The following is a 54,648-nucleotide window of genomic DNA, read 5'->3' as shown; positions in this document are numbered from 1 at the left end:
GGGGTCTGAGATGTTTATAAGACACAGGTCCGGCCCCGCTCCCCCGGCGGCGCAGGTCCCGCTCCCGCCGGGCGCCCGGCCGGGCCCGTGCCTCGACCACCGGCGGCCCGAGCCCCGCCGGGCGCCGCTCTCACCCGGGCGCGCCGGTCCCGCCCTTGCCGGGCGCCGCCGGGGCCCGGGGTCCCGGGCGTCGGCGGGGCGGAACGGCCGGGGGGCCCGCCTGCGGGGCCCGGCGGGGTTCTCAGGAGGCGCGGACGCGGAGGGCGCGGGCGAGGTCGTCCAGCTGGTCGACGAGCTTGCGGCGCAGCAGCGGCAGGATGTTTGGGTCGGCGAGGCAGGCGTGCCCGGCCCGCAGGTTGTCCTCGTCGACGGCGTGGGCGGGGAAGGCCCAGCGGCCGGCCGCCTCCGCGATGGCCGGGCCGCGGCGGGCGCCGAGGGCTACGGCGTCCGGGTAGAAGCGCGGCACGTACTCCCTTACCAGTTCGGCCTGTTCGGGCTGCCAGAACCCCTGGGCGGTGGCGCTGAACAGGTAGTTGGAGAGGCTGTCGTCGTGGAAGAGCCGCTCCCAGGCGGCGGCCTTGGCCTCGGCCGTCGGCAGCGCGGCCCGGCAGCGGGCGGCGCCTTCCTCGCCGGTGGCGCTCGGGTCGGCGGCGAGGGCCGCGTCGATGTCGGCCTCCCCGACGGCGCCGAGCACGGAGAGCCGGGCCAGGATCCGCCAGCGCAGCTCGGGGTCGAGTTCGGGGCCGCCGGGGACGGTGTCGTCGGCGAGCCAGCCGGCGAGGGCGTCGGGCGTGGCGGCGCTGTCGATGAGGGACCGTACGGCGGCCAGCCGCAGGCCCGGGTCCGAGCCGTCCTCGGTGCGTCGCAGCAGGTCGCGGCCCACGGAGGTGAGGGTGGCCAGTGCGGCGGACCGTTCCGCGGGGGCGACGTAGCGGGCGGCGACCTGGGTGCGGGCGAAGGAGAGGACGCCCTGGACGATGGCGAGGTCGCGTTCCTCGGGCAGGTGCGCCCCGGCGGTCGCCAGGTAGTCGCGCGGGTCGAGTTCGCCGTCGCGGACCATGTCGCGCAGGGAGTTCCAGACGACGGCGCGGGTGAGGGGGTCGGGGATGCCGGAGAGTGTGCGCAGCGCGGTCTCGACGGAGGTCTCGTCGAGGCGGACCTTGGCGTAGGTGAGGTCGCCGTCGTTGAGGACGAGGAGGTCGGGGCGCGGGCCGCTCACGGAGACGACCTCGTCGGAGGGGACGTCGAGGTGGAGGAGTTCGCCGCGTTCCAGGACCCGGTCGCGGCCGGGCTCGCGGTGGTGGACGCCGACGACGATGTGGTGCGGGCGGCTGCCGTCGCGGTCGACGGTGAGGGTCCAGCCGCCCGGGCTCTCCTCGATCCTCGGGGTGAGGGTGTCGATGCCGGTGGTGCGCAGCCAGACCTCGGCCCAGGTGTGGACGTCGCGTTCGGTGTGGGCGGCGAGGGAGTCCACGAAGTCGGCGAGGGAGGCGTTGGCGAACTTGTGCCGGGCGAAATGGGTGTTGATGCCGGCGAGGAAGTCCTTTTCGCCGAGCCAGGCGACGAGTTGGCGCAGGGCGGAGGCGCCCTTGGCGTAGGAGATCCCGTCGAAGTTGAGGAGGGCGGAGGCGGTGTCGGGGACGTCGTCGGGGTCGGGGGCGACGGGGTGGGTGGAGGGGCGCTGGTCGGCGTCGTAGCCCCAGGCCTTGCGGGCGACGCCGAATTCGGTCCAGGTGCCGGTGAAGCGGGTGGCTTCGGTGAGGGTCTGGTAGCCCATGTACTCGGCGAAGGACTCGTTGAGCCAGATGTCGTCGAACCAGCGGAGGGTGACGAGGTCGCCGAACCACATGTGGGCCATCTCGTGGGCGATGACCATGGCGCGGGTCTGGCGTTCGGTGTCGGTGACGGCGGAGCGGTAGATGAACTCGTCGCGGAAGGTGACGAGTCCGGGGTTCTCCATGGCGCCGGCGTTGAACTCGGGTACGAAGGCCTGGTCGTAGGAGTCGAAGGGGTAGGGCTCGGAGAACTTCTCGTGGTAGCGGTCGAAGCAGTCGGTGGTGATCGAGAGGATCTCGGCGGCGTCCGCGTCGAGGTGGGGGGCCAGGGAGCGGCGGCAGTGGATGCCGAAGGGCAGTCCGGCGTGCTCGGTGCGCACGCTGTGCCAGGGGCCGGCGGCGACGGCGGCGAGGTAGGTGGAGATGACGGGGGTGGCGGCGGAGGTCCAGATGCCGGCGCCGTCCGTGTCGCGGTCGCCGGTGCGGGTGGTGACGCCGTTGGCGAGGACGGTCCAGTGCGCGGGGGCGGTGACGGTGAACTCGAAGACGGCCTTGAGGTCGGGCTGGTCGAAGGCGGGGAAGACCCGCTGGACGTCGTCCATGAACATCTGGCTGTAGACGTACGTCTCCCCGTCGGCGGGGTCGGTGAAGCGGTGCAGGCCCTCCCCGGTGCGGGAGTACCGCATGCGGGTGTGGATGCGCAGTTCGTGCGGGCCCTCGGTGAGGGCGGTGAGGGGGAGGCGGTTGTCCTGGAGGGCGGTGAGGGGGACCGGCCGGCCGTCCAGGGTCGCCGAGTGCACCCGTTCCGGCTTCAGCTCGACGAAGGTGTCACCGGCGGCGCGGGCGGTGAAGCGGATGACCGCGGTGGAGTCGAAGGTGTCGTCGTCACCGCCGGTGAGGTCGAGGGCGACGGCGTAGTGGTGGACGTCGAGGAGCTGGGCTCGGAGCTGCGCTTCGTTGCGCGTGAGTGCGGACATGTGGCCATGCTGCCTCACGGGGCGCCCGGGTCCCCAGGCCGATTCCGCCGGGTCGGGGGGTCGGGGGGAGGGGCGCCGGCCGGGGCTACTCCTCGCCGGCGGCGATGGTCTCGTGGTGGCGGATGACCTCGGCGATGATGAAGGTGAGGAGCTTCTCGGCGAAGGCCGGGTCGAGTTTGGCGTTCTCGGCGAGCTGGCGCAGGCGGGCGATCTGGCTGGCTTCGCGGCTCGGGTCGGCGGGCGGCAGCTGGTGCCTGGCCTTGAGGTGGCCGACCTGCTGGGTGCACTTGAAGCGTTCGGCGAGCATGTGGACCACGGCCGCGTCGATGTTGTCGATGCTGTCCCGCAGGCGGGCCAGTTCGGCGGCGACGTTCTCGTCGATCCCGCCGGCGGCGGCGCCCGTGCCGGTGCCGTTGTCGATGTCGCTGTTGTTCATGGTCCCCGAGAATACGTGGCGGCCGCGGCCGGTTCCTCGCCCGGCCGCTCCGTGAGACGCCCCCGGCGGCAACGCTCCCGCGGGGGCCGCGCCGGGTCGGGCTCGGCGGGGCCGTGCCGGTCGAGCCCGCAGGGCCGGGCCGCTCAGGCGCGGCAGAGCCGGGCCGGGCCGCTCGGGCTCGGCGGGGCCGGGCCGGTCGGGCCCTACCCGGCGCGGCGGCGCGCGGCGGCCGGGGCCGGGGGCCGGGGGCCGTCCCGCGCGGCAGTCCAGCGGTGGGGCGGGCGGGCGAGTCTCGACCGCTGCCGGTCGTACCGCTTCAACCGGCACGGCCGGGCCGGCGTCCTTCAGGAGGAAGCCGGACGCCCCGCCGTGAGCGCCGCGTGGACGTACGCGTCGAGGTCGAAGGCGGTGGTGACGAAGACGGTGCGCGGTCCGTCCTGGCCGGAGAGCCGGCGGGTGACCTTGGCGGGTCCTTCCCGTGGGACGGGTGCGCGCTCGGCCCCGCGACCGTGGCGGGAGCCGGCGGATGGCTGCCGCGGGGCGGGGACGGAGGCGTTCCGTGGCGCCACCGCCGGGCCTGCGGCCGTCCGGCGTGCGAGGGCCTCGCCCTTCCGGCCGGATGGTGCCCGGCCGGAAGGGCGAGGGGGTACTGCGGGGGTCGTGCGCGGGGTCCTACAGGGTGGCCGCGGCGCTCTTGATCGCGGCGGCGAAGGTGGACACCTCGGTGTAGACGCCGGGGTAGCCGGCGCGGGCGCAGCCCTCGCCCCAGCTGACTATGCCGACCTGGATCCAGGCGTTGGCGTTGTCGCGGCGGAACATCGGGCCGCCGGAGTCGCCCTGGCAGGTGTCGACGCCGCCCTGGTTGTAGCCGGCGCAGATCTCCTCGCTCGGGACGAGGTCGCTGCCGTACGCGCTCTGGCAGCTGGCGTCGGAGACGAAGGGGACGGTGGCCTTCATGAGGTAGCGCTGCTGGCCGCCGCCCTCGCGGGTGGCGCCCCAGCCGGCGACGGTGAAGGTGCCGTTGTCGTAGGCCTTGGTCTCGGCGATCTTGAGGGTGGGCAGGTTGATGGGCTGGGCGAGCTTGATCAGCGCCCAGTCCTTGCCCTTGCCGTTGTAGCCGGGCGCGCGCAGGACCTTGGTGGACTTGACCTTGATGGCACTGGCGCTGTTGAGGTCGACGACTCCGGCGGTGGCGGTGATGGAGGTGTTGTTGCCGGAGCCGTTCACACAGTGGGCGGCGGTGAGGACGATCTGTGGGGTCAGGAGGGAGCCGCCGCAGCCCATGGAGAGGCGGACCATGAACGGGAACTCGCCCTGGGCGGCGCGCGTTCCGCCGACGACGGGGGCCGGGCCGGCGCTGGCGGTGCCGGGCTGGAGGCTGACGGCCGCGAGGGCGACCGCGCCTGCGGCGAGGGCGCGCTTCATGAATCGCGTGAGGGTACTCACAGTCAACACACTGCCTTTCGTGGGGGGTTGGGCCGTGCGTGTCATTGGGGGATGACGGGTCCATGACACATCCGATGTATGGCGGACATCAAGAAGGCATTTTCGGCCAACCGCTGTCCTCGGCGGCAGGGATTGCGGCGGAGGTGGCCCCGGGACGGAGAACGGCGGGCGCGGCAGCCCCGTCGAGCACGGGTTTCCGCACCTGGCCCCCGAACGGGACCTGCGCCGGACCCCGCCGGCGGCCGCCGGCCGGATGGAGCGCCGTCGGTACGCGAGGGACCGGCGTGCGGCGGCCACGGCGGCGGAGGTCCCGGCGGCCGGAGCGGCGGCCTCACCGAGGAGCCCGGGCCGAGCGCGAAGGAACGGGGCGGCGCCGCGTATCCGCTTCGAGCGCGACGGGACCCGACCGCGGGTCAGCTTCCCGCGCCCGGTGTGCGCGCAGCGGCCGCGGCTCCCGGTGCGCGGCCCGCTGCGCGCGGTGCGGGCCGTGCGGGCTGTGCGGGCCGTGCGGGCCGTGCGGGCTGTGCCGCGAGGTGCTGGAGTGCGACACGTAGCACCGGCCCGGGGGATTCATCGCGCGGCAACGAAAAGTTTCCTACCGACCAGTAGACAGGGTGTCGGGAGAGGCTGAATCTAGACGCGTACATGCCAATCCCCTGGTCCGAGGAGCGCCCCCCATGCGCATCACCCGCCGCACGTCCGCCCACCGCACGAGCCGAACCGCCGCCGCCGGAGCCGCCGTCGCGGCCGCCGTCCTCCTCCTGGTCCCGGCCGCGGCCGCCGAGGCGGCCCCGGCCGGGGCCCCGGTATCGGACGCGGCCCCGAGTTCCGTTTCGGCCACGGCGGTCGTCACGGCGTCCGCGCCCGGCGGCAACGCGGCGATCCTCGGCATCGACTACGCCACCTGGCAGCGCGACGTCGCCGCGGTCGTGGACGCCGCCCGCCCCGGCATCGAGCGGCGGATCGCCGCCTCGCCCGCCGGGGAGCGGCCCGCGATCGTCCTCGACATCGACAACACCTCGCTGGAGACGGACTTCCACTGGTTCTGGACGTTCCCGACCCCCGCGATCTCCAAGGTCCGCGAGCTGACCCGGTACGCGAACGAGCGCGGGGTGGCCGTCTTCTTCGTCACCGCCCGCCCGGGGATCATCCACTCCCTCACGGAGCGCAACCTCAAGGCGGTCGGCTACCCGGTCTCGGGGCTGTACGTCCGCGACCTGCCCGACCTCTTCCACGAGGTCAGCACCTACAAGACGGGCAAGCGAGCGGAGATCGAGGGCCGCGGCTACACGATCATCGCGAACATCGGGAACAAGGAGAGCGACCTCGTCGGCGGTCACGCCGAACGCACCGTCAAGCTGCCCGACTACGGCGGCAAGCTGTCCTGAGGTCGGGCCGCCGGTCCCGTCGAACCCCGTCAGGCCTCGTCCGCCGTGCCGTCGTTGTCGTCCCCGGCGGGGTTGCGGGGGTGGCGGACCATCTCGATCAGGAACCAGACCAAGGTGGCCGCGACCACGACGGCCGGCCCGATCACGTCAGCTCGGCTCATGCACAGAGTGTGCCCGATCCCGGAGACCGGAACGCACCACTCCAACATCCGGAGGCCCTCTGCGGTTCAACGGACGGCCCCGGCGGGTACTGATACTCCAACGCACGAAGCAGGCCCCGGACCCGACCCCTCGCCAGGGGGCCGGGCACGGGGCCTGTTTCCGTACGCGGCGTGTGGGGCCCTATCGGCCGGGGCACACCTGCCACGCGAGGTGGTACAGGGTGCTGACACTGGCGTCGGTGGAGTCCATGGCCATGAAACTGGTGGACGTCTGCGGGTTGGAGGTGCCCGCATTCACGCGCAGTTCGGTATTGATGTTGAAGTTGCGCTTTTCCCCGCACGGCGCCCAGACGAGATCGGCGTACTCCGTCCGGTCGGTCGCCTGCCAATTGTCGTTGAACGGACCGTTGAACTGATGGGTCCGCTGCGAGGTCTGCGGCATTCCCTGGAAGTAGTAACTGGCGCGTTCCTGGCCCCACGCGCCGGGCTGGAGGAAAGCGAATCCGCGGTAATCCGCCTGAACGATCGCGTAGGTGAATCCCGAGGGAACGTGCACGCGGAGATTGAGCTGGCAGTTCTTGCGGAAGGCCGTCGGCGGGGCGCCCGGTCCGACCTGCGCGAGGTAGTCGCTGTAGGTGACCGTGAAGGCGGTGTTGTCCGGTGCCACGGCCACTTCGGCGGTACCTTCGCGGCAGCCGGAGCCGTTGACGGTGGCGAGTTCGATCACGATCTTGTCGGGCGGAGCGGTGATCGGCGGCGGGACGTGGCCGGCGGCGCCGGCGGACGGGACGGCCGCGGCCAGCAGCACGGCGGCTGCCGCGCCGGCGAGCAGGGTGCGGGACAGGGAGGGGGACATCGATGTCACTCCTGACCGTGAGTCGGGTGCGTGCGACCGTGCCGGATCAACCCGCCGGGCATTCCTTCCACTCGAAGTGGTAGACGGTGCTGACGCTGCCGTCCGTCGAGTCCATGCTCATGAAGCTCAGGGCCTGCGGGTTCGACGTCCCGGCGTAGACCCGCAGTTCGGTGTTGACGTTGAGGTGGCGGTCCTCGCCGCAGGGTGCCCAGACCAGGTCGGCGTACTCCGTGCGGTCGCTCGCCTGCCAGTTGTCGCTGTACGGGCCGTTGAACTGGTGGGTGCTACGGGCCGTCTGGGCCTGGCCCTGGAAGTAGTAGTTCGCGCGCTCCTGGCCGAAGGCGCCGCGCTGGAGGTGCGCGAAGCCCCGGTAGTCGGCCCGGGCGATGGCGTACGTGAACCCCTGGGGGACGTGGATCCGCAGCGCGAGCTGGCAGTTCTTGCGGAATTCGGTGGCGCCGGAACCGGCTCCCGCCTGGGCGAGGTAGCTGCTGTACGTGACGGTGAAGGCCGTGTTGTCGGAAGCGGTGGCGACCTCCGCGGTGCCCTGGGGGCAGCCCGAGCCGTTGACCGCGACCACGTCGACCGTGATTCTTCCGGGCGGTGTGTGCACCGTGTCGGCCTGGGCGGGTGCGGTCACGGCCGACAGGGCCACGACCGCCGCACCGACCGTCAATCTGCGGAGCGACATCCTTTTTCTCCATCCGTGCGACCGGTGGTGAATTCGGCAATTCGGCACGCACATGCCACCACAGGTCTCACGGAGTGGGATAGGACCCGATACGGCCAACGGTCCTCGGCCGCGTTTCCTGGCCGAATTCCACGAGGCCGCGCGCGCCCGCGGGACACCGCTCATCAGCCCCGCTGCGGTGTCCGACCCGCGCCGCGGCGTGCGGCGCCGGGCGCGGAGATGACCGGAACCCCGCAGCCCGCCCCACCGCGCCCCGCCCCCGCCCGGCCCGGACCGGCGCTTCCGGGCGCATGGCCCGACCGGGCGCCCCCGGCCCGAACGAACCGGCGCCGGGTCCGACCGCGGCACACCCGCGGCCCCGCCCGTCAGCGGGTGCCGTACACCGGCAGCGGGGCCCGGGCCTGCGACAGCAGCTTCGCCGCCGCCTCCCCCGCTTCCGCCGGGGTCCAGCGCGCCCCGCGGTCGGCGGTGGGCCCCGGACGCCAGCCCTCCATCACGGTGATGCGGCCGCCCTCCGCCTCGAAGACCCGGCCCGTGACCCCTTCCGAGGCGTCCGAGCCCAACCACACCACCAGCGGGGACACGTTCTCCGGCGCCATCGCGTCGAAGGCCCCCTCCTCCGGCGCGGCCATGGTCCTCGCGAAGGTCCGCTCCGTCATCCGGGTCCGCGCCGCGGGGGCGATCGCGTTGACCTGGACCCCGTACCGGCCCATCTCGGCGGCCGAGACCAGCGTGAGGCCGAGGATGCCCGCCTTGGCCGCGCTGTAGTTGCCCTGGCCGACGGAGCCCAGCAGCCCGGCCCCCGAGGAGGTGTTGACCACCCGGGCGGCCACCGGCCGGCCCGCCTTGGCCTGCGCCCGCCACCACGCCGCCGCCGCCCGCAGGGGCAGGAAGTGCCCCTTGAGGTGGACCCGCATGACCGCGTCCCAGTCGTCCTCGTCCAGGTTGACCAGCATCCGGTCCCGCAGGAACCCGGCGTTGTTGACCAGGGTGTCCAGCCGCCCGAACGCCGACACCGCGCACTCCACCAGGGAGGACGCCCCCTCCCCCGTCGCGATGTCGCCTCCGTGCGCCACCGCCTCGCCGCCCCGCTCGCGGATCTCCGCGACGACCCGGTCGGCGGGGCCGTCGGACCCGGGCAGCCCGTCCGGCCCCACCCCCAGGTCGTTGACGACGACCTGCGCCCCCGCCTCGGCGAAGGCCAGTGCGTGGGCCCGTCCCAACCCCCGTCCCGCGCCCGTCACGATCACGACCCGACCCTCGGCGATACCGGCCATCTCAGCTCCCCTTGTTGACAGTTGCCGCATCCAGAAACGCCGGGCGCTCCCCGCCCCCGTGCACCAACAGGCTCGCCCCGCTGATGTACGCCGCCCGCTCGGAGGCCAGGAAGACGGTCGCGTCCCCCACGTCCGAGGGTTCCGCCAGCCGCCCCAGCGGTACGGTCGCGCCGACGGCCGCGATGCCGTCCGCGTCCCCGTAGTGCAGGTGGGACAGCTCGGTCCGCACCATGCCCAGGACCAGGGAGTTCACCCGGATCTCGGGCGCCCACTCCACGGCCATCGAGCGGGCCAGGTTCTCCAGCCCCGCCTTGGCCGCCCCGTACGCGGCCGTGCCCGGCGAGGGCCGGGTCCCGCTGACGCTGGCGATCATCACGACCGAGCCGCGGGACTCCCGCAGCCAGGGGCGGGCCGCCAGCGAGGCCGTCAGCGGGGCCAGCAGATTCAGCTCGACGACCCGGGCGTGGCGCTCCGCCTCGCCCTCGCCCAGCAGCCGGTAGGGGGTCCCACCGGCGTTGTTGACCAGGCAGTCGAGCCGCCCGTACCGGCCGGCGACCGCGTCGAAGAACTCCCGTACGGCGGCCGGGTCGCGCAGGTCGAGGGCGGCGAAGTCGGCCTGGCGGCCGCCCTGCGCCACCGGTCGCCCGGGCGGCCTGCGGGCGCACACCACGACCCGCGCGCCGGCCGCGAGGAGCGACCGGGCGATCCCGGCGCCGACGCCCCTGGTTCCGCCGGTGACGACGGCAACCCTCCCGTCGAGCTCCATCGGCTGCTACCTTCCTCACCTAACAAATGTTTGGTGGAAAGGTAGCTGATCCTCTCATGGGTGTCTCCACCTCCGGCCCGGACCAGGGCGTCGCTCTCGTCAGCGTCGACTTCCCACCCGTCAACGCGCTTCCGGTCAAGGGCTGGTACGCCCTCGCCGACGCCCTGCGCGCGGCCGGCCGCGACCCCGGGGTCCGGTGCGTCGTCCTGGCCGCCGAGGGGCGCGGTTTCAACGCCGGTGTCGACATCAAGGAGATGCAGCGCGACAGCGGGCACGCCGCGCTCGTCGGCGCCAACCGGGGCTGCTACGAGGCCTTCGCCGCCGTGTACGAGTGCGAGGTGCCGGTGGTGGCGGCCGTGAACGGGTTCTGCCTGGGCGGCGGCATCGGCCTCGTCGGCAACGCCGACGCCGTCATCGCCTCCGACGACGCGACCTTCGGCCTGCCCGAGCTCGACCGGGGCGCGCTCGGCGCCGCCACCCATCTGGCCCGGCTGGTCCCGCAGCACCTGATGCGCACCCTGTACTACACCTCGCGCACCGCGACCGCCGCCGAACTGCACGCCCACGGCTCGGTCTGGAAGGTGGTGCCGCGCGCCGAGCTGCGGGCGGCCGCCCTGGACCTCGCCGCCGAGATCGCCCGCAAGGACGGCTACCTGATCCGGCTGGCCAAGGCCGCCATCAACGGCATCGACCCCGTCGACGTCCGCCGCAGCTACCGCTTCGAACAGGGCTTCACCTTCGAGGCCAACCTCAGCGGGGTGGCCGACCGGGTCCGCGACACCTTCGGGAAGGGAGCGTCCGCATGACCGACAAGACCATGACCCCCGAGGAGGTGGTCGGACAGTTGCGCAGCGGCATGACCCTCGGCATCGGCGGCTGGGGCTCGCGCCGCAAGCCCATGGCCCTGGTGCGGGCACTGCTCCGCTCCGAGATCACCGATCTCACCGTGATCGCGTACGGCGGCCCCGACGTCGGGCTGCTGGCCGCCGCCGGCCGGATCCGCCGGCTCGTCGCCCCGTTCGCCACCTTGGATTCCATCGCGCTGGAGCCCCATTTCCGGGCCGCCCGCGAGCGCGCCGCCTTCGCCCTCACCGAGCTCGACGAGGCCATGTTCATGTGGGGCCTGCACGCCGCGGCCAACCGGCTGCCCTTCCTCCCGGTCCGTGCCGGTCTCGGCTCCGACGTCATGCGGGTCAACCCCGAGCTGCGGACCGTGACCTCGCCCTACGAGGACGGCGAGGAGTTCGTCGCCGTCCCCGCCCTGCGCATGGACGCGGCGCTGGTGCACCTCAACCGCGCCGACCGGCTCGGCAACGCGCAGTACCTGGGCCCCGACCCGTACTTCGACGACCTGTTCTGCGAGGCCGCCGACGCCGCCTACGTGTCCTGCGAACAGCTCGTGGAGAGCGCCGAGTTCGCCAAGGCGGGCCCGCCGCAGTCCCTCCTCGTCAGCCGCCACTGCGTCACCGGGGTCGTCGAGACGCCGAACGGCGCGCACTTCACCTCCTGCGTCCCCGACCACGACCGCGACGAGGCCTTCCAGAAGCTGTACGCGACCACCCCCTGGCCCGAGTTCGCCGCCCGCTTCCTCTCCGGCGCGAGTGAGCACGACTACCAGTGCGCCGTCCGGACCTGGCACGAGGAGCAGCAGTGACGAGCACCCCCGCACCGCCCCCGCCGCCTCCGCCGTCTGCCGCCGCCTCCGCAGCCGCGGGCGCTCCCGTCTCGCGCGCCGAGTACTGCGTGATCGCCTGCGCCGAGGCCTGGCGCGGCAACGGCGAGGTGCTCGCCAGCCCGATGGGCCTGATCCCCTCCTTCGGGGCCCGGCTGGCGAAGCGGACCTTCTCCCCCGACCTGCTGCTGACCGACGGCGAGGCGATGCTGGTCGGGCTGGACGGGGAGGTCGAGGGCTGGCTCCCGTACCGGCGCCACCTCACCATGGTCACGGGGGGCCGCCGGCACGTGATGATGGGCGCGAGCCAGATCGACCGGTACGGCAACCAGAACATCTCCTGCATCGGCGCCTGGGAGCGGCCCGCCCGCCAACTGCTGGGCGTGCGCGGGGCTCCCGTGAACACGCTGAACAACCCGGTGAGCTATTGGGTGCCCCGGCACTCCACCCGCGTCTTCGTCGAGCGCGTCGACATGGTCAGCGGCGTGGGCTACGACCGTGCCGAGGCGGCCGGCGTGACCCGCTACCACCGCCTTCCCCGGGTCGTCAGCGATCTGGGCGTCTTCGACTTCACCGGACCCGGCCGCTCGATGCGCCTGGTGTCCGTCCATCCCGGGGTCACGGTCGAGCAGGTCCTGGCGGCCACCGCGTTCGAGCCGGCCGTCGCCGACGAGGTCCCGTACACCCGGGAGCCGACCGGCGAGGAGCTGCGCCTGATCCGGGAGGTCATCGATCCCCGGGGCCGGCGCGAGCGCGAAGTGCGGGGGTGACCCGGTGAGGACGGCCTTCACCGAACTGGTCGGGGTCGAGCACCCGATCGTGCAGACGGGCATGGGCTGGGTCGCGGGACCGCGCCTGGTGTCGGCCGCGGCCGACGCGGGGGCGCTGGGGATCCTGGCTTCGGCGACGATGACCCTGGAGGAGCTGCGCTCCGCGGTGCGGGATGTCAAGTCCCGCACCGCGCGGGGCGCCGCGTTCGGGGTGAACCTGCGGGCGGACGCGGGGGACGCCGCCGAGCGCGCACAGCTGATCATCGAGGAGGGGGTCCGGGTCGCCTCGTTCGCGCTCGCGCCCTCCCGGGAGCTGATCGCCCGGCTCAAGGACGCGGGAGTGGTCGTCATCCCGTCGGTCGGCGCCCGCCGGCACGCGGAGAAGGTGGCCGCCTGGGGTGCGGACGCGGTGATCGTGCAGGGCGGTGAGGGCGGCGGCCACACCGGGGACGTGGCCACGACCGTGCTGCTGCCCCAGGTCGTCGACGCCGTGGACATCCCGGTGATCGCGGCGGGCGGCTTCGGTGACGGGCGCGGGCTGGTCGCGGCGTTGGCGTACGGGGCGGCCGGCATCGCGATGGGCACCCGTTTCCTGCTGACCTCCGACTCCACCGTCCCGGACCCGGTGAAAGCCCGGTACCTGGCGGCCTCCGTCAAGGACGTCACGCTCACCACGGCGGTCGACGGGCTGCCGCACCGGATGCTCCGCACCGAGCTGGTCGACTCCCTGGAGCGGGCGGGCCGCGCCCGGGCGCTGGTCCGGGCGGTGCGGCACGCGGCGGGCTTCCGGAAGCTGTCGGGGCTCTCCTGGCCGCAGATGGTGCGGGACGGCCTGGCGATGAAGCACGGCAAGGACCTGTCCTGGAGCCAGGTCCTGCTCGCCGCGAACACCCCCATGCTCCTTCGGGCGTCCATGGTCGAGGGCCGGACGGACCTCGGTGTCATGGCATCGGGCCAGATCGCGGGGGTGATCGACGACCTGCCGTCCTGCGCGGAGCTCGTCTCCCGGGTGATGGCCGAGGCGGACGCGGTCCTGGGCCGCCTCCAGGCCCCGTACGCCGCACACGAACCGCACCCTCCGGAGTGCCCGCGGCCTCCGCACTGACCCCACGAACCGCACCGCACCGCACCGCACCGCACCGCACCGCACCGCACCGCACCGCACCGCACCGCACCGCACCGCACCGCACCGCACCGCACCGCACCGGCCACGATCCGCACTCGCTCGGCGCCCTGCCACCACCAGGGTGAACCGCCTTCCGGCGCTACAGGAGTCGCAAGATGAGCCGTGCACGCATCCGCCTGGCGACGGCGGTCCTCCCCGCCGCCCTCGCCGCCGCCCTCGCCGCCCTTCCCGCCGCCGCGCACGCCGCGCCGGCCGCCGGAGCCGGGGTCGGCGCCCGGCACCAGGTCGGTCACCACCCCGCGGCGGAGACGATCCGCCGCATCCCCCTCCAGGGCGCCGTCAACGTCCGCGACGTCGGCGGGTACCGCACGTACACCGGCGGCAGGGTCCGCCAGGGTCTGGTCTACCGTTCGGACGCGCTGAGCAAGCTGACCTCGGCGGACCTCACCGCCGTGTCCGATCTGGGCCTCGGGAAGGTCGTCGACTTCCGCATCCCGATGGAGCTGCAGTACGACGGCCCCGACAAACTGCCCGCGGGGCTCACCCCCACCCCGCGGCCGGTCAGCGACCTGGGTCTGTACGGGACCCTGGTCGGCGCGATCTCCAGCGGCGATCCCGTCGAGCAGGAGCGGATGCTCGGCGGCGGCCGCGCCGAGGCCTACATGCGGGACATCTACCGCACGTTCGTGAGCAGCCCCGAGAACCGGGCGCAGTTCGCGGCGACCCTGCGGGAGATCGCCAACGGCAGCCAGGGCCCGCTCCTGTACCACTGCACGTCCGGCAAGGACCGGACCGGCTGGATGACGTACGTGCTGCTGCGGGCGCTGGCCGTCCCCGAGGCCACCGCCGAGGGCGACTACCTGGCGTCGAACACCTTCCGGGCGGCCTACGACGCCCGGCTGCGGGCCGGCCTCAAGCAGTCCGGCCGGATGCAGAACCCGGACCTGCTGATCCCCCTCCAGGAGGTGCGCCAGGACTACCTGGACGCCGCGACGGCGCGGATGGAGGCCGATTACGGCGGCTTCTACGGCTACCTCACCGACGGCCTCGGCCTGGACCTGCGCACGCTGGCGAAGCTCCAGAACCGAATGGTCCGCTAACCGGCCGCCGGCCGGCCGAACCGGCGGTCCGGGTCCGGACACGACCGCGCCGGGCGGCGCGGTGTGCGCTGCCCGGCGTGGCGGACGTTCGGGTGCGGTCGGGCGGTGTCGGGCGCCCGGCGGCGGTCAGACGGAGCGGCGGCGGCCCTGGCCGGCGGACGGGCTGCCGACCCGGCTGCGGGCGGACGCCGCGGCGGCGCCGCCGGAGGCGCCGCCCCCGGTGCGCCGGCCGCGCTCGCCGGAGCCGTTCGCCGTCGCGCCCTGGCCGCCCTGGCCGCGACGCGCCTGGCCCGCACCGGAGGACGGGGCCTGACCGGCCGCGCCGCCACCGGAGCGGCGGCCGCGGCCACCGGCGGCCGGAGCCGCGCCGGCGGCGGTGCCGGTGCGCGGGCCGCCCGAGCGGCGGCGTCCGCCGCCCCCGGCGCCCGTACCGGACTTCGCGGTGGAGCCCTGCTTCGCCGGGGTCGGCTGCGGCACGTCCAGCACGACCGGGATGCCCGAGGGCTCCTTGGCGCCGGTCAGCCGGGCCAGTTCCGCGTCGGAGGACTTGATCTGCGCGGTGCGCGGGGAGATCCCGGCGTCCGACATCAGGCGGGTCATCTCCCGCTTCTGGTCGGGCAGCACCAGGGTGACCACGCTGCCGGACTCGCCGGCCCGGGCGGTACGGCCGCCCCGGTGCAGGTAGTCCTTGTGGTCGGTGGGCGGGTCCACGTTGACGACGAGGTCGAGGTCGTCGATGTGGATGCCGCGCGCCGCGACGTTCGTCGCGACGAGCGCGGTGACCTCGCCCGTCTTGAACCAGTCGAGGGTGCGGTTGCGCTGCGGCTGCGAGCGGCCGCCGTGCAGGCCGGAGGCGCGGACGCCGTCCGCGAGGAGCTTCTTGACCATGCGGTCGACCCCGCGCTTGGTGTCCACGAACATGATCACCCGGCCGTCGCGAGCGGCTATACGCGTCGCCACGGCCTTCTTGTCGGTCTCGTCCATGACGTACAGGACGTGGTGCTCCATGGTGGTGACCGCGCCGGCCGACGGGTCGACGGAGTGGCCGACCGGGTCGGTCAGGAACATCTTGACGAGCTTGTCGATGTTCTTGTCGAGGGTCGCCGAGAAGAGCATCGTCTGGCCGCCGGCCTCGACCTGCTTGAGCAGGGCGGTGACCTGCGGCATGAAGCCCATGTCGGTCATCTGGTCGGCCTCGTCGAGGACGGTGATCGCGACCTGCGAGAGGTCGGCGTCGCCGCGCTCGATGAGGTCCTTGAGCCGGCCGGGGGTGGCGACGAGCACCTCGGCGCCGCGGCGCAGCGCGCCGGACTGCCGGTTGATCGACATGCCGCCGACGACGGTCGCGATCCGCAGGTTGACGGACGTGGCGTACGGGGTCAGGGCGTCGGTGACCTGCTGCGCGAGCTCACGGGTCGGTACGAGGACCATCGCGAGCGGCGCCTTCGGCTGCGCGCGGCGGCCGGTGGTGCGGGCCAGCAGCGCCAGGCCGAAGGCGAGGGTCTTGCCGGAGCCGGTGCGGCCGCGGCCGAGCAGGTCGCGGCCGGCGAGCGAGTTCGGCAGCGTCGCGGCCTGGATCGGGAACGGCTCGGTGACGCCCTGGGCGGCGAGGGTCTTCAGCAGCGCCTCGGGCATGTCCATGTCCTCGAACGCGGCGACCGGCGGGAGGGCCGGGGCCAGCGGTTCGGGCATGGTGAATTCTTGGGGTCGGGCAACGGGGGCGGACTTCTGCCGTCCCGCGCCAGCCTTCGGACGTCCCTGGGCCGCACCTCGACCCCGGGTGGGGCGGCGGCTGGGTCGTGCGGAGCTGGAGCTGGTCATGCGGAAATGCCCTCCTGAAACCGGCAGGTACTACAAGGTCGACAAGCAGACACGCCGGGGTCCGCACCTTCACGGTGCGGACCCCGGCGTGCTGACGTACTTAGTTGGCGGGGAGGATGTTCTCCGCCTGGGGGCCCTTCTGGCCCTGGGTGACGTCGAAGGACACGCGCTGGCCCTCCTGGAGCTCACGGAAGCCCTGGGTGGCGATGTTCGAGTAGTGGGCGAAGACGTCCGGGCCGCCACCGTCCTGCTCGATGAAGCCGAAGCCCTTTTCCGAGTTGAACCACTTCACGGTGCCAAGTGCCATTTTAAATCTCCTGAATAGGCGGCAAAGGGCCCCATCCGGAGATTCCGGCAAGACAATAAAAGCGCCTGAGGATCATTCCCGTCAGGCGCACATAAAGTTCATGGGTACCACAACTGCAACGAGCTCTAAGCTAGCACACCTCGGCGCGGCGGTGGCACCACGGGGCTGTGACCTGCGTCGCACGGAAGCCGGGCGCGCCGCGGGGCGCCCGCCCGGGCAAGGGGCGGACGGCCGGCGGCGGGCGGCTCCTACAGCCGTTCGATGATGGTCACGTTCGCCTGACCCCCGCCCTCGCACATGGTCTGGAGGCCGTAGCGGCCGCCGGTGCGCTCCAGCTCGTGGAGCAAGGTGGTCATCAGCTTCACCCCGGTGGCCCCCAGCGGGTGGCCCAGGGCGATGGCGCCGCCGTTGACGTTGACCCGCGCCGGGTCGGCCCCGGTCTCCTTCAGCCAGGCCAGCACCACGGGGGCGAAGGCCTCGTTGATCTCCACCAGGTCGATGTCGGCGAGCGACATGCCGGTCTTCTTCAGCGCGTACGCGGTGGCCGGGATGGGCGCGGACAGCATGCGGACGGGGTCCTCGCCGCGTACCGAGAGGTGGTGGATGCGGGCCCGGGGCCGCAGGCCGTGCTCTCGGACGGCCCGCTCGGAGGCGAGCAGCAGGGCCGCCGCGCCGTCGGAGACCTGGGAGGAGACCGCCGCGGTGATGGTGCCGCCCTCGACCACGGGCTTGAGCCCGGCCATCTTCTCCAAGGTGGTGTCCCGGCGCGGGCCCTCGTCCGCGGTGACGTCCGCGTACGCCGCGGTCTCCCGCTCGAAGCGGCCCTCGTCGATCGCCCGGACGGCCCGCCGGTGGGACCGGAGCGCGTATTCCTCCATGTCCCGCCGGGAGATGCGCCACTTCTCGGCGATGAGCTGCGCTCCGTGGAACTGGTTGACGGGGGCGTCGCCGTACCGGGCGCGCCAGCCCGCGCTCCCCGCGTAGGGGCCCTCCGTGAGGCCGAGCGGCTCGGCCGCCTGCCGGGAGGCGTAGGCGATCGGGATCATGGACATGTTCTGGGTGCCTCCCGCGACCACCAGGTCCTGGGTGCCGGAGAGCACGGCCTGGGCCGCGAAGTGCACCGCCTGCTGGGAGGACCCGCACTGGCGGTCCACGGTGACGCCGGGCACCTCCTCGGGGAGGCCCGCCGCCAGCCAGGCCGTGCGGGCGATGTCCCCGGCCTGCGGCCCGACCGCGTCGAGGCAGCCGAACACCACGTCCTCCACGGCGGCCGGGTCCACGCCCGACCGCTCGACCAGCGCCTTCAGGACGTGCGCGCCGAGATCGGCCGGGTGGACCGCGGACAGGCCGCCGCCCCGGCGCCCCACGGGGGTGCGTACCGCGTCGACGATGTAGGCCTCGGGCATCGGGACTCCTCTGATCGGTCAGGTGCGTACGGCGATCCCGTCCAGCACCATCGACAGGTATTGGCGGGCGATCTCTTCGGGGCTGTGCTGTCCGCCGGGCCGGTACCAGGACGCCGCCACCCACACCGTGTCGCGCACGAAGCGGTAGGTGAGGCGGATGTCGAGGTCGGGGCGGAAGACCCGGGCGGCGACGCCGCGTTCCAGCGTGCCGAGCCAGGCCTTCTCGAACTTCTGCTGCGAGTCGGAGAGGTAGTGGAAGCGGGGCTGGGCGGAGAGGTGCCGGGATTCCTTCTGGTAGATGGCGACGGCGGCGCGGTGCCGGTCGATCTCCCGGAAGGACTCGGTGACGAGGGCTTCGATGGTCTCCCGGGGGCCGAGGCCGGCGGCGAGGACGGTGTCGTAGCCCTGCCACAGCTCGGTCAGGAAGGCGGAGAGGATCTCGTCGAGCATCGATTCCTTGGAATCGAAGTGGTAGTAGAGGCTGCCGGCGAGCATGCCCGCGGCGTCGGCGATCTTGCGGACGGTGGTGGCGTTGTAGCCCTGTGCGGCGAAGACCTCGGCGGCGGTGTCGAGGAGTTCCCGGCGTCGCTCGGGTGACGCGGTCACCTGCGGCTTCTTCTTGGCTCTCGGTTCGTTCGTTGGCACGGGCCCATTCTGGCGCTAGGCGTGCTGGCTGCTGACCGAGACGGTCTCGCCCGTCATGTAGGACGAGTAGCCGCTGGCGAGGAAGACGATGACGTTGGCGACCTCCCAGGGTTCGGCGTACCGGCCGAAGGCCTCGCGGGCGGTCAGTTCGGCCAGCAGTTCCTCGCTGGTGACCTTCACCAGGTGCGGGTGCATGGCCAGGCTCGGGGCGACCGCGTTGACCCGGACGCCGAACTCGGCGGCCTCCAGGGCCGCGCAGCGGGTCAGGGCCATCACCCCGGCCTTGGCGGCGGCGTAGTGGGCCTGGCCGGTCTGGGCCCGCCAGCCGACCACCGAGGCGTTGTTGACGACGACTCCGCCGGCGCCGGACCGCCGGAAGGAGCGCAGGGCGGCGCGGGTGCAGCGGAAGGTGCCCCCCAGGGTGACGTCGAGGACCTTGGACCACTGGTCGTCGGTCATGTCGGCGAGGGCGGCGGTGCCGCCGAGTCCGGCGTTGTTGACGACGACGTCGAGGCGGCCGTGGATCCGTTCGGCCAGCGCGAGGAGGGCCCGGACCTGCGCCTCGTCGGTGACGTCGCACGGCAGGGACGCGACGCGGTCGGCGCCGAACTCGGCGGCGAGGGCGTCCTCGGTCTCCTTGAGGCGGCGGGCGTGGGCGTCGCCGATGACGACGCGGGCGCCCTCCTCCAGGAACCGTCGGGCGGTGGCCCCGCCGATCCCGGCTCCGGCGGCGGCGGTGACGACGGCCGTGCGGCCCCGCAGCAGGCCGTGGCCGGCGACGTACTCGGGTGCGTTCACGTCCGTACCTCCTGGGGTGCGAACTCCTCGACGCTGCTCATGGCCGTACGTTAACCTACCAAACACTTGTTAGGGAAGCGTGGTCCGGCGGAGCCGATGGAGGCGAACACCTGATGGATCTGACCCAGACGGCGGACGTGGAGGCGTTCCGGGACGAGGCGCGCGCCTGGCTCGCCGCCCACGTGCCGTCCGTACCGCTTCCCTCTCTGGAGACGGAGGAGGGTTTCGCGGCGCACCGGGCCTGGGAGGCGGCCCTCTCCGTGGACCGCTGGTCCGCGGTGAGCTGGCCGGAGGAGTACGGGGGCCGGGGTGCGGACATCGTGCGGTGGCTGGTCTTCGAGGAGGAGTACTGGGCGGCGGGCGCACCCGGCCGGGTCGCGCAGAACGGCATCAGCCTGCTCGCCCCCACGCTGTTCGACCACGGAACCCCCGAGCAGCGGGCCCGGGTGCTGCCCCCGATGGCCACCGGCGAGGTGGTCTGGGCGCAGGCCTGGTCGGAACCGGAGGCGGGCTCCGACCTGGCCTCCCTGAGGTCCCGGGCCACCCGCACGGAGGGCGGCTGGCTGCTGTCCGGACAGAAGACCTGGTCCTCCCGGGCCGCCTTCGCCGACCGGGCCTTCGGCATCTTCCGGACGGACCCCGGGGCCGCGCGACCGCACCACGGACTGACGTACCTGATGTTCGACCTGCGGGCGGCGGGCGTGACCGTGCGGCCCATCGGCCGCCTCGACGGCAAGCCGGCCTTCGCGGAACTCTTCCTGGACCGGGTCTTCGTACCGGACGAGGACGTGATCGGGGAGCCGGGCCGGGGCTGGCGGATCGCGATGTCGACCACCGGCAACGAGCGCGGCCTCACGCTCCGCTCCCCCGGCCGGTTCCTGGCGGCGGCCGACCGCCTCGCCGCCCTGTGGCGGGCGGCCGGAGACCCGGCGGACACCGCGCTGCGCGACCGGGTGGCGGACGCCCTGGTGGGGGCGCGCGCCTACGAGCTGTTCACCTGGGCCCACGCCTCGCGCTTCGCCGCGGGCGCAGCGATCGGCGCCGAGTCCAGCCTGAACAAGGTGTTCTGGTCCGAGTACGACATCGCCCTGCACGAGTGCGCGCTGGACCTGCTGGGCGCGGACGCGGAGCTCGCCGACGGCGAGTGGGCCGAGCCGTGGATCTTCTCCCTGGCCGGGCCGATCTACGCGGGGACCAACGAGATCCAGCGCGACATCATCGCCGAGCGGCTGCTCGGCCTCCCGAAGGGCCGTCGCTGATGCGCTTCCTGCTGACCGACGAACAGGGGGACTTCGCCCGCACCCTGCGCTCCCTGCTGGGCGCGGCGGACGTCCCGGCGGCGGTACGGGCCTGGTCGGGCGGCGCCTTCGGACCGGGGCGGGCCCTGTGGGCCGAGGTGGCGGGGACCGGCCTGCCCGCGCTGGCCGTGCCGGAGGCGTACGAGGGCCTGGGCGTCCTCGCGCCGGAGCTGTGCCTCGGCTTCGTGGAGCTGGGCCGGGCCGGGGTGCCGGGGCCCGTGGTCGAGACGGCGGCCGTCGCGGCGCTGCTGACGGAGCTGGCGGAGCGCGGCGAGGACGCCCCGGCCGAGCGGTTCCTGCCGGCCCTGGCCTCGGGTGGGGCCACCGCGACGCTGACCCTGCCCGGCGGCGGCCCGTACGCCCTGGACGCGGACGCGGCCACGTACTGCTTCACGGTGTCGGACGCGGGCGAACTGCGCCTGGCGCAGGGCTCGGACGGGCCGCCGGCCCGCTCGACGGACCCCGCCCGCCGGCTGTCCCGCCCCGCGGCCGGGGGCGAACTGCTGGCGCAGGGACCCCGGGTGGCCGCGGCCGCCGCCGTCGCGGGGCAGCGGGCCCGGCTGCTCACCGCGGCCCAGTGCCTGGGCGTCGGCGAGGCGCTGCTGGACCGCACGGTGGAGTACGTGAAGCAGCGCACCCAGTTCGGGACGCCGATCGGCGGCTTCCAGGCGGTCAAGCACCGGCTGGCGGACACCCTGCTGGGGCTGGAGTTCGCCCGGCCGCTGGTGCGGGCGGCGGCGCTGACCCTGGAGCCGGGCGACGTGGCCGCCGCGAAGCTGACGGCGGGGCGATCCTGCTACCGGGCGGCGATGTCGGCGCTCCAGTTGCACGGCGCCGTCGGCTACACCGAGGAGTTGGACCTCTCCCTGTGGCTGCGCAAGGCCCGCCCGCTGCGCGACGCGTGGGGCACCCCCTCGGCGTGTCGGGCGGATGTGCTGCGGGCCTGCGACGCGGGCGTCACGGCAGGGCGAGGGCGAGACTGACCACGTACCGTTCCTCGACCGTGCCGTCCGGGAACAGCGCGAGCAAGCGCTCCCGCTCGGCCGCCATGAACGACCGGGTGCGGTCCTCGCCCAGGACGAGGAAGGCGGAGTGGCTGGCCTGGTTGGCGAGGTGGTCGTCGAGCGGGATCCGGCGCGACCAGCGGATTCGGCGGCGGGTGACGTCGAGCCCGACCGTGCTCTCCCGCGCGGGGAGCCCGATCGCGCCGATGACGGCGCGGATCCGCTCGTCCTGCTCGGCGATCCAGGGCACGGCGGTGTCCAGGTCGTTCCACCACAGCGCGAGCGCGCCGCCCGGGCGCAGCACGCGGCGGGCCTCGGGGACGGAGCGGCGCGGGTCGGTCCAGTGCCAGGACTGGGCGTACGTCAGGAGGTCGAGGGACCCGGTGGCCAGCGGCAGGCGGTCCCCGTCCCCGCGCACGAGGGGGATGCCGGGGTGCGCCCGGCGGAACTCGGCGGCCATCCCCGCCCCCGGCTCCACGGCGAGGACCCGCGCCCCCCGCGCACGCAGCAGCGCGGTCGCGATCCCCGTCCCCGCGCCGACGTCGGCCACCCGGGCCCCGGCGAGGGGCCGGCCGGCCAGGTCCCGCACGGCGTCGAAGAGGGCCGGCGGGTAGCCGGGCCGGTGCGCGGCGTAGAGGGCGGCGGCGGTGTCGAAGGACAGGGCTCGGCTCGTCATCCGCCCATCTTCGCGATGACGGCCCGGCCCGCGCCCGCACACCCGGAAAAGTCGCGCGCGGAGGGGCGGTGATCACTTAGGCTGTCTCGCAAGGGCGGGGTCGTAGCACAGAGGTAGTGCGCCTACACAGCATGGAGGAGGACGCCGGTTCGAATCCGGCCGCCCCGCCCCCCTTGCGTGGCGGCGGCCGGGCTCACGCCGTCGTCGTTCCGCCGTCCACCGCGAACTCCGCGCCCGTCACGTACGAGGACGCGTCCGAGCAGAGGAAGAGGACGAGCTCCCCGACCTCCTCCGGCCGCCCCATCCGGCCCAGCGGCACGTGCGACCAGTCGCGGCCCGCGACCGCCCCGGCCACCATCGGGGTGTCGATGGCCCCCGGGTGCACCGAGTTGACCCGGATGCGGTCGCCGGCCAGGTCCAGCGCCGCCGACCGGGTCAGACCGCGCAGCCCGAACTTCGTCGATCCGTAGGCCGCGTGGCCCCGTATCCCGACCAGTCCGGCCGTCGAGGAGATGTTGACGACGGACCCGCCCCCGGCCGCGCGCAGCACCGGCGCCACCGCCTGGATGCCCAGGAACGGCCCGAGCAGGTTCACCCGTAGCAGCGCCTCGAAGTCCTCGACGGTCTGCCGCTCCACGTGGGCGGTGCGCCACACGGCCGCGTTGTTGACCAGTGCCGAGACCGTGCCGAAGGCCGACACCGCCGCCCGGACGACCCCCGCCCAGCTCTCGGCGTCGGTCACGTCGTGCCGTACGAACAGCCCCCGGGCGCCCAGTGCCGCGGCGACCGCCCGGCCCTCGTCCTCCCGTACGTCGGTGACGACGACCCGCGCCCCCGCCCGCGCGAACAGCCGGGCTTCCGCCGCGCCCTGCCCGCGCCCCGCGCCGGTGACGACGACGACCTTGCCGTCGAGCGAGCCCCGTTCCTCCACCGCTCCGCACCCCCTCGGCGCGCCCGCGCCGCGCCTGCCCGCCCCGTACCGAAGGGGAGTATTCCTAGCAGGCATACCTCACGGGAGGAAGGGGCCCGGCGGCCGGCGGGGCCGGTCGTAGACTGCGCTGCGTGGCAGACGAGACGAACAGGCGCACGCTCCCCGCGACGAGCTGGGCGGTGCTCGGACTGCTCTCCTTCGGGGAGGAGCTCTCCGGCTACGACCTGAAGAAGTGGTCGGACCGGTCGCTGCGGTTCTTCTACTGGAGCCCGTCCTTCAGCCAGATCTACAGCGAGCTCAAGCGTCTGGAGCAGGCCGGATACGCCACCTCCCGGACGGTCGCACCGGAGACCGGTACCCGCGACAAGCGCGTCTACCGGATCACCGACGCGGGCATGACGGCCGTCCGCGCGTGGGCCCGCGAGGCCCCGGTCGACCCGCCGGTCCTCAAGCACGGGCCGATGCTGCGGCTGTGGCTGGGACACCTGCTGGAACCGGAAGGGATGCGCGAGATCCTGGTCCGCCACCAGGAGTTCGCGGAGGAGATGCGCCTGGGCGCGGTGGCCGACGCCGAGGCCGCGCGCGGCGAGGATGCCTGGGCGTACCCGGTGCTCACCCTCAAGTGGGCACAGCGGTACTACGCCTCCGAGCGCGATCTGGCGGCCGCGATGGTGGCGGACATCGACGAACTGTCCGCCGCGCCGGCGCCCGCCGACGTACCCTCCGGCCCATGACGGTCAGTGCCATCGGCCTGCGCGAGGTCGAGGAATCCGCTCCGGCGCTCGTGAACCTGTACAAGAGCGCCGGTGTCTGCCTGCGCGCGTACGGGCTGGAGGGCGGACGGGCCGTGGTGTACCTGGTTCTGGACTACTCCGGGTCGATGCGCCCGTACTACCGGGACGGCAGCGTGCAGGCCCTCGCGGACCGGGTGCTGGGACTGTCGGCGCACCTGGACGACGACGGGCGCGTCCCGGTGGTGTTCTTCTCCACCGAGGTCGACGCGGTGACGGAGATCCCCCTCGCGGGCCACGCGGGGCGGGTCGCCGAGATCGCCTCCCGGCTGGGGCACATGGGGAAGACCGCCTACCACGCGGCGATGGACGCGGTGATCGACCACTACCTGGACTCGGGATCGACGGCCCCGGCCCTGGTCGTCTTCCAGACCGACGGCGGGCCGATCAACAAGCTCGCGGCGGAGCGGTACCTGTGCAAGGCGGCCCGGCTGCCGCTCTTCTGGCAGTTCATCGGTTTCGGGAACACGCGCAGCACGCAGTTCGACTTCCTGCGCCGGCTGGACGAACTGCCCGTCCCCTCCCGGCGCGTGGTGGACAACGCGGGCTACTTCCACGCGGGTGAGGACCCGCGGACCGTACCGGACGCCGAGCTGTACGACCGGCTGCTCAGGGAGTTCCCCGCATGGCTGGCCGCGGCGCGGGGCGCGGGGATCGTACGGGGTTGAGGCGCGCCGGGGCGCCCCGTGCGCGGCGTGCGCCGGCCCGACGCGCTTTGATGGACGTATGACGAGGAACAACTGGGCAGCGTTCGAGACGGCGGAACCGGAGTTCGCCGCAGCGGTACAGGCCCGCTTCGCGCAGTACCCGCACCATGTCCTGGCCACGCTCCGCAAGGACGGCTCCCCGCGGGTGACGGGGCTGAACGTCGCGATCCGCGGCGGGGAGCTGTGGCTCGGCATGATGGCGGGCTCGATGAAGGCCAGGGACCTCCAGCGCGATGCGCGCTTCGCCCTGCACACCAATCCGGGCGCGGGCGAGACGATGCCGGACGGGGACGTACGGATCTCCGGGCGGGTGGTGGAGATCGTCGACCCGCCCGAGCTGCACCGGTACGCCGAGGAGGCGGACACCCCGCATCCCTTCCACCTCTTCCACGCCGACCTGACGGAGGTGGTCCACGTCGGTGTGGACGGTGACGACCTGGTGGTGCGGTCGTGGACCCCGGAGCGCGGTCTGCGCGCGCTGCGCCGGGGCAACGACGACGAACCGGCCCGCGAGGACCCGCCGAGCGCCGCCGCTACGCCGACGGTCTGAGCGGAACCTCAGCCTCGCCGGCGTTTGAGGCGCGGGGTCCGGAGTGGAACCAACACCCTGGGTTCTGCTCGGCAGCGGGCCGTTTCCGCAGGTCACAAAGGGCTTTGGCATGTCTACAAGCACCCTTGCGCGCTCCGACAGGCAACCTTCGCACCCCCAAGAATATGAACAAGACTCCTGAGAGACCTGTGGGTGCCACGGCCGCCCGTGGATGGACCCTGTTCTGGAAATCCAAGATCGTCCGCGAGGGTGAGCGCGCGCTTTCCCTTCGTGCCCAGGAGGAGCGGGGCCGGGCAATGGCCGACGAACACGGGTACTGCGTGCGTGTCCACGTGCATCTGGACTTAATGGACGAGCGGGACCGCCGTTGGATCATCGACCAGGCGGAGAACGCTTGCGAGTATTCGCAGCGGTTGAGCCACAACGTTCGGTCCTCGAAGTCCCGGCAGCGCACCGAGGGGCGTTGGTTGTCCAAGGCTCCGTTCGGTCTGGTATCCGACCCGCACACGCGCAAGCTCGCCCACGACCACACCCTGTACATGTGCACGGCCGCCAACCGGCGCGAGGTCACCCCGTGGGAGATCGTGCAGCGCGTGTTCAAGGCGATCGGCGAGGGCACGTCGTCCCGCGCGCTGACTCGCAAGCTGAACACCGAGGGTCTTCGGACCGGTACCGGGGTTCCGTGGCGTGCCGACGCAGTACGGGCGATCATCATTCACCCCGTATACGAGGGGTGGCTTACGCACTGCCCGGGCGGCAAAGCACACCGCGACAGGGTTCCTTTCCTGGACACCGAGGGCAAGCGTAGCCGGGTCGTCACGGCCGAGACGCTGCCGCACATGATCCCGTCCGAGCTTGCCGAACGAGCCCGCCGGGTGCTGTCCGGGAATCAGACCATCAGCAAGATTCCGCCTACTCCTGGTCGCCCCACCCGCGCGCTCACCAGTCGTATCCGCTGCGCATCCTGCGACAGTGCCATGACGCTGGAAGGGGACTCGTACAACTGCACCCGCTACGGCGGCGGATCATGTGCCGCCCCCGTGTTCGTCCGGCGCTCTGCCATCGAACTACGTGGCTCAGACATGGTCCGACGCTCCATTGCGCGGACGATCATGACCCCCTGTTGGTCGCTGTGGCGGACCGGTGGCACGCGCTGACCCGCCGAGAAGACGCAGGACATCTGGGACGCACGCGCCGGGCAGAAAGCAGCACAATCCAAGCTCGACAAGTTCCACGCAGACGACGCAGCAGACTTCTACACGGGCCGCTCCGCCCGCTACCGCATCCCCCGCAAGACGGCTGCCGAAGCCCGAATCAGCAAAGCTGAGAAGGTGCTCGCCGAACTGGTCGGCAACGGCGGACCCGTAGACCTGGCGTTCCTGCTGAACGGCAAGGGTGAGGCGTACTGGCACAACGCTGACCCGGTGATGCGGCGCGATCTCCTCGGACTCGCCATAGACACCGTGACCAAATCTCCCCCGGAGCAATGCAGCTAGGGTTAAGGACCCTTGACCGGCACCTCCGGTTCTTTCGGTACATCCGATGCCCGCAGGGAGTGGTACATGCGCGTATCGCGACTTGCCTGCATGTGCCCTCACGCAACGCTCTCAATCAGGCGCAAAGCGGGAATCAGTAGAACGACACTAAGTCCGACGATCCCCAGAGAAACCAGGAACGTTACAGTTCCCTCAGAGTCGCCAACCTGATCATTGGCCAACCAGCGAAGGCATGAGAGTTCCCCAAGCACCACGACGCCCGCATAAAAGTACGCGGCGACTCCAGCAATACCCCATGCGATTCGGTCAAAATCGTTCTGGCGAATCAACTTGGCCTCGATGGAGTCTTCTGGGAACTGCGACCCCGAGCGCTTTGCTGTCTTGATTGCGGTGGCGACATCTTCTCGCTTTGGTTTAATCTGCCGGTGAACCACTTGAATCTGAACAGAAACGGCTATTCCGAGTGCCGGAAGAACTACCGCGAGTTGCCGGGTCAACCCTTCGGTCATTTCCATCGTTCTAGTCTGTGACATGGAGGTGGGAGAGGCACGTTGAGAGAGAAGGACCCCCATGCCCCGACGTCCCCGCCCCCCTTGCTCTGCCCCCGGGTGCACTGAGCTGACCCGAGCCAGCGGACGCTGCGCCGAGCATGAGCGTGGGGCGAACGCGGACCGTGCGTCACGTGGTGGCGCTGCGTATGACACGCGCTGGCAGCGCATCCGCAGGGCCCACCTGTAGAAGCATCCGTGGTGCGTGCTGTGCGGCCGTCTGGCGAACGTGGCGGATCACTTCCCGCTGTCCCGAAGCGAGTTGATCGCACGGGGCGAGGCGAACCCCGACGGGCCGAACCATCTGCGTCCGTTATGCGTCGCGTGCCACAACCGCGAGACAGCGAGGCACTAGCCGGGTGGATTCGCTGCGGAAGTCCGTTCACGGCTCCAATCCGGCGAACGTCCGCCGTTCTGACCAGGGGGGTACCCGCCACCCCTCCCACGCCCGAGCGGCAGGGAGGCAAAAAACTCGCATGGCTCATAGCTGGCTTTTTGTGGATCAGAGCCCGGCGTCGATGAAGTGGATTAGCGATCTCACTCTGTGGGGAGGTTTGGCGCATGATGACCGGCCCAACGCTTGCCATGTCCACGACCGACCGTGTTGCGGGAATCTCGGCAATAGTCGCACTCATGAGTCTCTGCATAGCGATTGCAGCATGCCGATTCGCTCAACGCAGCGCGCGCGCAGCGGAACATGTTGCCACTATTGAGTTGGAACGCCAAGAAGAAGAGAAGAAGGCGCTTGTTAGGGTTGGTTTAATGGGCTACGGGCTGGCGACCCAACGTCTAGTCCTAGAAAACGCCGGGCCTGCCATGGCTCGGAACGTACAGGTGACTCTGCACCCCGTACATAGCGGCTTCTATGCGCCTGATATCGAACCTGCCGAAGCTAACGCGCTTCTTCCTGTTGCGGAGCTTTCACCGCAGGGTGAGGTTATGTTGCTGGTTCGCGACTCACGCAAATACAAGAACCAGACGCGTTTCATGGATGTCTACCTGGCGTGGGATGACGATACAGGAGAGCGAAGTAGGCTAGTAAGGATGGACAGAGGGGGCAGGAGTTGAAACGAGGAGTAAGGTCGAAATCTTACATGCGAGCGGTGCGCGAAGGAACATCCGGGCTGACCGAAACAGCGAGGGCGCACGGTTCGGTCTGCTCTCGCCGATCGAACCGGGCTTGTCCGAACTGTTGCCTGGCGACTCCGTCAAGGATGTGCGGGGCAAAGCTGCGAACGGTGTCAGCCAGCCTCACCGATGCCCAGCGAGAAACGGCCGTTGAGCATTGCGTAACAGTCGCGCGCCTATGGCAAGCAGAGCGCGAGCTATCACGTCACGGCCTGGTGGTCGCGAAAGAACGCGGGAACGTCAAGAGTCCGTGCGTGACGATTGCCCACCAGTACCGGTCACACTTCCGGTCTCTGGTCGGCGAGTTGGGGCTTAGCCCTGCGTCGGCAACCCGGATCACCCCGCCTGAATTCAGCCGGGGCGACGATGACGGGATCTTTGACTGACGGGCTTCCCGTCACCCTGGATGCGCTGCGCGAACTCGGTCTTACCGGGGACAAGATATCCGATGCGCTGCGATCCCGCCCGCTCGTCACTGCCGCACAAGCCGCGCCGGCCCCGGCCGCCTACTTCGACGTTGCGTCTGCCCGACGTGCCATCGACCCTATCCAGAGCTTCAAGCACACAAAGGGCGGCACACCATGCAGCACGGCGTTCGTGGCGAGCTCCGAGGCGCAGAGCCGGATGTCGTCCCGCCGCTCGGTCACGCCCCACTCGGCGAGTGTGTCGCCTACAAACTGACGGGCCGCGCGCACCGAAGTGCGGGCCTGAGGGAAACGCTGCTGCCGGGACAAGGACATAGCATCCCACCGCCTTAACGCTGAGCTTCCAAGACCACACAGAGCGTATCGCTATTCGCGAAAAGCGGCAAGGTTTGCAAGGCTGGGTTCGAGTGGCACCGTCGCTTAACGTGGAGCACGTCAGAGGGAATAGGACGTGCGGGAGGCATCGTGAGCAATAGCGGCTGGACCAGTACGTCAATGCCGTATCTGACACCACGGGCCGCCGGGGACACGGACGCGTGGAGCGCGGAAGCCGAGGAAGCGGGCCGACGCGGAAGTCAGCGCATCATCCACGCCGGTGAAGCCGAGGCTCCCGCCGAGGTCGCCCTGTCACTCGGCCTGGCGGCCGGAGCTACGGTGGTGGTGCGCCGCAGGATCATCGAACTCGACGGTGATCCCACCGAGTTGACGGACACGTACTACCCCGCGGCCATCGCGGCGGGCACTGCGCTGGCCGGCACCGGGAAGATCCGCGGCGGCGGCGTGACCCTGCTGGCCACCCTCGGGCACGTCGGCGTGCGGGTCGTCGAGAACGTAATGGCCAGGATGCCGGACGCCGAGGAGAGCGAACACCTCCGCCTCGCGGCGGGCGAACCCGTACTCCAACTCGCGCGCACCACCTACGACGTGGCGGAGCGCCCCATCCAGGCGGACGTGATGGTCATGCCCGCCGGCCGCCAGCAGTTGCGGTACGAGATCAGGATCGGATGACCTTGCCCAGCCATGAACCCGAAGGAGTCGATCCTCGGCCGCTGCATGCCCGCATCGCGGCCGATCTCCGAGACGAGATCATGAGCGGTGACCTCGCGGCCGGCACCAGGCTGCCGTCGACCGCGCAGTTGAAGGCCCGCTTCGACGCCTCGAACGCCACGATCCAGAAGGCCGTGCAACTGCTGAAAGACGAGGGGCTTGCCATCGGGCGCGCGGGGGCGGCGGTGACCGTACGGGAGACACGGCAGCGGACCGTACGCCCGGCAGGATCACTGGCTCCTGCCGCGAACGGAGCCCCATACCCCTGGCTCGCCGAGGCGGCCGAAGGGCGGTCGACCGCGCGCAGCTCGCTCCTGTCGGTCGACAAGGTGCGTGTCACCGGCGACGTCGCCGCCGCTCTCGGCCTGCCGGTAGGCGCGTCGGCGATGCGCCGTCGCCAACTGATCAGCATCGACGGCGAGCCCGCTGAACTGGTGGACTCGTACTACCCCGTGGACATCGCGCACGGCACCGCCCTGGCCGAGGAACGGCGGATCAGGGGTGGCACACCGACCCTCTTGGCCGAGCTCGGCTTTCCACCGCGCCGCAGCGTGGACCGAGTGTCCGCCCGGGTCGCGACTCAGGAGCAGTACACCGTCCTGCGACTGCCTGGAGACCTGCCGGTGCTGCGGACGCTCCGCACGGTGTACGGCGATGACGACCGACCCATCGAGGCCACGGTCATGGTGAAGGCGGGCCACCTGTACGAACTCCGCTACGAGCTCACGGCCGAATCCTGACGGGAACGCCACAGCGCCCGCCATCCCTGGTCGGGGACATGGCGGGCGCTGCGTCAGGGTTCCGTACGCCGTTGTACGGACCGAATGAGGGGTCCCGCCCACGCAGGGCGGGGGTACCGCGGTGGCTACACCGTCAGGGAGCGGTCCGTCGGCTTGACCGGGTACGGGAGGGCGCTCGTGCCCGTCAGGAAGCGGTCCACGCCGCGGGCGGCCGAGCGGCCTTCCGCGATGGCCCAGACGATGAGCGACTGGCCGCGGCCCGCGTCGCCGGCGACGAAGACGCCCTCGACGTTGGTCGCGTAGGCGGCGTCCCGCTCGATGTTGCCGCGGGCGTCCAGCGCCAGGCCGAACTGCTGGACCAGGCCGTTCTCCTGGTCCGTGCCCGTGAAGCCCATCGCCAGGGTGACCAGCTGCGCCGGGAGGACGCGCTCGGTGCCGGGCTTCTGGACGAGCTTGCCGTCGACGAACTCGACCTCGACCAGGTGCAGGGCCTTGACGTTGCCGTCCTCGTCGCCCTCGAAGTGGGTGGTGGAGACGGAGTAGACCCGCTCGCCGCCCTCCTCGTGCGCCGAGGTGACCTTGTACAGCATCGGGAACGTCGGCCACGGCTGCCCGGTGGGACGGTCCTCGGACGGCTTCGGCATGATCTCCAGCTGCGTGACCGAGGCCGCGCCCTGGCGGTGGGCGGTGCCCACGCAGTCCGCGCCGGTGTCGCCGCCGCCGATGACGACCACGTGCTTGCCCTCGGCCGTGAGGGGGGGCGTCATGAAGTCGCCCTCCTGGACCTTGTTGGCGAGCGGCAGGTACTCCATCGCGAAGTGGATGCCGTTCAGGTCGCGGCCCGGGACCGGGAGGTCGCGGGAGACCGTGGCGCCCGCCGCGATGACCACCGCGTCGAACCGCTTGCGCAGGTCGGTGGCGGTGATGTCGCGGCCGACCTCGACGCCGGTACGGAACTTGGTGCCCTCCGCGCGCATCTGCTCGATGCGGCGGTTGATGTGCACCTTCTCCATCTTGAACTCGGGGATGCCGTAGCGCAGCAGGCCGCCGACGCGGTCGGCGCGCTCGTACACCACCACGGTGTGCCCGGCCCGGGTCAGCTGCTGGGCCGCGGCGAGACCCGCCGGGCCGGAGCCGATGACGGCGGCCGTCTTGCCGGACAGCCGCTCCGGCGGCTGCGGGGTGACGTTGCCGTGGTCCCAGGCCTTGTCGATGATCGAGACTTCGACGTTCTTGATCGTGACGGCCGGCTGGTTGATGCCGAGCACGCACGCCGACTCGCACGGGGCCGGGCACAGGCGCCCCGTGAACTCCGGGAAGTTGTTCGTGGCGTGCAGGCGCTCCGAAGCCGCCGACCAGTCCTCGCGGTACGCGAAGTCGTTCCACTCCGGGATCAGGTTCCCGAGCGGGCAGCCGTTGTGGCAGAACGGGATGCCGCAGTCCATGCAGCGGCCGGCCTGCTTGCTGATGATCGGGAGCAGCGAGCCCGGGACGTAGACCTCGTTCCAGTCCTTCAGCCGGTCGGCCACGGGACGGGAGCAGGCGGTCTCGCGCGGGGTGGTGAGGAAGCCCTTCGGGTCAGCCATGGGTCGCCGCCTCCATCATCTTCTCGGTGGTCTCGGACTCCGAGAGTCCGGCCAGCTCGGCGGCGTCCTTGGCGGCGAGCACTGCCTTGTACGTGGTCGGGATGATCTTGCTGAAGCGATCCACCGCGACGGCCCAGTCGGCCAGGAGCTTCGCGGCCACGGTCGAGCCGGTCTCCTCCTCGTGGCGGCGCACCACGTCGTGCAGCCACAGCTTGTCGGCGTCGGTGAGGGCCTCGACGGCCTTCGCGTTGCCGGAGTTCACGTTGTTCCGGTCGAGGTCGACGACGTACGCGACGCCGCCCGACATGCCGGCCGCGAAGTTGCGGCCCGTCTCGCCCAGGACGACGGCCCGACCGCCGGTCATGTACTCGCAGCCGTGGTCGCCCACGCCTTCGGAGACGACCAGCGCGCCGGAGTTGCGGACGCAGAAGCGCTCGCCGGTGCGGCCGCGCAGGAACATCTCGCCGCCGGTCGCGCCGTAGCCGATGGTGTTGCCGGCGATGGTCGAGTACTCGGCGAGGTGGTCGGCGCCGCGGTCCGGGCGGACCACGACGCGGCCGCCGGAGAGGCCCTTGCCGACGTAGTCGTTGGCGTCGCCCTCCAGGCGGAGGGTGATGCCGCGCGGCAGGAAGGCGCCGAAGGACTGGCCGGCCGACCCGGTGAAGGTCAGGTCGATCGTGTTCTCGGGCAGGCCCGCGCCACCGAACTTCTTGGTGACCTCGTGGCCGAGCATGGTGCCGACGGTGCGGTTGATGTTGCGGATCGCGACCCGGGCGCGGACCGGCTGGGCCTCCTCCGCGGTGGCGGCGTTCAGCGCGTCGGCCGCGAGCTTGATCAGCTCGTTGTCGAGGGCCTTCTCCAGACCGTGGTCCTGCTCGATGAGGGCGTGGCGGACCGCGCCCTCGGGCAGCTCGGGCACGTAGAAGAGGGGCTCCAGGTTGAGGCCCTGGGCCTTCCAGTGCGCGACGGCCTTGGTGGTGTCGAGCAGCTCGGCGTGGCCGACGGCCTCCTCGATCGTGCGGAAGCCCAGCTCGGCGAGGAGCTCGCGCACCTCCTCCGCGATGAACTCGAAGAAGTTGACGACGAACTCGGGCTTGCCTGCGAAGCGCTCCCGCAGGACCGGGTTCTGCGTGGCGATGCCGACCGGGCAGGTGTCCAGGTGGCAGACGCGCATCATGACGCAGCCGGAGACGACGAGCGGCGCGGTCGCGAAACCGAACTCCTCGGCGCCGAGCAGCGCGGCGATGACCACGTCGCGGCCGGTCTTGAGCTGGCCGTCCGTCTGGACCACGATGCGGTCGCGCAGCCCGTTGAGCAGCAGCGTCTGCTGGGTCTCGGCGAGGCCGAGCTCCCAGGGGCCGCCCGCGTGCTTGAGCGAGGTGAGCGGCGAGGCGCCCGTACCGCCGTCGTGGCCGGAGATGAGCACGACGTCCGCGTGGGCCTTGGAGACGCCCGCGGCGACGGTGCCGACGCCGACCTCGGACACGAGCTTCACGTGGATGCGCGCGGCCGGGTTGGCGTTCTTGAGGTCGTGGATCAGCTGAGCCAGGTCCTCGATGGAGTAGATGTCGTGGTGCGGCGGCGGGGAGATCAGGCCGACACCCGGGGTGGAGTGCCGGGTCTTGGCGACCCACGGGTAGACCTTGTGGCCGGGCAGCTGGCCGCCCTCGCCGGGCTTGGCGCCCTGCGCCATCTTGATCTGGATGTCGTCCGCGTTGACCAGGTACTCGCTGGTGACACCGAAGCGGCCGGAGGCGACCTGCTTGATCGAGGAGCGGCGCGCCGGGTCGTACAGGCGGTCCGGGTCCTCGCCGCCCTCACCGGTGTTGGACTTGGCGCCCAGCTGGTTCATGGCGATGGCGAGGGTCTCGTGGGCCTCGCCCGAGATGGAGCCGTACGACATGGCGCCGGTGGAGAAGCGCTTGACGATGTCGGCGACCGACTCGACCTCGTCGATGGAGATCGGCGGGCGGGCCCCGGGGCCCTCGCTCTTGAAGCCGAACAGGCCGCGGAGCGTCATCAGGCGCTCGGACTGCTCGTTCACCCGGTCCGTGTACTGCTTGAAGATGTCGTACCGGCGGTTGCGCGTGGCGTGCTGGAGGCGGAAGACCGTCTCCGGGTCGAACAGGTGCGGCTCGCCCTCGCGGCGCCACTGGTACTCGCCGCCGATCTCCAGCGCGCGGTGCGTGGCCGCGATGCCGGAGGCCGGGTACGCCTTGGTGTGGCGCGCGGCCACCTCCTTGGCGATGACGTCCAGGCCGGCGCCGCCGATCTTGGTGGCGGTGCCGTTGAAGTAGGTCTCGACGAACGCGTCGTCGAGGCCGACGGCCTCGAAGACCTGGGCGCCGCGGTAGGAGGCGACGGTGGAGATGCCCATCTTGGACATGACCTTCAGGACGCCCTTGCCGAGCGCGTAGATCAGGTTCCTGATGGCCTGCTCCGGCTCCAGGCCGGAGAGGAAGGTACCGGCGCGCAGCAGGTCCTCGACGGACTCCATGGCGAGGTACGGGTTGACCGCGGCCGCGCCGTAGCCGATGAGCAGGGCGACGTGGTGGACCTCGCGGACGTCGCCGGCCTCGACGAGCAGGCCCACCTGGGTGCGCTGCTTGGTGGCGATGAGGTGGTGGTGCACGGCGGAGGTGAGCAGCAGCGACGGGATCGGCGCGTGCTCGGCGTCCGAGTGGCGGTCCGACAGGACGATGAGCCGGGCGCCGTTCTCGATGGCGGCGTCGGCCTCGGCGCGGATCTCCGCGATCCGGGCGGCCAGTGCTTCGCCGCCGCCGGAGACCCGGTAGAGGCCCGAGAGGGTGGCGGCCTTCATGCCCGGCATGTCGCCGTCGGCGTTGACGTGGATGAGCTTGGCCAGCTCGTCGTTGTCGATCACCGGGAAGGGCAGGGTCACGCTGCGGCAGGACGCGGCGTTCGGCTCCAGCAGGTTGCCCTGCGGGCCGAGCGAGGACAGCAGCGAGGTGACGAGCTCCTCGCGGATGGCGTCCAGCGGCGGGTTGGTGACCTGGGCGAAGAGCTGCGTGAAGTAGTCGAAGAGCAGTCGGGGGCGCTCGGACAGGGCCGCGATCGGGGAGTCCGTACCCATGGAGCCCAGCGGCTCGCCGCCGGTACGGGCCATCGGCGCGAGGATGACGCGCAGCTCTTCCTCGGTGTAGCCGAAGGTCTGCTGGCGGCGGGTGACCGAGGCGTGCGTGTGCACGATGTGCTCGCGCTCGGGCAGGTCCGTCAGCTCGATCTCGCCGGTCTCCAGCCATTCGGCGTACGGGGCGGCGCCGGCCAGCTCGGCCTTGATCTCGTCGTCCTCGATGATCCGCTTCTGGGCGGTGTCGACGAGGAACATCCTGCCGGGCTGGAGGCGGCCCTTGCGGACGACCTTGGCCGGGTCGATGTCGAGCACGCCCACCTCGGAGCCGAGGACGACGAGGCCGTCGTCGGTGACCCAGTAGCGGCCGGGACGCAGGCCGTTGCGGTCGAGGACCGCGCCGACCTGGGTGCCGTCGGTGAAGGTGACGCAGGCCGGGCCGTCCCAGGGCTCCATCTGCGTGGAGTGGTACTTGTAGAACGCGCGGCGGGCCGGGTCCATCGAGGTGTGGTTCTCCCACGCCTCGGGGATCATCATCAGCACGCTGTGCGGGAGGGAGCGGCCGCCGAGGTGGAGCAGCTCCAGGACCTCGTCGAAGGAGGCCGAGTCGGAGGCGTCGGGGGTGCAGATCGGGAAGATCCGCTCCAGCGCGCCCTCGCCGAAGACGTCGGAGGCCAGCTGGGACTCGCGGGCCTTCATCCAGTTGCGGTTGCCCTTGACCGTGTTGATCTCGCCGTTGTGCGCGACGAAGCGGTACGGGTGGGCGAGCGGCCAGGACGGGAAGGTGTTCGTCGAGAACCGCGAGTGGATCAGGGCGATGGCCGAGGCGAAGCGGCGGTCGGACAGGTCCGGGAAGAAGGGCTCCAGCTGGCCGGTGGTCAGCATGCCCTTGTAGACGATGGTCCGCGCGGACAGCGACGGGAAGTAGACACCGGCCTCGCGCTCGGCGCGCTTGCGCAGCACGAAGGCCTTGCGGTCCAGCTCGATGCCCGTGCTGCCGTCGCTCACGAAGAGCTGCGAGAAGGCGGGCATGGTGGCGCGGGCGCCGTTGCCGAGCAGGTCCGGGGTGACGGGCACCTCGCGCCAGCCGAGAACGGTCAGGTTCTCCTCGGCGGCGATGGCCTCGATCTTCTGGACGGCGACGGCCTGTGCGGGGGCGTCGGCGGGCAGGAAGGCGATGCCGACGGCGAAGCCGCCCGCATCGGGAAGCTCGAAACCGGCCACCTCGCGCAGGAAAGCGTCCGGAACCTGGGACAGGATGCCGGCGCCGTCGCCCGAATCCGGCTCGGAGCCGGTCGCGCCGCGGTGCTCAAGGTTCCGCAGTACGGTCAGTGCCTGCTCAACGAGCGTGTGGGTGGCCTCGCCGGTGAGGTTCGCCACGAGTCCGACGCCGCAGGCGTCCTTCTCGTTGCGCGGGTCGTACATGCCCTGCTGGGCAGGGCGACCGTCCATGGGCGACCAGGCCGTGGTGCTGGAGCCGGTCGCGGAGTGCGTGGATGCGGAACGCATCGGCTCTCCCGTCGTCGTCGTGGCATATGTGCATAGCCGAGGGACGACGTTGGCCCTCTGCGAAATTTCGTGCAGATTACATGATGACGACAATCCCGCGAAGTGGATATGCCGTTCCAACATGCGGACACCGCACGAGGCAGGAAGAGGGGACCTTCACAGTGGTTCAAGGGTGTGATCACGGGTGCGATCACACGGAGCGATCACATGGAGCGATCACACGATGTGAGCACGGAAACGATCGCGGGTGCGATCACGTTCGAAGGTCCCGACGCGCGGGGCGGGCTTCATTGCCCGAGCGCCCAAGTCTGATTCCCGGCGGACACGCGATCGAAACCGCCGAGTAACTAACTACTTATGCTGCGTCCTGCATAGTGTCTCACTCTCTGCGCGGTCAGCCTATGGCTCCACCGATCCAGCTTCCCAGGATGTACGTCACACCGGCGGCCGCGCCACCCAGGACCAGCTGGCGCAGCCCGCTGAACCACCAGGACCGCGCGGTGACCCGGGCGACGACCGCCCCGCAAGCGAAGAGCCCGGCCAGCGCGAGCAGCACGGCGGGCCACAGGGACGTCGCCCCCAGCAGGTACGGAAGCACGGGCAGCAGGGCGCCCAGCGCGAAGGATCCGAAGGAGGAAACGGCCGCGACCAGCGGCGAGGGCAGGTCGTCGGGGTCGATCCCGAGCTCCTCGCGGGCGTGGATCTCCAGCGCCTGCTCGGGGTCGCGGGACAGCTGCATGGCGACCTCGCGGGCGAGCGGCGGCTCGACGCCCCGGGAGACGTAGAGCTCGGCGAGCTCCTCCATCTCGTCCACCGGATGCTTGCGCAACTGCTGCCGTTCTATGTCAAGTTCCGCGAGGACCAGCTCGCGCTGCGAGGCGACGGAGGTGTACTCGCCGGCCGCCATCGAGAACGCGCCGGCCGCCAGGCCCGCCAGGCCGGTGATCACGACGGTCTGCGGGGCGACGGCGCCGCCGGCCACACCCGTCATCAGGGCGAGGTTGGAGACGAGCCCGTCCATCGCACCGAAGACGGCCGGTCGCAGCCAGCCGCCGTTGACGTCCCGGTGGGTGTGGTTGTCGCGGTGGGCCGTGTGAAGCGGCGCTTCGGTATCGATGATGGACATGCGTGTACAACTCCCCATTTGTGCGAACGGGCGGCGTGATGCGTTCCGCTCCCCCTGAACACCTCGAAACTACGCACGATTTCGGCCGCTCGCCAGCAAGGAAGGCCGTACTTACCTGGGGTTTTGCGGGTCGGCGACCGGGTGACGGGGGCGTTCGCGGGGTGTTTTGCGACAGGCGACAAACCACATGTCATGGCACAAATCCCCCAAGGGCTCATCATGAGTCCCATCAAGTGGAGAGGCGCGCCATGGAGCTGATTGCATGCAATCCGCAGGTCCTCCTCGAACGGGCCAGGGGCGCTCTTCTCGGACTCGCGGTGGGTGACGCGCTGGGCGCCCCCGCGGAGAACATGAAGCCGTCGGAGATCCGGGCGAAATGGGGCCGGATCGAGGGCTTCGTGTCGGAGGACCCGGCGGGCACGGACGACACCGAGTACGCGATCTTCTCGGGGCTGCTGCTGGCCCGTCACGGGTCGGCGCTGACCGTCTCCCACGTGGAGCGGGCCTGGCACCACTGGATCGCGGACCTGGACGAGGGCCCGTTCCGGGGAGCCGGCTTCTCCGAACGCGGCACCCTGGAGAACCTCCGCCGGGGGCTGGCGGCCCCCATCTCGGCGCAGCACCGGCACGCGTGGTCGGACGGCCTCGCCATGCGGGCGGCGCCCTTCGGGGTCTTCGCGGCGGGCCGGCCGGCCGAGGCCGCGCGGCTCGTCGCCATCGACGGCTGCGTCAGCCACGACGGCGAGGGCATCTACGGCGGCCAGGCGGTCGCGGCGGGCGTGGCGGCGGCGATGGCCGGCGGCAGCCCGGCGTCCGCCGTGTCCGCGGCCCTCTCCGTCATCCCGTCGGACTCCTGGACCGCCCGGTCGCTGCGCCGGGCGGTCACCGCCGCCCCGCGCGGCGAACGGGCCGTGCGCTCGGCGGTGGTCATCGGCGGCTACCCGTGGACGGACCTGGCCCCCGAGGCGGTGGGGCTGGCTTTCGGGGCGTTCGCCGCCTGCGCGGGCGACTTCGCGTCCTCGGTGCTCACGGCCGTGAACATGGGGCGCGACGCGGACACCACGGCGGCGGTGGCGGGCGCGCTGGCCGGCGCCACGTCGGGGGCGGGCGCCATCCCCGCCGACTGGGCGTCGGCGATCGGGCCGGTGCGGGGCAGCTGCCTCCCCTCGATGCGGGGCTACCACGTCCTGGACATCGCGGACCTCCTCACCCCGGAATACGAGGCCCCCCGATGACCCCACCCCCGTACACCCCGGACCCCACCCACTCCCCGACCACCCCCACACCCGCCCTCGCGGCGCCACCGGACACCACCGGGCCCTCCGCACGGCCGGCGCCCTCCGCCCCTGCCGCCTCGGCGAATACCCCGACCACCGGCCCGCCCGCCCTTGCGGCGCCGCCGCCGGACAACCGCGGGCCGGGCGCACGGCCGGCGCCGACGCACCCCTTCGGCCCGGCCGGCATTCCGCCCCACGGCCCGGCGGGGCCGTCCGCCGTAGGGGACACCCAGCCCCCCGGCCCGACCGCCGCCCCCGACAACACCGGCCCGCCCGCCCTCGCGGCGCCGCCGCCGGACAACCGCAGGCCGGGCGCCTCGGCAGGGGTCCTGGTTGCCGTCCCCGTGGGTCCCGGGAGTGGGGCCCCGGCCGTGCTTCCTTCCGGCGGCGGCAGGGGCCCGGTCGCTCCCGAACCGCTCACCGCCTGGGTCCGCCGGCCCGCCGGCGGCCCCGCGGCTCCGACCGGAGCCGCGGTCGACGTGCCGGTCGGCTCCGTCGCGCCCGCCCGGACCGGGGAAGGGGCCGCGCCCGCCGCAACGGCAGTCGACCTGCCGACCCGGAGCGGGGCCGCGGCCGCGGTCGGGGTCGGGGTCGGGGTACCGGTCGGCTCCGCCGCGGCCGGCCGGACCGGGGAAGGGGCCGCACCCGCCGCAACGGCGGTCGACCTGCCGACCCGGAACGGGGCCGTGGTCGGGGTCGGGGTCGGGGTCGGGGTACCGGTCGGCTCCGCCGCGGTCGGCCGGACCGGGCACCGCGGCGACGTGCTCGTGAGGATGCCGGGGAGTGGGCCGGGCACCCGCGGGGGCGGCACCGCGCCCGCGCACACCCGTACCGCCGCCGCCGAGGCACCCGCACCGGCCGGACCCCGCCGGATCGAGGGGCTGCTCCTCGGGCTCGCCGCAGGCGACGCGGCCGGGTGGCCTGCCGCGCGCCACCGCGCCAGCCGGATGCCCGAGTGGACCCGCCGCCTCACCCGCGAGCTCGACACCTTCGCCGAGCAGAACGCCACCACCACCCTCCCGGTCCCCATCGCGCTGAACCAGCCCCCCGAGCCCCTGCGCCTGGGCCCCTCCGACGACGCCGAGTGGGCCGCCTTCGTCGCCGAGTCCGTCATCACCGCCGCCGGTGTCCTGCTCAGCGACCTCTCCCGGTCCCGCCGCATGCGCGCCGCCATCGACCTCGCGTGGAACGCCCTCGCCTCCGAGGTCGCGGCGGCGGCCGAACGCGCCCCCGAAGTCGAGTCCGCCGTCCTGCCGCTCCGCGCCCGGATCTCCGTCCGGGCCGGCCTCGGCAACCTCGCCGCCGGCCTGCGTCCACCCGCCACCGGCCACGACAACCCGCACTACTTCGACGACGCCGCCTGCGTCCGCGCCTGCGTCCTCGCCGTCGTCCACCCCGGGGACGCCGAGGCGGCGGCCGACCTCGCCGAGTTCGACGCCCGCTACTCCCAGGACGGCGACGGGGTCCACGGCGCCCGCGCCATGGCCGCCGCCCTCGCGACCGCCCTCGGCGGCGCGGACGTCGACGCGGCCGTCGAGGCGGCCCTCGCACAGCTCCCCGGGTCCACCGAGATCGGCCGCAACGCCCGCCATGCCGTCGCACTCGCCCGCGCGCACCTCGACGCGCACTCGGAGGGCGGCGCCTTCGCCATCGTCCCCACCCTCGAACACGAGATCGTGGACCACGTCTACAGCTACGGGATCGCCGCCGCCGAGACCGTCCCCGTGGCCCTCGCCCTCGCGACCGCCGCCCGCGGCAGGATGGCCGAGGCCGTACCGGCCGCGGCCTGCCTGTCCCGCGTCGCGGATTCCGCCCCCGCCCTGGCCGGCGCCCTGACCGGCGCGCTCGGCGGCGGCGACTCGATCCCCGCCGCCTGGCGCGAGGCCTGCCGCACGCTCTCCGGCTGCGCGCTCCCCCGCCTGGCCGGCACCGACCTCGTGGAACTCGCCGCGCTCCTCACGCGCACGGAACTCACCTCACCCAAGGGATGATTCGGACATGACGCTCACGTTGGAGGACCGGGCGGCAGGCGCCCTCGTCGGAGCCGCCGTCGGCGACGCGCTCGGCGGCCCGGTGGAGGGCTGGACCCCGGACCAGATCGTGGAACGGCACGGCGGCCGCGTGCACGGCATCGTCGGCCCCTGGCACGGGGATTGGCGCACGGCCCGCCCCATCGCCCCGTACCACAAGGGCGACGGGCACGTCACGGACGACACCTTGATGACGCACGCGCTGGTTCGGGTCTACGAGGCCGTACGGGACCACCTGGACGCCTACGCGGTGGCCGAACACCTGGTCCCGGACCTGATGGGGGTACCGCGCTGGATCCCGGAGCTGGAGGCCGAGGCCCTGCCCCTGCAGCGGATCTTCCTCGCCGAGAAGTGGATCGTGACCCGGCTGCACTACGGGCACGTGGACCCGCGCGAGGCCGGCAGCGGCAACATCGTCAACTGCGGCGCGGCGATGTACATGGCGCCGGTCGGCATCGCCAACGCGGGCAACCCGGCGGGCGCGTACGCGGAGGCTCTGGACGTGGCGGGCGCGCACCAGTCCTCGTACGGACGCGAGGCGGCGGGCGTGTTCGCGGCGGCCGTGGCGGCCGCGTGCGTCCCGGGGGCCTCGGCCGTGTCGGTGGTGGACACGGCGCTCGCGCTGGCCAAGGACGGTACGCGCGCAGCGATCGCGGCGGTGACGGAAGCGGCCTCCGCGCACCGGGACTTCGAGTCGGCGCTGGTCCCGCTGCGGGCGGCGGTGACCCCCTACGACTCGGTCGGGCCGGACTACCGCGCGCCCTCGCTCGGCGCCCGGCGCCCGTCGCGCCTGCATTCCGTCGAGGAGCTCCCGATCGCGCTCGGCATGCTGCTGATCGCGGACGGGGGGTACGAGGCCTCGGTGCTCGGCGCGGTCAACTACGGCCGGGACTGCGACTCCATCGCCACGATGGCGGGGGCGATCGCCGGAGCCCTGGGCGGTGAGGCCGTGGTCCCCGCGGGGTGGGCCAAGCGGGTCGCGGAGGCCAGCCGGCTGGACCTGCACGCCCCGGCCCGGGCACTGGCCGCCGTGGCCCGGGAGATCTTCGCCCTCGACCGCTCCCGCCACCTGGCCCACCAGTCCGCCTTCGCCGCCCTCACCACCCCCCGGTGACCCCGCCGTCCCCCTCCGGGGCCGGTTCCCCCACCCAGCCCGGCACCCCGCCCCACCCGACACCCCCCACCGACGACCCCACCCGAGCCGGGGCCCGGCCCGGCTCCGGCCACCCCCGCCCGACATCCGCCGCCCGGCAGGCCCCGCACGCGGCGGACCCGACCGGCCGGCCGGCCCCGGACACCGAGGGCCCCGGCCCGGGCGGCGGGAGTGCGGCGGCGCGGCAGAGCGGGCGCGCGTCCGTACGCCTCACCTGGGCGCAACCGGAGGACCTCCTCGGGCACGAGCTGCGGCAGGCGGCCGAGGACGGGCGGGACGCGGAGGCCGTCCGGCGGACCTGGCTGGCGGCGGGCGGCCGTCCGGCCCCGGAACGGGCCGGGGCCTCCCCGTCCCCGGCCCCGCCGGAACTGCGCGACCTGGCCGGCCGACTGCTGGACGAGCTGGCCCGGCTCCCCTCCCCCGCCGCCGCCGACGAGCCCCTGACCTGGGCCGCCGTCCGAGCGACGTGGCCCGCCCACCGGCCGGCCGCCGCGCCCGGCCCAGGCCCGGACGGAGGCCACGGCTGCACGGGGGCGGACCCAGAGGCGCTGGCCGCGCGGTTCGAGGCCGCCTGGGTCGGGCGGGCCGTCGGGTGCCTGCTCGGCAAGCCCGTCGAGAAGCTCCCGCTCCACGCCATCCGCGCCCTGGCCCGCGCCGCGGGCAACTGGCCGCTGGACGACTGGTTCACCGCCGAGGGCGTCCCGCCGGAGCTGCTGGCCGCCCATCCCTGGAACCGCCGCTCCGCCCCCACCTCGCTCGCCGAGAACATCGACGGCATGCCCGAGGACGACGACCTCAACTACCCGCTCCTCGGCCTGCTCCTCCTCCAGCGGCACGGCAAGGGCTTCACCACGGCCGACGTCGCCCGGCTCTGGCTCGACGAGCTGCCCGCCGGACGGACCTTCACCGCCGAGCGCATCGCGTACCGCAACCTCCTCCTCGGGCTGGAGCCGCCCGCCACCGCCACCCACCGCAACCCGTTCCGGGAGTGGATCGGCGCCCTGATCCGCGCCGACGTACACGGCTGGACCAACCCCGGCGACCCGGCCGCCGCCGCGGCCCAGGCCTACCGGGACGCCGCCCTGACCCACACCGGCAACGGCGTCTACGCCGCGCTCTTCGTCGCCGCCGCCACCGCCGAGGCCGCCACCGGCCGCGCCGACGTGCACGCCGCCCTCCGGGCCGGGCTGGCCGTCGTACCGCCCCGCTCGCGCCTCGCGGAGGCCGTCCGGTTCGGTGTCCGCGCCGCCCTCGACGCCGCCGGTCGGGGAACGGGGTTCGACGGCGTCGTCGACGGGCTGCACGCCCGGTACGGGCACTACCACTGGGTGCATGCCGTGCCCAACACCGCCCTGATCGCCGCCGCCCTGACCCACGCCGACGGCGACTTCACCCACTCCGTCTGCCGCGCGGTGTCCGGCGGCTGGGACACCGATTCCAACGGCGCCACCGCCGGCGCCCTCGCCGGCCTCCTCGCCGGCTCGCCCGAGCGACTCCCGCACCGCTGGACCGCACCCCTCAAGAACCGTCTCGCCACCACCGTCCCCGGCTTCGACGGCATCGGCTTCGACGCCCTCGCCCGGCTCACCCTCGCTCTCACCGCACAGGAGGCAGCACGCTCATGACGGCCATCGCCGTGCTCGGCAGTACGAACATGGACCTCGTCGCCTACGTCCCCAAGGCCCCCCGCCTCGGGGAGACCGTCACCGGCCGCGAGTTCCGCACCGTCCCCGGCGGCAAGGGCGCCAACCAGGCCGTCGCGGCCGCCCGCTGCGGCGGCGAGGTGGTGATGATCGGGGCGGTGGGGGCCGACGAGTTCGGTGTCCGGCTGCGCTCCTCGCTCGCCGCCGCCGGGGTCGAGACCGCGGCCCTGCGCACCGTCGAGGGCCCCAGCGGCACCGCCCACATCACCGTGGACGACGAGGGCGGCAACAGCATCGTCGTCATCCCCGGCGCCAACGCGCGCGTCACCGGGCTGGAGGCGGGTGACGACAGCCGGATCGGCGCGGCCGACTCGCTGCTGCTCCAGCTCGAACTCCCGCCGGGGACCGTCCTGGCCGGCGCCCTCGCGGCCCGTGCGCACGGCGTCCGTACGGTGCTCACCCCGGCTCCCGTACAACCGCTGCCCGCCGGACTCCTCGCCGCCGTCGACCTGCTGGTCCCCAACGAGCACGAGGCGGCGGCGCTCACCGGGCTCACCGACCCGTACCTGGCCGCCGCCGCGCTGCTGGAGGACGTACCGGAGGTGGTCGTCACCCTGGGCGCCGCCGGGTCGCTGTACGCCGCCCGCGGCCGGGAACCACTGATCGTGCCCGCGCCCCGGGTCCGGGCGGTGGACACCACCGCGGCCGGGGACACCTTCGTCGGCGCCTTGGCGGTGGCCCTGGGCGAGGGCCGGCCGGTGCCGCAGGCGCTGCACTGGGCCTCGGCGGCCGCGGCGCTCTCCGTCCAGCGCCCCGGCGCCCAGGACTCGATGCCGACCCGCGCCGAGACCGACGCCTTTGCCCGCGCCCTCGCCGGACGTGATCCGGTACCGGAACGGCCGCCCGGGAACGCGTCCGAGGCGGCGCCCGGAGCCGCCTCGTGAGCCGCGCCACCGGTCGGGACGGCCACGGGGACGCCCGGGAGCCGGCCGGGGTCGCCGATCCGTACCCGGGGGACGAAACCGCCGCTGCCCCGGGGTACGGGGACGGCCGCGCCCCCGGGCACGGGGCCGCCGCGCGGGGCGACGGCGCCGGGCCCCTGCGGGGGTTGCGCGTCCTCGACCTCGCCACCCTCTTCGCCGGACCCCTCGCCGCCACCCTGCTCGGCGACTTCGGCGCCGAGGTGGTCAAGATCGAGCACCCCGGCCGACCCGACCCGTCCCGGGGCCACGGCCCCGCCAAGGACGGCGTCGGCCTGTGGTGGAAACTGCTCGGCCGGAACAAGCGGACGATGACCCTCGACCTGTCCGCCCCCGGCGGCCGGGACACCCTGCTGCGCCTGGCCGCCACCGCCGACGTGATCGTCGAGAACTTCCGGCCCGGCACCCTGGAGAGGTGGGGGCTGGGCTGGCCCGAGCTGTCCGCCGTCAACCCGCGCCTGGTGCTGGCCCGCGTGACCGCCTTCGGCCAGTACGGCCCGTACGCGCGCCGGCCGGGCTTCGGCACCCTCGCCGAGGCCATGAGCGGGTTCGCCGCGATCACCGGCGAGCCGGACGGCCCGCCGACGCTGCCTCCCTTCGGGCTGGCGGACTCGATCGCCGCGCTGACCACGGCGTACGCGGTGATGACCGCCCTCGCCGGGCGCGAGCACACCGGTCGCGGCCAGGTCGTGGACCTGGCGATCATCGAGCCGATCCTCACCGTGCTCGGCCCGCACCCGCTCTGGTACGACCAGCTCGGCTACGTCCAGCCCCGCACCGGCAACCGCTCGGGCAACAACGCCCCGCGCAACACCTACCGCAGCGCGGACGGCCGCTGGCTGGCGGTCTCCGCCTCCACCCAGTCCATCGCCGAGCGGGTGGTGCGCCTGGTGGGCCGGCCGGACCTGATCACCGAGCCCTGGTTCGCGACGGGTTCGGGCCGCGCCGGGCACGCGCACGTCCTGGACGAGGCCGTCGGGAGCTGGATCGCCCGGCACGAGGCCGAGGAGGTCGTCGCCGCCTTCGAGGACGCCGAGGCGGCCGTGGCGCGGGTCTACGACGTCCGGGACGTGATGGCGGACCCGCAGTACGCGGCCCTCGACACGGTCACCGAGGTCGAGGACCCGGAGCTCGGCCCGCTGCGGATGCAGAACGTCCTCTTCCGGCTCTCCGAGACGCCCGGCGCCATCCGCTGGGCCGGCCGCCCGCACGGCGCGGACACCGACGAGGTCCTGACCGAACTCGGCCTGACGGAGGCAGAGATCACCACGCTGCGAAAGGAGGGGGCACTGTGATCCTGACCTGGCTGTACGCACCGGGCGACCGTCCGGAGGTGGTGGCGAAGGCGCTCGGCTGCGGAGCGGACGCCGTCATCGTGGACCTGGAGGACGCGGTACCGGCCTCCCGCAAGGAGTACGCCCGCGCCGCCACCGCCGAGCTGCTGGGCTCGCGCCCCCCGGTCCCCGTCCACGTCCGCGTCAACGCCCTGGACTCGCCCTGGGGCGGCGCCGACCTGACCGCCCTCGCCGGACTGCACGGCCTCGCCGGGCTCCGGCTGCCCAAGATCAGCGCCCCGGAGCAGATCACGGCGGTCGCCGACCGCACCGGCGGGGTGGGCCTGTACGCCCTGCTGGAGTCCGCGCTGGGCGTGGAGCACGCCTACGACATCGCCCGCGCGCACCCCGCGCTGCGCGGGCTCTCCCTCGGCGAGGCCGATCTGCGGGCGGATCTGGCCGTGAGCGCGGAGGAGGGCCTGGACTGGTGCCGGGCCCGGGTCGTGGTGGCGGCCCGGGCGGCCGGGCTGACGGCCCCGGCGCAGTCGGTGTTCCCGGACATCCGGGACCTGGAGGCGCTGGCCGCCTCGTGCGTCCGCGGCCGCTCCCTCGGCTTCCTCGGGCGGGCGGCCATCCACCCGCGCCAGCTCCCTGTGATCGAGCGGGCCTACCTGCCCGGCCCCGAGGAGGTCGTCGCCGCCGAGCAGGTGCTCAGCGCCGCGCGGGCCACCCCGGGCGCCCTGGCGCTGCCCGACGGCCGGTTCGTGGATCCGGCCGTCGTGGCGGCGGCGCACCGCACCCTGGAGCTGTCACGGCGGGGGGCTACGCGTTGAGGGCGGACCAGAGCCACTTGCCGCCGACGCGTATGTAGAGCCGCTTGTTGGCGGAGTCCACGGCCATGGTGCCGTCGAGCGGCTGGCGCGTGAAGGAGGCGTCGGTGACGGGCCCGGAGACCAGCCGCAGCGGCGGGTTGGGGGCGTTCTTGACCGGGATCGTGCCGGTCGCCTGCGCCCCGAGGGTGCCGTAGCTGTTCTCCACCCGGAAGTCGCCGGTGGACGACTGCTCGTAGTAGATGTGCGTACCGGTGGGCGCGGTGCCGTAGAGGCCGACGACGTTGCGCAGCACGGCGGTGGATCCGGGGCCCGAGTACAGGGCCACGCCCGCGTTGACCGTGGCCTTGTCCCGGTTGGCGATGACCACGTTCTCCAGGGCGCTGGAGCTCGCCGCCCAGCTGATGATGTTCCGGGCGGTGGCCGGGGTGCCCTCGGCGAAGTCGCCCGCGTAGCAGTAGATGTTGGTCGCGTAGACGTGCTTGCAGCCCGCGTCGGTCTTCAGGTGGGGGCCGCCCCGCATCCGGGAGGTCTCGAACTTGCAGTCCGTGAGGTAGATCCCGTTGGGGTTGTTCAGGGTGACGGCGCCCTGGCCGATCCACAGCGCGCCGGTGCCGAAGGCCTCCAGCCGGCAGCCGATGAAGTGGATCTGGTTGATGTTGTCCTTGCTGTGGCCCCAGGCGCCCTCGGTGGCGGAGGAGGCGTTGCGCAGCCAGACGTTGGGCTGGGTGGTGCTGCCGGTGGTGCCGGTGCAGTCCTCGATGACGAGGTTGTAGAAGCGGGAGTCCCAGAACTCGACGGCGTCCACGCACATGTCGTTGTTGGAGGACATGAAGACGTCGCGGAAGTAGGAGTTGTTGTTGTAGTAGAGCTCCAGCAGCAGGCCGGTCTTGCGGTTGCCGTTGAAGCCGAGGTTCTCGATCGCGCAGTAGCGGCGGTGCGTGGCGCCGGTGGAGTACGCCGGTCCGCTGCCGGACATGCGCAGCAGGATGCCGTCGCCGCCCTTGATCAGGGTGGCGGCCTTGGCGCCGGCGCCGGCGAGCCGGATGCCGTCGGCCTTCACCTCCAGGGCCGGTCGGGCGGGGGTCGGCTTGACCAGGTACTTGCCGACGGGGAAGTAGACGGTGCCGCCGCCCGCCGCGGCCGCCGCGTCGAGGGCCGCCTGGACGGCGACGGTGTCGTCGGTGGAGCCGTCGCCGACCGCTCCGTGGGCCTTGACGTCGAACCGGTCCGGTGCGGCCGCGGGCGCGGCGGCCGCACTGCCGGCGGCGGACAGCGCGGTCGCGCCGGCCAGTCCGGCCACGGCTCCGGTCAGCAGTGCCCGGCGGGCGGTTCTCGGCTTGTCGGTCATGGTCTCCCCCTCGTGTCACGGTGGTCGGAGATGATCATGCCAGTCGGGTCCGACAGCGCGGGCGGGAGGCCGGGAAGGGCGGAGCCGGGGGCATGCGAAAGGGGGGCGCCGCGCGTGCGCGGCACCCCCCTGCGGACCGGTTCGCGGTCAGGGCTTGTCGGCCTCCGGGGCGTCGCCGTCGGCCGGCTCCCCCTTGCGCAGGTCGGCCTTGGTGTCCGTCGCCGTCTTCACGGCGCCTTCCGGGGCCGCGGCCGTCGCGGGCGCGGCGTCCTTCGGCTCCGCCGCGCGGGGGGCGGGCTCGGCCTCGGACCCGGCCGCGGTGTCAGCCTTCGCGTCGCCCTCCGTGGTGTCCGGGGCGTCCCCGCCCTTGGCACCGGGGCGCTCCGGTTCCACGACCTCCTCGCGGCCCGGCCGCAGCTTCGCCGACAGCACGAAGTACACGACGGCCAGGACGAAGACGACGATCGAGGTCCACACGTTCAGGCGCAGGCCCAGGATGTGGTGCGCCTCGTCGACGCGCATGTACTCGATCCAGCTGCGGCCGACGCAGTACGCGGCGACGTACAGGGCGAAGGCCCGCCCGTGGCCGAGCGTGAAGCGGCGGTCGGCCCAGATGACCAGCAGGGCGACGCCGACGCACCACAGCGACTCGTAGAGGAAGGTCGGGTGGTAGGTGCCCGCGTCCCGGTTCGGGCCCGCGGTGATCTCCACCGCCCACGGCAGGTCGGTGGCCCGGCCGTAGAGCTCCTGGTTGAACCAGTTGCCCCAGCGGCCGCAGGCCTGGGCCAGCGCGATCCCGGGGGCCAGGGCGTCCGCCCAGGCCGGCAGCGGGATGCCGCGCAGCCGGCAGCCGATCCAGGCACCCACCGCGCCGAGCGCGATGGCACCCCAGATGCCGAGGCCGCCCTCCCAGATCTTGAAGGCGTCGACCCAGTTGCGGCCCTCGCCGAAGTAGAGCTGGTAGTCGGTGATCACGTGGTACAGGCGACCACCGACCAGGCCGAAGGGCACCGCCCACACGGCGATGTCCGCGACCGTGCCCGGCTTTCCGCCGCGCGCGATCCAGCGCCGGTTGCCGAGCCAGACGGCGACGAAGACGCCGATGATGATGCAGAACGCGTAGCCGCGGAGCGGGATCGGTCCGAGATGGATCACGCCGGTCGACGGGCTTGGGATGTAAGCAAGGTCCATGGCAGACCTGACGCTACCCTGCCGGGCGGTGCGGACCGCAACCCGCCCGGCAAGCGAAATCAAATCAACACACGGCGCGGGCGCCGCTCACTCCCCGGCGGTCCCCGCGGCACCGGCCGAGGCGCCGCTCGCGGAACCGGTCCCGGAGCCCTTCGTGGACGAGGTCCTCGACGCGGCCGACGGCGTCGCCGAGGCCGATGACGACGCCGATGACGACGCCTTGGGCGTCCCCTTCGCGCTCCCGCCGCCGGAGCCCTTGGCCGCGGCTTCCACCCGCTCCTTCAGCTTCTGCGGGGTCAGCGGGTCGGCCTGGTCGGAGAAGATGTCCTTGCCGTCCAGCAGCACCGTCGGGGTGCCCCGGAACTTGCCGGCGCGGAACGCCTCCTGCGATTTGCCCACCCAGCTGTTGTGCGTGCCGTTCTCGACGCACGCCCGGAAGGCGGGGGTGTCCAGCCCGTCCACCGTGCCGGCCAGCTCCAGCAGCTTCGCGTTCTTGCCGTAGGCGTCGTCGACCTCCTCGGGCTGGTTCACGAAGAGCACGTCGTGGTACGGGGCGAACTTGCCCACGTCCTGCGCGCAGGCGGCCGCGTTCGCCGCCTTCAGCGAGCCGCTGCCGCCCATGTTCCCGTCGATGAGGGTGACCAGGTGGTAGTCGACCTTGAGGAGCCCCTTCTCCTCCAGCTCGTGGACCACGGCCCGGTAGTTGTCCTCGAAGGCCTTGCAGGCGGGGCAGCGGAAGTCCTCCCACACCGTCAGGGTGGACTTCGCCCCGGCCCGGCCCGTCCGGATGGCGAGCGCGTCCTGGCCCGTGGCCCCGGAGGGAGCGACCACCGGGCCCGCCTTGTCGGCCCCGTCCTTGCCGGTGTTGGCCGCGATCAGGCCGACCACGGCGGCCAGGCCGAGCACTCCGACCACCGCCGCCGACACGAGGAGGGTCCGCCGGCGCTTGTCCCGGGCCTTCTCCCGCTCGCGCTCCGCGAGGAGTCGCTCCCGGGCCGATCGTTTCGTCTCGTCGCGGTTCGCACCGTCGTTCTTCTCACTCACGTTCCGCCAAACGAAGCAGGGAGGCACTCGCGTGCCTCCCTGCCCCCACTTCCACCCGATCGGGCTACAGAACCCGCCGGGGAACCGCTCGGCGTCAGCTCCTGCGTACGCCTTCCGCAAGCTCGCCCGCAAGCCCCCGTACGGCGGCCAGCCCGGTCGGCAGGTCCGGCGCGTCCAGCAGCAGCTTCACGAAGGCCGATCCGACGATCACACCGTCGGCGAAGCCCGCCACTTCCTGGGCCTGGGCGGCGTTGGAGACGCCCAGGCCGACGCAGACCGGAAGCCCGCCGGCGGCGCCGGGCGTGGCCCGGGTGCGCCGCACCAGGTCCTGCGCCTGGGTGCCGACCGATGCGCGGGTGCCGGTGACCCCCATGAGGGAGGCGGCGTAGACGAAGCCGGAGCCGGCCTCCGTGATGGTGGCCAGCCGCTCGTCCTTGCTGCTGGGGGCCACGACGAAGACGGTCGCCAGGCCGTGCTCGTCCGCGTGCTCGCGCCACAGCGCGGACTCCTGCACCGGCAGGTCGGGCAGGATGCAGCCCGCGCCGCCGGCCGCCGCCAGTTCGGCGGTGAACCGCTCGACGCCGTAGCGGTCGATGGGGTTCCAGTACGTCATCACCAGCACCGGGGCGCCGGTCGCCGCATGGGCCTCCCGTACGGTCCGCATCACGTCGGCGATCTTCACACCGCCGCGCAGGGCGATGTCGTCGGCGGTCTGGATGACGGGGCCGTCCAGGACCGGGTCGCTGTGCGGCAGCCCGATCTCGACGATGTCGGCGCCGCCCTCGACGACGGCCTTGACGGCCTCGATGCCGCCGTCGACGGTCGGGAAGCCGGCCGGGAGGTAGGCGATCAGGGCGGCCCGGTCCTCGGACTTCGCCTTGGCGAGGGTCGCGGTCAGCAGTTCGATGTTGCCTTTGGCCGCTGCGGCGGGGTGGGTGGCGTTCACTTGTCGTCCCCCTCGGAGAACTCGTTCTCGGCGACTTCCCCGTCGGTGTCGTACAGGCCGAAGTAGCGGGCGGCCGTGTCCATGTCCTTGTCGCCGCGGCCGGACAGGTTGACCACGATCAGGCCGTCCTTGCCCAGCTCCTTGCCGAGGTCGAGCGCACCCGCGAGGGCGTGCGCCGACTCGATCGCCGGGATGATGCCCTCCGTGCGGGAGAGCAGGCGCAGGGCCTGCATCGCGGCGTCGTCGGTGACCGCGCGGTACTCGCCGCGGCCGGAGTCCTTGAGGTAGGAGTGCTCCGGGCCGATGCCCGGGTAGTCCAGTCCGGCCGAGATCGAGTAGGGCTCGGTGATCTGGCCCTCCTCGTCCTGGAGGACGTACGAACGGGAGCCGTGCAGGATGCCCGGCTCGCCCGCGGTCAGCGTGGCCGCGTGCTCGCCGGTCTCCACGCCGTGCCCGGCCGGCTCGAAGCCGACGAGGCGGACGCCGGCGTCCGGGATGAACGCGTGGAAGAGGCCGATGGCGTTGGAGCCGCCGCCCACGCAGGCCGCCACGGCGTCGGGCAGGCGCCCAACGCGCTCCAGGATCTGCCGGCGGGCCTCGACGCCGATGACCCGGTGGAAGTCGCGGACCATGGCCGGGAAGGGGTGCGGGCCGGCGACGGTACCGAAGAGGTAGTGGGTCCGGTCCACGTTGGCGACCCAGTCGCGGAACGCCTCGTTGATGGCGTCCTTCAAGGTCCGGGACCCGGACTTCACCGCGATGACCTCGGCGCCCAGCATGCGCATGCGGGCCACGTTCAGAGCCTGGCGCCGGGTGTCGATCTCGCCCATGTAGATGGTGCACTCAAGGCCGAAGAGGGCGCAGGCGGTGGCGGTGGCCACGCCGTGCTGGCCCGCGCCGGTCTCGGCGATGACGCGGGTCTTGCCCATGCGCTTGGTCAGGAGCGCCTGGCCCAGCACGTTGTTGATCTTGTGCGAGCCGGTGTGGTTGAGGTCCTCGCGCTTGAGGAAGATCCGCGCGTGGCCGGCGTGCTCGGCGAACCGGGGCACTTCGGTCAGGGCGCTGGGCCGGCCGGTGTAGTGGACCATCAGGTCGTTGAGCTCGGCGGCGAAGGCCGGGTCGCCCTTGGCCTTCTCGTACTCGACGGCGACCTCGTCCACGGCGGCGACGAGCGCCTCCGGGATGAACTTGCCTCCGAATGCGCCGAAGTAGCCCTCGGCGTCGGGGACGTGACCCTCCGGGTCCGGAACGAAGAACTCGCTGGACATGTCCAGTGCTCCTACGGGATGCGATGCGGCGGGATGGATTCACCGTATGGCGCCGCCCGCCCGGGACGCGCGCACCCCGCTGGGGATGCCGTGCGTACGGTGACGGGACGACCCGCGTCCGGAGCCGGCGGCTCGGGCGGCGGGCCGTACGGGAGCGGCGCGGCGTTCGCCGCGCGGCGTCCCCTCGTTACAGCGCGTCTCCGCGGCGCCATCGCATGCCGTTGACCTGCCCCGGCTCGGAGCCGATCACGTACCGCACCCGCCGCCCGTGCACGCGCCGGGCCGGGGCGCGGCAGCCGCGGGGGCGGCAGCCGCGCGCCAGGGGCGCGTGCGCCGTCGGCACGTCGACCGGGCCGCGGCGGCCGGGTCGGGTGCGGACGAGGGGACGGTCGTGGGGCACGGGAGGGTCAGCTCCGCCCGTGGCGCAGGGCGGGGTGGGCGCCGGCGGCGACGAGGTCGGCCACGGCCGACTTCGGGTCGCGGCCGGTGACCAGGGACTCCCCGACGAGGACCGCGTCGGCGCCCTCGTTGGCGTAGGCGATCAGGTCGTGCGGTCCGCGGATGCCGGACTCGGCGACCTTCACGATGTGGGCCGGGATCTCCTGGACGACGCGCTCGAAGGTGGAGCGGTCGACCTTGAGGTCCTTGAGGTTGCGGGCGTTGACGCCGATGATCCTGGCGCCGGCGTCGACGGCGCGCTCGACCTCTTCCTCGTCGTGGACCTCGACGAGCGGGGTGAGGCCGATGGACTCGGCCCGCTCGATGAGGGAGACGAGCGCCTCCTGGTCCAGGGCCGCGACGATCAGCAGCGCGAGGTCGGCGCCGTAGGCGCGGGCCTCCCAGAGCTGGTACGCCGTGACGATGAAGTCCTTGCGCAGGATCGGGATGTCCACGCGTGCGCGGACGGCCTCCAGGTCGGCCAGCGAGCCGCCGAAACGACGCTGCTCGGTGAGGACGGAGATGACCGCCGCACCGCCCGCCTCGTAGTCGGCGGCGAGCGCGGCGGGATCGGCGATCGCGGCCAGCGCGCCCTTCGACGGGCTGGAGCGCTTGACCTCGCAGATCACCTTGACGCTGTCGCCGCGCAGTGCGGCGACGCCGTCCTTGGCCTGGGGCGCCTTGGCGGCACGCTCCTTGAGCTCGTCGAGGCTCACGCGGGCCTGCCGTTCGGCAAGGTCTTCGCGGACCCCTTCGATGATCTCGTCGAGCACACTCACGCGAGCGGCCCCCTTCCGGGTCGATGACGGTCGGCCGCCTTGCGGACACGTACCACCGCAAGGTCAGCACTCAAATGGTATCCGCAGGTCGCCACGGTCTCCGCACGTGCGGGAGGGCGTCCCAGTACCTGGACATGCGGAACCCGGGCTTCATCCGGGCCCCGCACGGGACTCAGGGGGCCAGCGCCGACCCGAAAGAAAGATTCCGGACCACGGCGAACACCGCGGCCACCACGGCGAGGGCCCACCAGTACGGAGGCCTCAGGGCGAGCCGGGGAACGGCCCCGCCCCGGTAGGCCCGAACCAGCCACAGGGCCGTGAACCCCGCGAAGGCGAAGTAGCCGATGACGGCGAGGGCATTCGCCCCGAGAGC

At 72.7% G+C, this 54,648-nt stretch carries 52 protein-coding genes and 1 tRNA gene (1 of these 53 cut by a window edge); 24 read left to right on the top strand and 29 right to left on the bottom strand.

The window, feature by feature from the left end; translation table 11 throughout:
• Window positions 1-241: 241 nt before the first annotated feature.
• The 4 genes from pepN to ACWFQ8_RS11905 all read right to left on the bottom strand — a co-directional run bounded on the left by pepN (window position 242) and on the right by ACWFQ8_RS11905 (window position 4,613).
• Entirely contained in the window at window positions 242-2,752 is a 2,511-nt protein-coding gene (pepN, locus tag ACWFQ8_RS11920) for an aminopeptidase N (protein ID WP_453786040.1), read from the bottom strand.
• Window positions 2,753-2,837: 85 nt separating this feature from the next.
• The gene (locus ACWFQ8_RS11915; RefSeq protein WP_453786039.1) at window positions 2,838-3,188 is read right to left on the bottom strand and encodes a chorismate mutase; all 351 of its coding nucleotides are present in this window, start codon (window positions 3,186-3,188) and stop codon (window positions 2,838-2,840) included.
• Window positions 3,189-3,532: 344 nt separating this feature from the next.
• Window positions 3,533-3,757, bottom strand: a complete 225-nt coding sequence (locus tag ACWFQ8_RS11910) for a hypothetical protein (protein WP_453786038.1) — start codon at window positions 3,755-3,757, stop codon at window positions 3,533-3,535.
• A 103-nt stretch (window positions 3,758-3,860) separates the two neighbouring features.
• Window positions 3,861-4,613 (bottom strand): serine protease, encoded by a 753-nt coding sequence (locus ACWFQ8_RS11905; RefSeq protein ID WP_453786060.1) that lies wholly within the window; start codon window positions 4,611-4,613, stop codon window positions 3,861-3,863.
• A 698-nt stretch (window positions 4,614-5,311) separates the two neighbouring features.
• On the opposite strand from ACWFQ8_RS11905, the gene ACWFQ8_RS11900 reads away from it, so the two are divergent.
• The gene (locus ACWFQ8_RS11900) at window positions 5,312-6,022 is read left to right on the top strand and encodes an HAD family acid phosphatase (protein ID WP_453786037.1); all 711 of its coding nucleotides are present in this window, start codon (window positions 5,312-5,314) and stop codon (window positions 6,020-6,022) included.
• Window positions 6,023-6,051: 29 nt separating this feature from the next.
• On the opposite strand, the gene ACWFQ8_RS11895 is transcribed toward ACWFQ8_RS11900, so the two are convergent.
• From ACWFQ8_RS11895 to ACWFQ8_RS11875, 5 genes are all read right to left on the bottom strand, one after another.
• Window positions 6,052-6,183 (bottom strand): hypothetical protein, encoded by a 132-nt coding sequence (locus tag ACWFQ8_RS11895; RefSeq protein ID WP_453786036.1) that lies wholly within the window; start codon window positions 6,181-6,183, stop codon window positions 6,052-6,054.
• 181 nt (window positions 6,184-6,364) lie between these two features.
• A complete protein-coding gene (locus ACWFQ8_RS11890) occupies window positions 6,365-7,039 on the bottom strand; it encodes a DUF4360 domain-containing protein (protein WP_453786035.1) in 675 nt (224 codons plus the stop codon).
• Between the two features lie 46 nt (window positions 7,040-7,085).
• Window positions 7,086-7,730 carry a DUF4360 domain-containing protein gene (locus ACWFQ8_RS11885; protein WP_453786034.1) on the bottom strand — a complete coding sequence of 215 codons (645 nt, stop codon included), beginning with the start codon at window positions 7,728-7,730 and terminating at the stop codon, window positions 7,086-7,088.
• Window positions 7,731-8,095: 365 nt separating this feature from the next.
• Entirely contained in the window at window positions 8,096-9,007 is a 912-nt protein-coding gene (locus ACWFQ8_RS11880; protein WP_453786033.1) for an SDR family oxidoreductase, read from the bottom strand.
• A 1-nt stretch (window position 9,008) separates the two neighbouring features.
• Window positions 9,009-9,773, bottom strand: coding sequence for an SDR family oxidoreductase (locus ACWFQ8_RS11875; RefSeq protein ID WP_453786032.1), 765 nt, complete (start codon window positions 9,771-9,773; stop codon window positions 9,009-9,011).
• Window positions 9,774-9,829: 56 nt separating this feature from the next.
• Here ACWFQ8_RS11875 and ACWFQ8_RS11870 point away from each other — a divergent pair, with 56 nt between their 5' ends.
• The 5 genes from ACWFQ8_RS11870 to ACWFQ8_RS11850 all read left to right on the top strand — a co-directional run bounded on the left by ACWFQ8_RS11870 (window position 9,830) and on the right by ACWFQ8_RS11850 (window position 14,441).
• Complete coding sequence (locus ACWFQ8_RS11870; protein WP_453786031.1) at window positions 9,830-10,579, top strand: enoyl-CoA hydratase family protein; 750 nt, start codon at window positions 9,830-9,832, stop codon at window positions 10,577-10,579.
• Window positions 10,576-11,427, top strand: a complete 852-nt coding sequence (locus tag ACWFQ8_RS11865) for a CoA transferase subunit A (protein WP_453786030.1) — start codon at window positions 10,576-10,578, stop codon at window positions 11,425-11,427. The genes ACWFQ8_RS11870 and ACWFQ8_RS11865 overlap by 4 nt, the downstream gene beginning before the upstream one ends.
• An 89-nt stretch (window positions 11,428-11,516) precedes the next feature.
• Window positions 11,517-12,215 (top strand): CoA-transferase subunit beta, encoded by a 699-nt coding sequence (locus ACWFQ8_RS11860; protein ID WP_453786059.1) that lies wholly within the window; start codon window positions 11,517-11,519, stop codon window positions 12,213-12,215.
• 4 nt (window positions 12,216-12,219) lie between these two features.
• A complete protein-coding gene (locus ACWFQ8_RS11855; protein WP_453786029.1) occupies window positions 12,220-13,320 on the top strand; it encodes an NAD(P)H-dependent flavin oxidoreductase in 1,101 nt (366 codons plus the stop codon).
• Window positions 13,321-13,496: 176 nt separating this feature from the next.
• Complete coding sequence (locus ACWFQ8_RS11850; RefSeq protein ID WP_453786028.1) at window positions 13,497-14,441, top strand: tyrosine-protein phosphatase; 945 nt, start codon at window positions 13,497-13,499, stop codon at window positions 14,439-14,441.
• Between the two features lie 126 nt (window positions 14,442-14,567).
• Here the strand turns inward: ACWFQ8_RS11850 and ACWFQ8_RS11845 are convergent, their stop codons facing one another.
• From ACWFQ8_RS11845 to ACWFQ8_RS11825, 5 genes are all read right to left on the bottom strand, one after another.
• Window positions 14,568-16,262, bottom strand: coding sequence for a DEAD/DEAH box helicase (locus tag ACWFQ8_RS11845; RefSeq protein ID WP_453786027.1), 1,695 nt, complete (start codon window positions 16,260-16,262; stop codon window positions 14,568-14,570).
• 100 nt (window positions 16,263-16,362) lie between these two features.
• Window positions 16,363-16,569, bottom strand: coding sequence for a cold-shock protein (locus tag ACWFQ8_RS11840; protein WP_030707191.1), 207 nt, complete (start codon window positions 16,567-16,569; stop codon window positions 16,363-16,365).
• 248 nt (window positions 16,570-16,817) lie between these two features.
• Window positions 16,818-17,975, bottom strand: coding sequence for an acetyl-CoA C-acetyltransferase (locus ACWFQ8_RS11835; RefSeq protein WP_453786026.1), 1,158 nt, complete (start codon window positions 17,973-17,975; stop codon window positions 16,818-16,820).
• A gap of 18 nt (window positions 17,976-17,993) precedes the next feature.
• On the bottom strand, window positions 17,994-18,620 hold the full coding sequence (locus ACWFQ8_RS11830; protein WP_453786025.1) for a TetR/AcrR family transcriptional regulator: 627 nt from the start codon (window positions 18,618-18,620) through the stop codon (window positions 17,994-17,996).
• A gap of 15 nt (window positions 18,621-18,635) precedes the next feature.
• A complete protein-coding gene (locus ACWFQ8_RS11825; RefSeq protein ID WP_453786024.1) occupies window positions 18,636-19,418 on the bottom strand; it encodes an SDR family oxidoreductase in 783 nt (260 codons plus the stop codon).
• A 113-nt stretch (window positions 19,419-19,531) separates the two neighbouring features.
• Between ACWFQ8_RS11825 and ACWFQ8_RS11820 the strand changes: the two genes are divergently transcribed.
• Together ACWFQ8_RS11820 and ACWFQ8_RS11815 are read left to right on the top strand one after the other, a co-directional pair.
• The gene (locus tag ACWFQ8_RS11820) at window positions 19,532-20,677 is read left to right on the top strand and encodes an acyl-CoA dehydrogenase family protein (RefSeq protein WP_453786023.1); all 1,146 of its coding nucleotides are present in this window, start codon (window positions 19,532-19,534) and stop codon (window positions 20,675-20,677) included.
• Window positions 20,677-21,699: an acyl-CoA dehydrogenase family protein gene (locus tag ACWFQ8_RS11815; RefSeq protein ID WP_453786022.1), complete on the top strand. Its 1,023-nt coding sequence runs from the start codon at window positions 20,677-20,679 to the stop codon at window positions 21,697-21,699. The genes ACWFQ8_RS11820 and ACWFQ8_RS11815 overlap by 1 nt, the downstream gene beginning before the upstream one ends.
• Here ACWFQ8_RS11815 and ACWFQ8_RS11810 read toward each other — a convergent pair.
• Window positions 21,674-22,396: a class I SAM-dependent methyltransferase gene (locus ACWFQ8_RS11810; RefSeq protein WP_453786021.1), complete on the bottom strand. Its 723-nt coding sequence runs from the start codon at window positions 22,394-22,396 to the stop codon at window positions 21,674-21,676. The two genes, ACWFQ8_RS11815 and ACWFQ8_RS11810, sit on opposite strands and share 26 nt — an antisense overlap.
• Window positions 22,397-22,490: 94 nt before the next feature.
• Here ACWFQ8_RS11810 and ACWFQ8_RS11805 point away from each other — a divergent pair.
• Window positions 22,491-22,565, top strand: a tRNA-Ala gene (locus ACWFQ8_RS11805).
• 24 nt (window positions 22,566-22,589) lie between these two features.
• On the opposite strand, the gene ACWFQ8_RS11800 is transcribed toward ACWFQ8_RS11805, so the two are convergent.
• The gene (locus ACWFQ8_RS11800; RefSeq protein WP_453786020.1) at window positions 22,590-23,327 is read right to left on the bottom strand and encodes an SDR family NAD(P)-dependent oxidoreductase; all 738 of its coding nucleotides are present in this window, start codon (window positions 23,325-23,327) and stop codon (window positions 22,590-22,592) included.
• A 122-nt stretch (window positions 23,328-23,449) separates the two neighbouring features.
• Here ACWFQ8_RS11800 and ACWFQ8_RS11795 point away from each other — a divergent pair, with 122 nt between their 5' ends.
• From ACWFQ8_RS11795 to ACWFQ8_RS11775, 5 genes are all read left to right on the top strand, one after another.
• Window positions 23,450-24,061 (top strand): PadR family transcriptional regulator, encoded by a 612-nt coding sequence (locus ACWFQ8_RS11795; protein ID WP_453786058.1) that lies wholly within the window; start codon window positions 23,450-23,452, stop codon window positions 24,059-24,061.
• Complete coding sequence (locus ACWFQ8_RS11790) at window positions 24,058-24,786, top strand: VWA domain-containing protein (RefSeq protein ID WP_453786019.1); 729 nt, start codon at window positions 24,058-24,060, stop codon at window positions 24,784-24,786. The genes ACWFQ8_RS11795 and ACWFQ8_RS11790 overlap by 4 nt, the downstream gene beginning before the upstream one ends.
• Before the next feature lie 58 nt (window positions 24,787-24,844).
• Window positions 24,845-25,375, top strand: a complete 531-nt coding sequence (locus tag ACWFQ8_RS11785) for a pyridoxamine 5'-phosphate oxidase family protein (protein ID WP_453786018.1) — start codon at window positions 24,845-24,847, stop codon at window positions 25,373-25,375.
• Between the two features lie 164 nt (window positions 25,376-25,539).
• Complete coding sequence (locus tag ACWFQ8_RS11780) at window positions 25,540-26,532, top strand: recombinase family protein (protein ID WP_453786017.1); 993 nt, start codon at window positions 25,540-25,542, stop codon at window positions 26,530-26,532.
• 174 nt (window positions 26,533-26,706) lie between these two features.
• Window positions 26,707-26,871, top strand: a complete 165-nt coding sequence (locus ACWFQ8_RS11775) for a hypothetical protein (RefSeq protein ID WP_453786016.1) — start codon at window positions 26,707-26,709, stop codon at window positions 26,869-26,871.
• A gap of 98 nt (window positions 26,872-26,969) precedes the next feature.
• Here ACWFQ8_RS11775 and ACWFQ8_RS11770 read toward each other — a convergent pair whose 3' ends face one another.
• Complete coding sequence (locus ACWFQ8_RS11770) at window positions 26,970-27,386, bottom strand: hypothetical protein (RefSeq protein WP_453786015.1); 417 nt, start codon at window positions 27,384-27,386, stop codon at window positions 26,970-26,972.
• Window positions 27,387-28,513: 1,127 nt separating this feature from the next.
• Here ACWFQ8_RS11770 and ACWFQ8_RS11765 point away from each other — a divergent pair.
• Window positions 28,514-28,933, top strand: a complete 420-nt coding sequence (locus ACWFQ8_RS11765; RefSeq protein ID WP_453786014.1) for a P27 family phage terminase small subunit — start codon at window positions 28,514-28,516, stop codon at window positions 28,931-28,933.
• A 120-nt stretch (window positions 28,934-29,053) separates the two neighbouring features.
• Here ACWFQ8_RS11765 and ACWFQ8_RS11760 read toward each other — a convergent pair whose 3' ends face one another.
• Window positions 29,054-29,287 (bottom strand): ATP-binding protein, encoded by a 234-nt coding sequence (locus tag ACWFQ8_RS11760; protein WP_453786013.1) that lies wholly within the window; start codon window positions 29,285-29,287, stop codon window positions 29,054-29,056.
• Between the two features lie 150 nt (window positions 29,288-29,437).
• Here ACWFQ8_RS11760 and ACWFQ8_RS11755 point away from each other — a divergent pair, with 150 nt between their 5' ends.
• Window positions 29,438-29,980 (top strand): GntR family transcriptional regulator, encoded by a 543-nt coding sequence (locus ACWFQ8_RS11755; RefSeq protein WP_453786012.1) that lies wholly within the window; start codon window positions 29,438-29,440, stop codon window positions 29,978-29,980.
• The gene (locus ACWFQ8_RS11750; RefSeq protein ID WP_453786011.1) at window positions 29,977-30,759 is read left to right on the top strand and encodes a GntR family transcriptional regulator; all 783 of its coding nucleotides are present in this window, start codon (window positions 29,977-29,979) and stop codon (window positions 30,757-30,759) included. The genes ACWFQ8_RS11755 and ACWFQ8_RS11750 overlap by 4 nt, the downstream gene beginning before the upstream one ends.
• Window positions 30,760-30,884: 125 nt before the next feature.
• On the opposite strand, the gene ACWFQ8_RS11745 is transcribed toward ACWFQ8_RS11750, so the two are convergent.
• The 3 genes from ACWFQ8_RS11745 to ACWFQ8_RS11735 form a co-directional block, all read right to left on the bottom strand.
• A complete protein-coding gene (locus ACWFQ8_RS11745; RefSeq protein WP_453786010.1) occupies window positions 30,885-32,345 on the bottom strand; it encodes a glutamate synthase subunit beta in 1,461 nt (486 codons plus the stop codon).
• Window positions 32,338-36,888, bottom strand: coding sequence for a glutamate synthase large subunit (gene gltB / locus ACWFQ8_RS11740; RefSeq protein ID WP_453786057.1), 4,551 nt, complete (start codon window positions 36,886-36,888; stop codon window positions 32,338-32,340). The genes ACWFQ8_RS11745 and gltB overlap by 8 nt, the downstream gene beginning before the upstream one ends.
• A 451-nt stretch (window positions 36,889-37,339) precedes the next feature.
• On the bottom strand, window positions 37,340-38,071 hold the full coding sequence (locus ACWFQ8_RS11735) for a VIT1/CCC1 transporter family protein (RefSeq protein WP_453786009.1): 732 nt from the start codon (window positions 38,069-38,071) through the stop codon (window positions 37,340-37,342).
• A 248-nt stretch (window positions 38,072-38,319) separates the two neighbouring features.
• On the opposite strand from ACWFQ8_RS11735, the gene ACWFQ8_RS11730 reads away from it, so the two are divergent.
• From ACWFQ8_RS11730 to ACWFQ8_RS11700, 7 genes are all read left to right on the top strand, one after another.
• Window positions 38,320-39,306 carry an ADP-ribosylglycohydrolase family protein gene (locus tag ACWFQ8_RS11730; protein ID WP_453786008.1) on the top strand — a complete coding sequence of 329 codons (987 nt, stop codon included), beginning with the start codon at window positions 38,320-38,322 and terminating at the stop codon, window positions 39,304-39,306.
• 815 nt (window positions 39,307-40,121) lie between these two features.
• On the top strand, window positions 40,122-41,339 hold the full coding sequence (locus ACWFQ8_RS11725) for an ADP-ribosylglycohydrolase family protein (protein ID WP_453786056.1): 1,218 nt from the start codon (window positions 40,122-40,124) through the stop codon (window positions 41,337-41,339).
• Between the two features lie 7 nt (window positions 41,340-41,346).
• Window positions 41,347-42,492: an ADP-ribosylglycohydrolase family protein gene (locus ACWFQ8_RS11720; protein ID WP_453786007.1), complete on the top strand. Its 1,146-nt coding sequence runs from the start codon at window positions 41,347-41,349 to the stop codon at window positions 42,490-42,492.
• 287 nt (window positions 42,493-42,779) lie between these two features.
• Window positions 42,780-44,156 carry an ADP-ribosylglycohydrolase family protein gene (locus ACWFQ8_RS11715; RefSeq protein WP_453786055.1) on the top strand — a complete coding sequence of 459 codons (1,377 nt, stop codon included), beginning with the start codon at window positions 42,780-42,782 and terminating at the stop codon, window positions 44,154-44,156.
• Entirely contained in the window at window positions 44,153-45,118 is a 966-nt protein-coding gene (rbsK, locus tag ACWFQ8_RS11710) for a ribokinase (RefSeq protein ID WP_453786006.1), read from the top strand. The genes ACWFQ8_RS11715 and rbsK overlap by 4 nt, the downstream gene beginning before the upstream one ends.
• A gap of 155 nt (window positions 45,119-45,273) precedes the next feature.
• Entirely contained in the window at window positions 45,274-46,449 is a 1,176-nt protein-coding gene (locus ACWFQ8_RS11705) for a CaiB/BaiF CoA transferase family protein (protein ID WP_453786054.1), read from the top strand.
• Window positions 46,446-47,261 (top strand): HpcH/HpaI aldolase/citrate lyase family protein, encoded by an 816-nt coding sequence (locus ACWFQ8_RS11700; protein WP_453786005.1) that lies wholly within the window; start codon window positions 46,446-46,448, stop codon window positions 47,259-47,261. Before ACWFQ8_RS11705 ends, ACWFQ8_RS11700 begins: the two co-directional genes overlap by 4 nt.
• Here ACWFQ8_RS11700 and ACWFQ8_RS11695 read toward each other — a convergent pair.
• From ACWFQ8_RS11695 to ACWFQ8_RS11660, 8 genes are all read right to left on the bottom strand, one after another.
• A complete protein-coding gene (locus tag ACWFQ8_RS11695; RefSeq protein WP_453786004.1) occupies window positions 47,251-48,609 on the bottom strand; it encodes a glycosyl hydrolase family 28-related protein in 1,359 nt (452 codons plus the stop codon). The two genes, ACWFQ8_RS11700 and ACWFQ8_RS11695, sit on opposite strands and share 11 nt — an antisense overlap.
• Window positions 48,610-48,756: 147 nt before the next feature.
• Window positions 48,757-49,800, bottom strand: a complete 1,044-nt coding sequence (lgt, locus tag ACWFQ8_RS11690; protein ID WP_453786003.1) for a prolipoprotein diacylglyceryl transferase — start codon at window positions 49,798-49,800, stop codon at window positions 48,757-48,759.
• An 87-nt stretch (window positions 49,801-49,887) separates the two neighbouring features.
• Entirely contained in the window at window positions 49,888-50,844 is a 957-nt protein-coding gene (locus ACWFQ8_RS11685) for a DsbA family protein (RefSeq protein WP_453786002.1), read from the bottom strand.
• Window positions 50,845-50,938: 94 nt separating this feature from the next.
• Window positions 50,939-51,790, bottom strand: a complete 852-nt coding sequence (gene trpA, locus ACWFQ8_RS11680) for a tryptophan synthase subunit alpha (protein ID WP_453786001.1) — start codon at window positions 51,788-51,790, stop codon at window positions 50,939-50,941.
• Window positions 51,787-53,058, bottom strand: coding sequence for a tryptophan synthase subunit beta (trpB, locus tag ACWFQ8_RS11675; RefSeq protein ID WP_453786000.1), 1,272 nt, complete (start codon window positions 53,056-53,058; stop codon window positions 51,787-51,789). Before trpB ends, trpA begins: the two co-directional genes overlap by 4 nt.
• Before the next feature lie 187 nt (window positions 53,059-53,245).
• Window positions 53,246-53,401: a tryptophan biosynthesis modulator TrpM gene (gene trpM / locus ACWFQ8_RS11670; protein ID WP_398666751.1), complete on the bottom strand. Its 156-nt coding sequence runs from the start codon at window positions 53,399-53,401 to the stop codon at window positions 53,246-53,248.
• Window positions 53,402-53,465: 64 nt separating this feature from the next.
• A complete protein-coding gene (gene trpC / locus ACWFQ8_RS11665) occupies window positions 53,466-54,275 on the bottom strand; it encodes an indole-3-glycerol phosphate synthase TrpC (protein ID WP_453785999.1) in 810 nt (269 codons plus the stop codon).
• A gap of 172 nt (window positions 54,276-54,447) precedes the next feature.
• On the bottom strand, window positions 54,448-54,648 hold the 3' portion of the coding sequence (locus ACWFQ8_RS11660; protein ID WP_453785998.1) for a DUF2752 domain-containing protein. 327 nt of this gene lie beyond the right edge of the window; only the last 201 of its 528 coding nucleotides appear in the window; the start codon falls outside the window, past its right edge; it ends in the stop codon at window positions 54,448-54,450.

The organism is Streptomyces sp. NPDC055254 (assembly GCF_053606025.1).
This window is presented reverse-complemented; position numbering and strand designations above follow the sequence as displayed.

Excerpts from the sequence above, each read along its gene's own strand:
- pepN (WP_453786040.1), bottom strand. The coding sequence starts at position 2,752 with ATGTCCGCACTCACGCGCAACGAAGCGCAGCTCCGAGCCCAGCTCCTC.
- ACWFQ8_RS11915 (WP_453786039.1), bottom strand. The coding sequence starts at position 3,188 with ATGAACAACAGCGACATCGACAACGGCACCGGCACGGGCGCCGCCGCC.
- ACWFQ8_RS11905 (WP_453786060.1), bottom strand. The coding sequence starts at position 4,613 with ATGAAGCGCGCCCTCGCCGCAGGCGCGGTCGCCCTCGCGGCCGTCAGC.
- ACWFQ8_RS11900 (WP_453786037.1), top strand. The coding sequence starts at position 5,312 with ATGCGCATCACCCGCCGCACGTCCGCCCACCGCACGAGCCGAACCGCC.
- ACWFQ8_RS11895 (WP_453786036.1), bottom strand. The coding sequence starts at position 6,183 with ATGAGCCGAGCTGACGTGATCGGGCCGGCCGTCGTGGTCGCGGCCACC.
- ACWFQ8_RS11890 (WP_453786035.1), bottom strand. The coding sequence starts at position 7,039 with ATGTCCCCCTCCCTGTCCCGCACCCTGCTCGCCGGCGCGGCAGCCGCC.
- ACWFQ8_RS11885 (WP_453786034.1), bottom strand. The coding sequence starts at position 7,730 with ATGTCGCTCCGCAGATTGACGGTCGGTGCGGCGGTCGTGGCCCTGTCG.
- ACWFQ8_RS11880 (WP_453786033.1), bottom strand. The coding sequence starts at position 9,007 with ATGGCCGGTATCGCCGAGGGTCGGGTCGTGATCGTGACGGGCGCGGGA.
- ACWFQ8_RS11875 (WP_453786032.1), bottom strand. The coding sequence starts at position 9,773 with ATGGAGCTCGACGGGAGGGTTGCCGTCGTCACCGGCGGAACCAGGGGC.
- ACWFQ8_RS11870 (WP_453786031.1), top strand. The coding sequence starts at position 9,830 with ATGGGTGTCTCCACCTCCGGCCCGGACCAGGGCGTCGCTCTCGTCAGC.
- ACWFQ8_RS11865 (WP_453786030.1), top strand. The coding sequence starts at position 10,576 with ATGACCGACAAGACCATGACCCCCGAGGAGGTGGTCGGACAGTTGCGC.
- ACWFQ8_RS11850 (WP_453786028.1), top strand. The coding sequence starts at position 13,497 with ATGAGCCGTGCACGCATCCGCCTGGCGACGGCGGTCCTCCCCGCCGCC.
- ACWFQ8_RS11845 (WP_453786027.1), bottom strand. The coding sequence starts at position 16,262 with ATGACCAGCTCCAGCTCCGCACGACCCAGCCGCCGCCCCACCCGGGGT.
- ACWFQ8_RS11840 (WP_030707191.1), bottom strand. The coding sequence starts at position 16,569 with ATGGCACTTGGCACCGTGAAGTGGTTCAACTCGGAAAAGGGCTTCGGC.
- ACWFQ8_RS11835 (WP_453786026.1), bottom strand. The coding sequence starts at position 17,975 with ATGCCCGAGGCCTACATCGTCGACGCGGTACGCACCCCCGTGGGGCGC.
- ACWFQ8_RS11820 (WP_453786023.1), top strand. The coding sequence starts at position 19,532 with ATGGATCTGACCCAGACGGCGGACGTGGAGGCGTTCCGGGACGAGGCG.
- ACWFQ8_RS11815 (WP_453786022.1), top strand. The coding sequence starts at position 20,677 with ATGCGCTTCCTGCTGACCGACGAACAGGGGGACTTCGCCCGCACCCTG.
- ACWFQ8_RS11810 (WP_453786021.1), bottom strand. The coding sequence starts at position 22,396 with ATGACGAGCCGAGCCCTGTCCTTCGACACCGCCGCCGCCCTCTACGCC.
- ACWFQ8_RS11790 (WP_453786019.1), top strand. The coding sequence starts at position 24,058 with ATGACGGTCAGTGCCATCGGCCTGCGCGAGGTCGAGGAATCCGCTCCG.
- ACWFQ8_RS11785 (WP_453786018.1), top strand. The coding sequence starts at position 24,845 with ATGACGAGGAACAACTGGGCAGCGTTCGAGACGGCGGAACCGGAGTTC.
- ACWFQ8_RS11780 (WP_453786017.1), top strand. The coding sequence starts at position 25,540 with ATGAACAAGACTCCTGAGAGACCTGTGGGTGCCACGGCCGCCCGTGGA.
- ACWFQ8_RS11770 (WP_453786015.1), bottom strand. The coding sequence starts at position 27,386 with ATGGAAATGACCGAAGGGTTGACCCGGCAACTCGCGGTAGTTCTTCCG.
- ACWFQ8_RS11765 (WP_453786014.1), top strand. The coding sequence starts at position 28,514 with ATGCGAGCGGTGCGCGAAGGAACATCCGGGCTGACCGAAACAGCGAGG.
- ACWFQ8_RS11760 (WP_453786013.1), bottom strand. The coding sequence starts at position 29,287 with ATGTCCTTGTCCCGGCAGCAGCGTTTCCCTCAGGCCCGCACTTCGGTG.
- ACWFQ8_RS11750 (WP_453786011.1), top strand. The coding sequence starts at position 29,977 with ATGACCTTGCCCAGCCATGAACCCGAAGGAGTCGATCCTCGGCCGCTG.
- ACWFQ8_RS11745 (WP_453786010.1), bottom strand. The coding sequence starts at position 32,345 with ATGGCTGACCCGAAGGGCTTCCTCACCACCCCGCGCGAGACCGCCTGC.
- gltB (WP_453786057.1), bottom strand. The coding sequence starts at position 36,888 with ATGGACGGTCGCCCTGCCCAGCAGGGCATGTACGACCCGCGCAACGAG.
- ACWFQ8_RS11735 (WP_453786009.1), bottom strand. The coding sequence starts at position 38,071 with ATGTCCATCATCGATACCGAAGCGCCGCTTCACACGGCCCACCGCGAC.
- ACWFQ8_RS11730 (WP_453786008.1), top strand. The coding sequence starts at position 38,320 with ATGGAGCTGATTGCATGCAATCCGCAGGTCCTCCTCGAACGGGCCAGG.
- ACWFQ8_RS11725 (WP_453786056.1), top strand. The coding sequence starts at position 40,122 with ATGCCGGGGAGTGGGCCGGGCACCCGCGGGGGCGGCACCGCGCCCGCG.
- ACWFQ8_RS11720 (WP_453786007.1), top strand. The coding sequence starts at position 41,347 with ATGACGCTCACGTTGGAGGACCGGGCGGCAGGCGCCCTCGTCGGAGCC.
- rbsK (WP_453786006.1), top strand. The coding sequence starts at position 44,153 with ATGACGGCCATCGCCGTGCTCGGCAGTACGAACATGGACCTCGTCGCC.
- ACWFQ8_RS11695 (WP_453786004.1), bottom strand. The coding sequence starts at position 48,609 with ATGACCGACAAGCCGAGAACCGCCCGCCGGGCACTGCTGACCGGAGCC.
- lgt (WP_453786003.1), bottom strand. The coding sequence starts at position 49,800 with ATGGACCTTGCTTACATCCCAAGCCCGTCGACCGGCGTGATCCATCTC.
- trpB (WP_453786000.1), bottom strand. The coding sequence starts at position 53,058 with ATGTCCAGCGAGTTCTTCGTTCCGGACCCGGAGGGTCACGTCCCCGAC.